The 55,837-nt window shown below is 62.4% G+C and carries 54 protein-coding genes and 5 pseudogenes; 24 read left to right on the top strand and 35 right to left on the bottom strand.

From position 1 onward, the window contains the following. Positions 1-84: 84 nt before the first annotated feature. A complete protein-coding gene (locus tag NMG70_RS21220) occupies positions 85-1,251 on the bottom strand; it encodes a cytochrome-c peroxidase (protein WP_254026543.1) in 1,167 nt (388 codons plus the stop codon). A gap of 49 nt (positions 1,252-1,300) precedes the next feature. Then, positions 1,301-1,750, bottom strand: coding sequence for a FixH family protein (locus NMG70_RS21225; RefSeq protein WP_254026342.1), 450 nt, complete (start codon positions 1,748-1,750; stop codon positions 1,301-1,303). Positions 1,751-1,945: 195 nt separating this feature from the next. Between NMG70_RS21225 and NMG70_RS21230 the strand changes: the two genes are divergently transcribed. Beyond that, on the top strand, positions 1,946-2,866 hold the full coding sequence (locus NMG70_RS21230) for a sugar kinase (protein ID WP_254026343.1): 921 nt from the start codon (positions 1,946-1,948) through the stop codon (positions 2,864-2,866). Positions 2,867-2,906: 40 nt separating this feature from the next. Here NMG70_RS21230 and NMG70_RS21235 read toward each other — a convergent pair whose 3' ends face one another. After that, the gene (locus tag NMG70_RS21235; protein ID WP_254026344.1) at positions 2,907-3,941 is read right to left on the bottom strand and encodes a class I SAM-dependent methyltransferase; all 1,035 of its coding nucleotides are present in this window, start codon (positions 3,939-3,941) and stop codon (positions 2,907-2,909) included. 286 nt (positions 3,942-4,227) lie between these two features. Here NMG70_RS21235 and NMG70_RS21240 point away from each other — a divergent pair, with 286 nt between their 5' ends. The 10 genes from NMG70_RS21240 (at position 4,228) to NMG70_RS21280 (ending at position 13,840) form a co-directional block, all read left to right on the top strand. After that, positions 4,228-6,249 (top strand): putative bifunctional diguanylate cyclase/phosphodiesterase, encoded by a 2,022-nt coding sequence (locus tag NMG70_RS21240; RefSeq protein ID WP_436798441.1) that lies wholly within the window; start codon positions 4,228-4,230, stop codon positions 6,247-6,249. A gap of 331 nt (positions 6,250-6,580) precedes the next feature. Beyond that, positions 6,581-6,916 (top strand): hypothetical protein, encoded by a 336-nt coding sequence (locus tag NMG70_RS21245; protein ID WP_254026345.1) that lies wholly within the window; start codon positions 6,581-6,583, stop codon positions 6,914-6,916. A 90-nt stretch (positions 6,917-7,006) separates the two neighbouring features. After that, positions 7,007-8,491 carry a multicopper oxidase family protein gene (locus tag NMG70_RS21250; RefSeq protein WP_254026346.1) on the top strand — a complete coding sequence of 495 codons (1,485 nt, stop codon included), beginning with the start codon at positions 7,007-7,009 and terminating at the stop codon, positions 8,489-8,491. 26 nt (positions 8,492-8,517) lie between these two features. Then, entirely contained in the window at positions 8,518-8,958 is a 441-nt protein-coding gene (locus tag NMG70_RS21255; RefSeq protein ID WP_254026347.1) for a DUF411 domain-containing protein, read from the top strand. A 33-nt stretch (positions 8,959-8,991) separates the two neighbouring features. Then, complete coding sequence (locus tag NMG70_RS32685; protein WP_301555172.1) at positions 8,992-9,123, top strand: hypothetical protein; 132 nt, start codon at positions 8,992-8,994, stop codon at positions 9,121-9,123. Further along, positions 9,120-9,569, top strand: coding sequence for a c-type cytochrome (locus NMG70_RS21260; protein WP_254026348.1), 450 nt, complete (start codon positions 9,120-9,122; stop codon positions 9,567-9,569). Before NMG70_RS32685 ends, NMG70_RS21260 begins: the two co-directional genes overlap by 4 nt. Next, positions 9,566-10,111 carry a TlpA family protein disulfide reductase gene (locus tag NMG70_RS21265; protein ID WP_254026349.1) on the top strand — a complete coding sequence of 182 codons (546 nt, stop codon included), beginning with the start codon at positions 9,566-9,568 and terminating at the stop codon, positions 10,109-10,111. Before NMG70_RS21260 ends, NMG70_RS21265 begins: the two co-directional genes overlap by 4 nt. After that, complete coding sequence (locus NMG70_RS21270) at positions 10,108-10,752, top strand: SCO family protein (RefSeq protein WP_254026350.1); 645 nt, start codon at positions 10,108-10,110, stop codon at positions 10,750-10,752. Before NMG70_RS21265 ends, NMG70_RS21270 begins: the two co-directional genes overlap by 4 nt. 752 nt (positions 10,753-11,504) lie before the next feature. Further along, complete coding sequence (locus tag NMG70_RS21275) at positions 11,505-12,632, top strand: multicopper oxidase domain-containing protein (protein ID WP_254026351.1); 1,128 nt, start codon at positions 11,505-11,507, stop codon at positions 12,630-12,632. Next, entirely contained in the window at positions 12,629-13,840 is a 1,212-nt protein-coding gene (locus tag NMG70_RS21280; RefSeq protein WP_254026352.1) for a ZIP family metal transporter, read from the top strand. The genes NMG70_RS21275 and NMG70_RS21280 overlap by 4 nt, the downstream gene beginning before the upstream one ends. 69 nt (positions 13,841-13,909) lie before the next feature. Here the strand turns inward: NMG70_RS21280 and NMG70_RS21285 are convergent, their stop codons facing one another. Genes NMG70_RS21285 through NMG70_RS21295 form a run of 3 tightly spaced genes read right to left on the bottom strand, consistent with a single transcriptional unit; the run spans position 13,910 to position 16,599 of the window. Continuing rightward, positions 13,910-16,063: a heavy metal translocating P-type ATPase gene (locus tag NMG70_RS21285; RefSeq protein WP_254026353.1), complete on the bottom strand. Its 2,154-nt coding sequence runs from the start codon at positions 16,061-16,063 to the stop codon at positions 13,910-13,912. Positions 16,064-16,115: 52 nt separating this feature from the next. Further along, complete coding sequence (locus tag NMG70_RS21290; protein ID WP_254026354.1) at positions 16,116-16,307, bottom strand: methyltransferase family protein; 192 nt, start codon at positions 16,305-16,307, stop codon at positions 16,116-16,118. A 19-nt stretch (positions 16,308-16,326) separates the two neighbouring features. Next, positions 16,327-16,599: a hypothetical protein gene (locus tag NMG70_RS21295; RefSeq protein ID WP_254026355.1), complete on the bottom strand. Its 273-nt coding sequence runs from the start codon at positions 16,597-16,599 to the stop codon at positions 16,327-16,329. 76 nt (positions 16,600-16,675) lie between these two features. Between NMG70_RS21295 and NMG70_RS21300 the strand changes: the two genes are divergently transcribed. Beyond that, the gene (locus NMG70_RS21300; protein ID WP_254026356.1) at positions 16,676-17,089 is read left to right on the top strand and encodes a MerR family transcriptional regulator; all 414 of its coding nucleotides are present in this window, start codon (positions 16,676-16,678) and stop codon (positions 17,087-17,089) included. A gap of 390 nt (positions 17,090-17,479) precedes the next feature. On the opposite strand, the gene NMG70_RS21305 is transcribed toward NMG70_RS21300, so the two are convergent. Beyond that, complete coding sequence (locus NMG70_RS21305) at positions 17,480-18,268, bottom strand: DUF899 domain-containing protein (RefSeq protein WP_254026357.1); 789 nt, start codon at positions 18,266-18,268, stop codon at positions 17,480-17,482. 432 nt (positions 18,269-18,700) lie between these two features. On the opposite strand from NMG70_RS21305, the pseudogene NMG70_RS33015 reads away from it, so the two are divergent. Further along, a pseudogene (locus NMG70_RS33015) lies at positions 18,701-18,892 on the top strand (IS110 family transposase); the annotation flags it as partial. Positions 18,893-19,261: 369 nt separating this feature from the next. Then, positions 19,262-20,929 (top strand): alpha/beta hydrolase, encoded by a 1,668-nt coding sequence (locus tag NMG70_RS21310; protein WP_254026358.1) that lies wholly within the window; start codon positions 19,262-19,264, stop codon positions 20,927-20,929. 519 nt (positions 20,930-21,448) lie between these two features. Here NMG70_RS21310 and NMG70_RS21320 read toward each other — a convergent pair. The 22 genes and pseudogenes from NMG70_RS21320 to NMG70_RS33305 all read right to left on the bottom strand — a co-directional run. Further along, positions 21,449-21,689: pseudogene (locus NMG70_RS21320) on the bottom strand (patatin-like phospholipase family protein); the annotation flags it as partial. A 20-nt stretch (positions 21,690-21,709) separates the two neighbouring features. After that, the gene (locus NMG70_RS33020; protein WP_367185571.1) at positions 21,710-22,129 is read right to left on the bottom strand and encodes a DUF1214 domain-containing protein; all 420 of its coding nucleotides are present in this window, start codon (positions 22,127-22,129) and stop codon (positions 21,710-21,712) included. 455 nt (positions 22,130-22,584) lie between these two features. Next, positions 22,585-23,169 (bottom strand): annotated as a pseudogene (locus tag NMG70_RS33025) (DUF1254 domain-containing protein); the annotation flags it as partial. A gap of 181 nt (positions 23,170-23,350) precedes the next feature. Beyond that, positions 23,351-24,382 carry a calcium:cation antiporter gene (locus NMG70_RS21330; protein WP_436798432.1) on the bottom strand — a complete coding sequence of 344 codons (1,032 nt, stop codon included), beginning with the start codon at positions 24,380-24,382 and terminating at the stop codon, positions 23,351-23,353. Between the two features lie 138 nt (positions 24,383-24,520). Then, positions 24,521-24,793 carry a hypothetical protein gene (locus NMG70_RS21335; RefSeq protein WP_254026545.1) on the bottom strand — a complete coding sequence of 91 codons (273 nt, stop codon included), beginning with the start codon at positions 24,791-24,793 and terminating at the stop codon, positions 24,521-24,523. Positions 24,794-24,840: 47 nt separating this feature from the next. Continuing rightward, entirely contained in the window at positions 24,841-25,644 is an 804-nt protein-coding gene (locus NMG70_RS21340; RefSeq protein WP_254026360.1) for a DUF2092 domain-containing protein, read from the bottom strand. Between the two features lie 14 nt (positions 25,645-25,658). Further along, on the bottom strand, positions 25,659-26,474 hold the full coding sequence (locus NMG70_RS21345; RefSeq protein ID WP_254026361.1) for a hypothetical protein: 816 nt from the start codon (positions 26,472-26,474) through the stop codon (positions 25,659-25,661). A 151-nt stretch (positions 26,475-26,625) separates the two neighbouring features. Then, positions 26,626-28,554 carry a DUF3604 domain-containing protein gene (locus NMG70_RS21350; RefSeq protein ID WP_254026362.1) on the bottom strand — a complete coding sequence of 643 codons (1,929 nt, stop codon included), beginning with the start codon at positions 28,552-28,554 and terminating at the stop codon, positions 26,626-26,628. Continuing rightward, positions 28,542-29,246 (bottom strand): hypothetical protein, encoded by a 705-nt coding sequence (locus tag NMG70_RS21355; protein ID WP_254026363.1) that lies wholly within the window; start codon positions 29,244-29,246, stop codon positions 28,542-28,544. The genes NMG70_RS21350 and NMG70_RS21355 overlap by 13 nt, the downstream gene beginning before the upstream one ends. Before the next feature lie 11 nt (positions 29,247-29,257). Further along, positions 29,258-30,307: a HupE/UreJ family protein gene (locus tag NMG70_RS21360; RefSeq protein ID WP_254026364.1), complete on the bottom strand. Its 1,050-nt coding sequence runs from the start codon at positions 30,305-30,307 to the stop codon at positions 29,258-29,260. Beyond that, on the bottom strand, positions 30,304-30,948 hold the full coding sequence (locus tag NMG70_RS21365; protein WP_254026365.1) for a peptidyl-prolyl cis-trans isomerase: 645 nt from the start codon (positions 30,946-30,948) through the stop codon (positions 30,304-30,306). The genes NMG70_RS21360 and NMG70_RS21365 overlap by 4 nt, the downstream gene beginning before the upstream one ends. Positions 30,949-31,023: 75 nt before the next feature. Then, positions 31,024-31,179, bottom strand: a complete 156-nt coding sequence (locus NMG70_RS21370; protein WP_254026366.1) for a hypothetical protein — start codon at positions 31,177-31,179, stop codon at positions 31,024-31,026. 767 nt (positions 31,180-31,946) lie between these two features. Continuing rightward, the gene (locus NMG70_RS21375) at positions 31,947-33,926 is read right to left on the bottom strand and encodes a D-apionate lactonase family protein (RefSeq protein WP_495663988.1); all 1,980 of its coding nucleotides are present in this window, start codon (positions 33,924-33,926) and stop codon (positions 31,947-31,949) included. Beyond that, complete coding sequence (locus NMG70_RS21380) at positions 33,923-35,017, bottom strand: ABC transporter ATP-binding protein (protein ID WP_254026368.1); 1,095 nt, start codon at positions 35,015-35,017, stop codon at positions 33,923-33,925. The genes NMG70_RS21375 and NMG70_RS21380 overlap by 4 nt, the downstream gene beginning before the upstream one ends. An 11-nt stretch (positions 35,018-35,028) precedes the next feature. Next, entirely contained in the window at positions 35,029-35,877 is an 849-nt protein-coding gene (locus NMG70_RS21385) for a carbohydrate ABC transporter permease (protein WP_254026369.1), read from the bottom strand. Next, positions 35,877-36,818 (bottom strand): carbohydrate ABC transporter permease, encoded by a 942-nt coding sequence (locus NMG70_RS21390; RefSeq protein WP_254026370.1) that lies wholly within the window; start codon positions 36,816-36,818, stop codon positions 35,877-35,879. Before NMG70_RS21390 ends, NMG70_RS21385 begins: the two co-directional genes overlap by 1 nt. Positions 36,819-36,930: 112 nt before the next feature. Continuing rightward, positions 36,931-38,586: an extracellular solute-binding protein gene (locus NMG70_RS21395; protein WP_254026371.1), complete on the bottom strand. Its 1,656-nt coding sequence runs from the start codon at positions 38,584-38,586 to the stop codon at positions 36,931-36,933. A 114-nt stretch (positions 38,587-38,700) separates the two neighbouring features. Next, positions 38,701-39,753, bottom strand: a complete 1,053-nt coding sequence (locus NMG70_RS21400) for an NAD(P)-dependent oxidoreductase (protein ID WP_254026372.1) — start codon at positions 39,751-39,753, stop codon at positions 38,701-38,703. Positions 39,754-39,766: 13 nt separating this feature from the next. Continuing rightward, entirely contained in the window at positions 39,767-40,543 is a 777-nt protein-coding gene (locus NMG70_RS21405; protein WP_254026373.1) for an HpcH/HpaI aldolase family protein, read from the bottom strand. Between the two features lie 36 nt (positions 40,544-40,579). Beyond that, positions 40,580-40,885, bottom strand: coding sequence for a putative quinol monooxygenase (locus NMG70_RS21410; protein WP_254026374.1), 306 nt, complete (start codon positions 40,883-40,885; stop codon positions 40,580-40,582). Further along, on the bottom strand, positions 40,882-41,592 hold the full coding sequence (gene nanR / locus NMG70_RS21415; RefSeq protein ID WP_254026375.1) for a transcriptional regulator NanR: 711 nt from the start codon (positions 41,590-41,592) through the stop codon (positions 40,882-40,884). The genes NMG70_RS21410 and nanR overlap by 4 nt, the downstream gene beginning before the upstream one ends. Before the next feature lie 64 nt (positions 41,593-41,656). Continuing rightward, complete coding sequence (locus NMG70_RS33305) at positions 41,657-41,881, bottom strand: hypothetical protein (protein WP_254026558.1); 225 nt, start codon at positions 41,879-41,881, stop codon at positions 41,657-41,659. Between NMG70_RS33305 and NMG70_RS33310 the strand changes: the two genes are divergently transcribed. Then, entirely contained in the window at positions 41,777-42,046 is a 270-nt protein-coding gene (locus NMG70_RS33310; protein WP_436798433.1) for a hypothetical protein, read from the top strand. The genes NMG70_RS33305 and NMG70_RS33310 overlap by 105 nt on opposite strands. After that, positions 41,958-42,236, top strand: coding sequence for a hypothetical protein (locus NMG70_RS21425; protein ID WP_436798434.1), 279 nt, complete (start codon positions 41,958-41,960; stop codon positions 42,234-42,236). The genes NMG70_RS33310 and NMG70_RS21425 overlap by 89 nt, the downstream gene beginning before the upstream one ends. A gap of 361 nt (positions 42,237-42,597) precedes the next feature. Here NMG70_RS21425 and NMG70_RS21430 read toward each other — a convergent pair. After that, positions 42,598-42,952: pseudogene (locus NMG70_RS21430) on the bottom strand (tyrosine-type recombinase/integrase); the annotation flags it as partial. Between the two features lie 326 nt (positions 42,953-43,278). Next, positions 43,279-43,632: a GNAT family N-acetyltransferase gene (locus NMG70_RS21435; RefSeq protein ID WP_254026376.1), complete on the bottom strand. Its 354-nt coding sequence runs from the start codon at positions 43,630-43,632 to the stop codon at positions 43,279-43,281. Positions 43,633-43,646: 14 nt separating this feature from the next. On the opposite strand from NMG70_RS21435, the pseudogene NMG70_RS21440 reads away from it, so the two are divergent. Next, positions 43,647-43,868: pseudogene (locus NMG70_RS21440) on the top strand (adenylate/guanylate cyclase domain-containing protein); the annotation flags it as partial. A gap of 23 nt (positions 43,869-43,891) precedes the next feature. Further along, the gene (locus NMG70_RS21445) at positions 43,892-44,092 is read left to right on the top strand and encodes a hypothetical protein (protein WP_254026377.1); all 201 of its coding nucleotides are present in this window, start codon (positions 43,892-43,894) and stop codon (positions 44,090-44,092) included. A gap of 45 nt (positions 44,093-44,137) precedes the next feature. Here NMG70_RS21445 and NMG70_RS21450 read toward each other — a convergent pair whose 3' ends face one another. The 4 genes from NMG70_RS21450 to NMG70_RS21465 all read right to left on the bottom strand — a co-directional run bounded on the left by NMG70_RS21450 (position 44,138) and on the right by NMG70_RS21465 (position 49,615). Beyond that, positions 44,138-45,394 carry an adenylate/guanylate cyclase domain-containing protein gene (locus NMG70_RS21450; protein ID WP_254026378.1) on the bottom strand — a complete coding sequence of 419 codons (1,257 nt, stop codon included), beginning with the start codon at positions 45,392-45,394 and terminating at the stop codon, positions 44,138-44,140. Positions 45,395-45,918: 524 nt separating this feature from the next. Further along, a complete protein-coding gene (locus NMG70_RS21455) occupies positions 45,919-46,950 on the bottom strand; it encodes an aldose epimerase family protein (RefSeq protein ID WP_254026379.1) in 1,032 nt (343 codons plus the stop codon). Between the two features lie 80 nt (positions 46,951-47,030). Further along, entirely contained in the window at positions 47,031-48,488 is a 1,458-nt protein-coding gene (locus NMG70_RS21460) for an NAD-dependent succinate-semialdehyde dehydrogenase (RefSeq protein WP_254026380.1), read from the bottom strand. Between the two features lie 179 nt (positions 48,489-48,667). Further along, positions 48,668-49,615 (bottom strand): AEC family transporter, encoded by a 948-nt coding sequence (locus tag NMG70_RS21465; RefSeq protein ID WP_254026381.1) that lies wholly within the window; start codon positions 49,613-49,615, stop codon positions 48,668-48,670. 166 nt (positions 49,616-49,781) lie between these two features. Between NMG70_RS21465 and NMG70_RS21470 the strand changes: the two genes are divergently transcribed. From NMG70_RS21470 to NMG70_RS21495, 6 genes are all read left to right on the top strand, one after another. Continuing rightward, positions 49,782-50,330 carry a histidine phosphatase family protein gene (locus NMG70_RS21470; RefSeq protein WP_254026382.1) on the top strand — a complete coding sequence of 183 codons (549 nt, stop codon included), beginning with the start codon at positions 49,782-49,784 and terminating at the stop codon, positions 50,328-50,330. Between the two features lie 163 nt (positions 50,331-50,493). After that, a complete protein-coding gene (locus tag NMG70_RS21475; RefSeq protein WP_254019253.1) occupies positions 50,494-50,775 on the top strand; it encodes an acyl carrier protein in 282 nt (93 codons plus the stop codon). A gap of 51 nt (positions 50,776-50,826) precedes the next feature. Continuing rightward, positions 50,827-52,014 carry a beta-ketoacyl-ACP synthase gene (locus NMG70_RS21480; protein WP_254026383.1) on the top strand — a complete coding sequence of 396 codons (1,188 nt, stop codon included), beginning with the start codon at positions 50,827-50,829 and terminating at the stop codon, positions 52,012-52,014. Between the two features lie 50 nt (positions 52,015-52,064). Then, positions 52,065-53,336: a beta-ketoacyl-ACP synthase gene (locus NMG70_RS21485; RefSeq protein ID WP_254026384.1), complete on the top strand. Its 1,272-nt coding sequence runs from the start codon at positions 52,065-52,067 to the stop codon at positions 53,334-53,336. 138 nt (positions 53,337-53,474) lie between these two features. Continuing rightward, positions 53,475-54,500 carry a zinc-binding dehydrogenase gene (locus NMG70_RS21490; RefSeq protein WP_254026385.1) on the top strand — a complete coding sequence of 342 codons (1,026 nt, stop codon included), beginning with the start codon at positions 53,475-53,477 and terminating at the stop codon, positions 54,498-54,500. A gap of 2 nt (positions 54,501-54,502) precedes the next feature. Continuing rightward, a complete protein-coding gene (locus NMG70_RS21495; protein WP_254026386.1) occupies positions 54,503-55,495 on the top strand; it encodes a lipid A biosynthesis lauroyl acyltransferase in 993 nt (330 codons plus the stop codon). Positions 55,496-55,837: the final 342 nt, after the last annotated feature.

Below are 55,837 nucleotides of genomic sequence, written 5' to 3' on the forward strand. Positions count from 1 at the left end.
GGTAGCCCCCCAAGTGGGGGAGATGTCCGGCAGGACAGAGGGGGGCGCGAAGGATCGCCACCGATCAGCCTTTATTCCGAGTCCTCACTCCGCCAGCGTCTTCAAGAACGCCACCAGCGCCGCGCGCTCGCGGTCCGAAAGCTGCAGCGGGTGGACCTCGGATACACCCTCGACGCTTGCCAGCGCCTTCGAATAATGCGCCACCACCTCCTCGAGCGAGGAAAACTGCCCGGCATGCATGTAGGGCGGACGGGTGGCGGCGCCGCGCAGCGACGGCGTCTTGTAGGCGCGGGCGAGTTCCGGCCCGGCCTTGACCATGAAGCGCAGCTCGCCGCAGGCGCCGGCGTCGCCATCGCGAAACGCGCCGAAACAGTTGAACGGATCGGCCTCGACCTGCGCCACCGCGTCTATGCGGCCGCGATCCGCAGGCAGATTTGCCACCGGCGGCACGCCGGTGTTGTGAAAACCGCTGTCGGTGAAACGCGGCCCGGTATGGCACGTCACGCAATTGGCCTTGCCGATGAACAGTTTTAGCCCGAGGATCTCCTCGGGCGAAAAGGCATCGTCGCCTTGCGGCAGCTGTATACCGGTAGCCAGCGCAGCGGCGAACCGGTCGAAGCGCGTCTGCGGTGGCGCGATCGATCGCTCGAAGGCGGCGATCGCCTTGCCGATATTGGCGAAGACGCGGTTGACGTCCTCGGCTTGCGCATCGGACATGGCATTCCAGGCAGCCTTCTCGGCATCGCTGCCGAGCGGACTGGCATTGGCCGGCACATTTGTAAGGTCGGGCAGCGGCCCGAAGATGCGCTCGTAGCGCTCGCCGAATCGCGCCTTGATATAATGCGCGTAGGCGGTGCGGTTACCGGCCTGCTCCAGCGGATTTTCCAGCGGCGCCAGCGCCTGCGCCCAGAGACTGTCGCGTCGCCCGTCCCAGAAGAACCATGCGTCATGCGCAACGCCGGCCAGCGGCATGGTGCGCCGGTTGGTGCGGCCGACACCGACCGCTCGCGGCAGGTCGTCCTGGAACTGCCGGTCGATCTTGTGGCAGGTCGAGCAGGAAACCTTGCCGTCGCCGCTCATCCCGACGTCGAAAAACAGCGTCGCGCCGAGCGCGGCGGCGGCCGGCACGTCGCCGAAGCGGTTGGTGGTGTCGGCTTTCAGCGGTGGCAGCGCTGACAGTGCCAGCGAGGCGATGGTCTTCTTTTCGGCATCGGAAAACTCAGGCTTGCCGCAGCCGGCAAGCACAGCCATCGCCAGCAGCGCGAAAAGTCGCGAAAAGCGGTTCAACTTGCTCCAGCGCTCAGAGCAACACATTGAACACCACCGTGTCTGATCCGGCCGCCGCGGAAATGGCGAAATGCAGCTGCCACAATCCGCTCATTGTGAATTTTACTCCGCCGATGCGATAGCGGCCATCGCCCAGATAATCGGTTGCCTGCGGGCTGGTCGGCAGTCCGTGCCTGTGCTGCGGCATGCCGCCGGAAATCGTGATCGCAGCGCCCTCCACCGGGGTGCCGGCATTTGTCCTCAGGGTCAGCAGCCAGGATTGCAGTTCGCCCTGCCTGACAACGCCCCGCTCCGGCTCGAAACTGGTTACAAACAGGCCGTTCGCCGTCTTTTTCGAACGAGCAATCTCGGAGCCGGCAGGCCGAGGCGATTGCGGCGCGGTCAGATAGACGGCGGCGAGAATGCCGGCCAGCAAGGCAGCCAGGCCAAGACCTGCCAGAACATAACGCCATAACGATGCCAAACCGTTTCCACTTCCGGAGATAACGTCTCGCTGGGCAGATCGCATCCTCCGCGCAGCTGAGAAAAAAACCTCCATGGCCAAACATGGCGCTGCCGCTCGCAAAAAGCTACAGCACCGGGTCTTGGTTTTTGTGCATGTCGTTATCCCAAAACCGCTGCGCAAGGTTTTGGGCGAGATGCAGCAGGAGAGAGATTCATGACAGGAAAAGGCGTCGCCTCGATCGGTGAATGCATGCTCGAACTTTCAGGCCAGGCCGGGCCGAACTGGCACATGGGTTTTGCTGGCGACACGTTCAATACGCTGTGGGCACTGCATGCGCTGAGCGGCAACCGGCCCGCGACCTACGTGTCGGCCTTCGGCGACGACCCGTTCTCGCGCGACCAGATTGCTTTCTTCGCGCAAAACGGTATCGGCATCGGCGCCAGCCCGATCATAGCAGGCGCACGGCCCGGTCTCTATGCGATCACACTGACCGGCGCCGAACGCTCTTTCACCTACTGGCGCGGCGATGCGGCCGCAAGGCAGCTTGCCTCCAACGCGGCCGCTTTGGCGAAAAGCCTTGAAAATCAGGCGCTTGTTTACTTTTCCGGAATCACTTTGGCAATTCTGGACGACGCCTCGCGCAAGACACTTTTGGCGGCGGTGGCCAAGGCGCGCGCCGCCGGCTCGCTTGTCGCCTTCGATCCCAATTATCGGCCGCGGCTGTGGCGCCGGCGCGAGGAAGCACAGACCGCGATCCTCGATGCGCTGGCAGTCACTGACATCGCGCTGCCGACCTTTCCCGACGAGCAGATGCTGTTCGGCGACTCAGCGCCGCAAAAAACCGCGGAACGGCTGGGAAAGCTGGTCGGCGAAGTCGTCCTCAAGAACGGCGAGGAGCCGGCGCTGATCGCCGCAAACGGAACCCTGCAACCCGTTCCGGCCGTGCATGTCGCCGCCCCGGTCGACACCACCGGCGCCGGCGATTCCTTCAATGGCGCCTATCTCGCCGCCCGGCTTGCCGGCCATGCCCCGACCGATGCGGTGCTGCGCGCGCATCGCGTCGCCGCGGCCGTCGTTCAGGTGCGCGGCGCGCTGGCGCCATTCGAGACGTTAAGGGCCGCGTTCGAGGATTAGAACCGCCAACCGCCGACAACCTTGCAGCCCAAGGCGGTCGCTATCCGCGCTTTTTGATGACGCCGTAGAGGACGTTGCGGTTCTCGCCAAAGAACACCTGCGCCTCGACGGTGTTTCGGTCGACGCTGGCATTGATGATGTTCCACATATCGGCCTCCGACCGCAGCAGCAACACCCAGTCCATGAACGTCTCCCAATACCCGGCGTCAGGATTGCCCTCCGCATAGTTCGCGAACAGGAACGTCCCGTTCGGCTTCAACATCTGCAGGCAGGTTTTCGTGAGCTTCACGGCGACGTTGTGCGCAAGGTAGTCGTAAAGGCCGGAGGCATAGATGAAGTCGAACTTGCCAAGCTTGTGGCCCCTCGTGAGCATGGTTCGCACCGAGCCGTCGATGGCCTCTACCGCAGTGCCCTGAAAGTCGCGCGTGATCAATCCAACGCTCTGAGGATCCTGATCGAGCGCAACCCAGCGCTTGAGACGGCCCTCCCGCAAGGCGGCCGACCGATTGGCCTCCCTTAAATGGCCGGCCGCAATCGCCAAAACCTCGGCTTGCGGTCCATTCCTGGTCGCGATCTCATCGACATATCGCGTTAAAAGATCGCGTCGTTCTCGTGCCGCGATGGACGACGGCACATCCTTGGTATGGCTATAGAGCGCCTTGCCGGTTTCCGAGGCGTTTGCCACGCTGTCGGCCACGTTCGGATCGCAATAGATGTAGTCGAGCAACTGGGCGTCGCCGGAATAACCTCTGGGCTTGTTATGGGACCACCGCGTGAGCGGATCCTCAAGAAAGTACTCCAGGACCGGGTGGTTCTGCACTAACGGTATCAATGCCTGCCAGACGTCGGGATGAACCTTGGAACGCGTCGCGCTGAGGTACGACGTCACACGACGAATGATCTCGGCGGGGTCCTTTCGTTGCTCGATTTGCTGGTGTGTGGTGTGGAGAATGAGCGCAAGCTCGACGCGAGCGGTTTCGAACGCTTCGCTATGAGGCTCGAGCTTTTTTCGAGGGAGACTGGCGGTGATCATCTCGGCAGTAATCAAACTTTTGCCATCGAGGATGGTTGCCACCACAGAACTCCATAATCACATTTAACTAGATATCGTTACATATTGCGTAAAATTTTATCTTTGCCAAGCCGCATCTCCGGCATTTTAGCGGTGTCGTTAATTTCCCGCCAACCATGCTAGGTCTTTGGACGCTTCGCGGTGCGGAATCCGGATACGAGTTAACGAAAACCTATTTGCGCGACTGCATATTGTTTGCGAGGCGCCGCAATCGCTGTCGCGCCCGAGGAGTCGGCCGGCGTTGGGGGCAGAAGCTAGAAATGAGTTCGGAATACAAAGCCCCGTTCAAATGGGGTTTAGCGTGACGAACGAATGCGCGTCATCCGCATTGGCCGATATGGTCCATGCGGAACCGCTTGAGCTGCGGTACGAGCCGCGGTCCGACGAGCTCCGCAGCCTCTACTGGGAGGAAGGCCAAGCGAAGCGAAGGATGGACGCCAGGCCGGGGCTTTGGATCGCCGTCGCCATCTATCTGCTGTTTTCGGCAACGGATCTGCTGCTGATTCCGGATGTGGCAATCTATACGATCACGGCGCGCTTCGCGGTCGGAGTGACTGCACTCTTGATCCTGGAAGCACAACTTCGCCGGGGGGTCGGAACGGAATGGATTGACGTGACTTGCGCCGCGGCCATCATCTTTGGCTATGTTGGTTGGTTGTGCCCGGCGGTTATGGGTGCGGACAAGGAAAGCGTCTCTTATTATATGGTCTTCGGTACTATCTTCATGATGGGCGCCAATCTTTTCTTCACATTCAGGTTTAATCTATCCATTGTAACTTCTGCTATAATCTTGTGTATATTATACACCGTGAACTATTTCGTACCTTCTACGCTAACATACAAAATAGTATTAGGAATTTTTTACATTTCGTGTTTCATATTCACGTCGTATGTAAACTGGAGGTTGAACGAGGAACGTTACAACGTCTTCCTGAACGCCTTGGAAGCTAAAATCCAGCACAAGGAGGCCACCGAGCGCGGACAGGCGCTGTTGAATCTGTCGAGAACCGATCCGCTTACGGGTCTGGAGAATCGGCGGGCGATTGACGAGAAGCTGCGCGACTACTGGATTGACTGGCAAAGGTCTGGCAGCGGTTTTGTGGCGATCCTCATCGACGTGGACTTCTTCAAAAGGTTCAATGACTATTACGGACATCAAGAAGGCGACCGCTGCCTGATTCTTGTCGCCAATGCCCTTGCCGATATGATTAAGCAGCACAATGGCTCAATCGGCCGCTACGGCGGTGAGGAATTCATTGTCCTGGCTCGCATGGAGAAAAGAGAACAGGTCGCGGATATTGCCGAAGCCATTCGAAGCACGGTGGAGAACCTCGCGCTTCCCCACGAGCAGCGCAGAGACGGTATCTCGGTTGTGACGGTGAGCGTTGGCGCTGCACTCACCAGGGCGCAGATTGGCGCCAAGCTGGAAAAAATCATCCACGAGGCCGATCGCGCCCTCTATCTGGCAAAAGCAGGCGGTCGAAATTGTACCTGGCTGTTCGATCCAAACGATCCCCAGAGCAGCGACGAGAGCGAGAATATTGCTGCTTTGCTGAAGATTGCGATTGGCCAGGATCTCGTTTCACTCGTCTATCAGCCTATCCAGAATGTCGCGTCGGGCCGAGTTGAAGCCGTCGAGGCTCTGATGCGCCTCAAAATGCTGGACGGTACATCGGTTCCGCCGAGCCTGTTCATTCCCGTCGCGGAACGAACTGGCGCGGTCCTGGCGCTCGGGCGCTGGGCAATAAGGACAGTGTGCACTGAGCTTCTGGCGGACGATCACATCGGTGTCGTCAGCGTCAACGTCTCTCCAATTCAGCTCAAGACGCCCGGCTTCGCGGCTTCTGTTGCCACCATTTTGAGCGAGACCGGCGTACCCGGCAGCAGGCTGGCCTTCGAAATCACCGAAGGGCTGGAGATGGAGATGCACTCCGGCATCCTTCGCTGCATCAGCGACCTGAAGCTGCTGGGGGTCAGGGTATGGCTTGATGACTTCGGGACCGGCTTCGCGGGCCTCTCATGGCTTCGTCTCATCGATTTCGATACGGTGAAGATCGACCGCTCGTTCCTGCATGACTGCGGCACTCCAAGGGGCAAGGCAATGCTGCAGGACATTATTGCCCTGGTGCGAAATCGCGGCCATAAAATCCTGGTCGAGGGGGTGGAAACCGACGAGCAGTTGGCCCTTATCCGCGAATTCGACATCGATAAAATCCAGGGCTTTCACGTCGGCCGACCTGCTCCCGCCGCCAGTTTCCGCACCAAACCGGCCACCTACAAACGCACATTGTCGATCGTTAAGTCGGCATGAATAGCGGCGGAGCGACCTGAGCCCTGCAAGCGATCGTCGCCGCTTCCCTCAGCAATGTCCAACCAGATCCATGCGGTGCCGCCAGCGAAGCGACCGCTAAGGTCACGCTCATAGGAGCGACTACCGCCCGTTGATCGCCTTACGCATCCCCGCCGACTCCGGCGCCATGAAGTTAGGCGAACGCGATGATCCGCTGGTCGCCCGGATAGGCAGCACGTTCGGCGGCGGCCACCGAACCCGACTATAACAGTCGGAGCACGATCATCCCATAGCTCGCCTGCAACCATTGCGAATATGGACACAGTGCATAGGTAGGACTACTGTCCATCTAATGAGCAAGCTCGTTCGCATCCTCGCTGTCGTGTTCCTAGCGGCCTTCGCCGCGGGCACAGCGGCGCACGCGGCGGCTTCGACCGACATGTTCCTGAAGATGTCCATGTCGGGCATGGACGGGGACATGCCCGACTGCCAGGACTGTCCCGGCGATGACGGCCAGACGTCGGCATGCGACCAGTTCTGCGTTACCTCGCTTGTCGCGATCTGCACGCCTGCGGCGGCCGAGCTACCGCATTTCGCGGGCATCGTATCTTTGCCTCCCGGAGCACCGTCCGACGGCCGCACCGGTCCGCCTGAGCCCTATCCTCCCCGAACCACCTTCCTGAGCTGACACGGCCGCGGCATCCGCTCGCGACCGACCCGTCGACGCGCCCGGCTACGTCCGCGCGTCACAAGAGCCTATTCCGGGATGGTTGATCCAATGCTCTATCCACGTGTGCCGGCGCTGACGCGTCGAACCTTCCTCGCATCGGCCGCCGCGGTTTCGGCGGGCGTGGTGCTTCCACCGCAATCCGACGCCGCCGCAGGCCTTCGCGAGTTCCGGATCCGCGCCGGACCGGGACGCGCCCAGATCGCGCCAGAGCCGCATGGCGATACCCCCATCTGGTGCTATGACGGCAGCCTGCCCGGTCCGGAAATTCGCATCCGCCTGGGAGAACGCCTGCGGGTCGCGGTCGAGAACAAACTCGACGAAGAGACGACCGTGCACTGGCACGGTTTGCGAGTCCCTAACGCGATGGACGGCGTGCCGCACCTCACGCAGGCGCCGATCGCGCCCGGCGAGACCTTTGCCTACGAGTTCGATGCCGTCGACGCAGGCACCTTCTGGTACCATCCGCACCATCGCAGTTTCGAGCAGGTCGGCAGAGGCCTCTACGGCCCGCTGATCGTGGAGGAAGCCGATCCCGTCCGGGTCGACCGCGAAGTCACATGGGTGCTGTCCGACTGGCGGCTGACCAAAACCGCCGAGATGCGGGAAGACTTCGGCAACCGCCATGACATGATGCACAACGGCCGGGTCGGAAACACGGTCACGATCAATGGCCGCGTGCGAGATGTCTTTCAGGTGCGAAAGGGAGAACGCATCCGGCTGCGGCTGATCAACGCCGCGAACGCCCGCATTTTCGGCCTCGACTTCGGGAACCATCAGCCTGCCGTCATTGCGCTGGACGGGCAGCCAGTGGAGCCGCATGCGCCGGAAGGCGGGCTGGTCGTGCTGGGGCCCGCGATGCGCGCGGACCTCATCCTCGACATGACGGCTGACGCCGGAAGCCGGGTTTCCGTGATCGACCGCTTCTACGAGGGCCTCGAATACCGCCTGGTCGACCTAGCCTATTCCGATAATCCGCTCAGGCAGGCGGCTCCGGACTGGCCTGTCGCTCTCCCGCCCAACCCGCTGCCGGAGCCGGACCCTGCATCGGCCGTCCGGCACGAGGTCACCTTCAACGGCGGCATGATGGGAGCCATGGTCATGCAGGAGATGGGCGGCAGCATGGGCAACAGAGGCGAGGGATCCTCCGGCGCGATGGGCGGCAGCATGGGCAACTTGGGGGGCACGATGAACATGATGCATTCCGGCGGCATCTGGTTCATCAACGGAGTCGCGGCGGAAGGCCACGTCATGGACCCGATGCTGACGCTTGCGCAGGACAAGAGCCATGTCATCGCGATGACTAACGCGACGGCCTGGCATCATCCGATCCACCTGCACGGCCATTCCTTCCGGGTGATCTCCCGGAACGGCAAATCGACGCGCCACCGCGAGTGGCAGGACACGGTACTCATGTCGCCACGCGAGCGGGTGGAGATCGCATTCGTTGCCGACAATCCGGGCGACTGGATGCTCCATTGCCACATACTCGAACACCAGGCTGCCGGCATGATGGGCGTCTTCCGCGTCGCCTGACCAATCCCTCGAAAGGAGAACCGAAAATGCGTACTATCCTGAATGCCGTCGCCCTCGCTTCCTTCGTCTGGGCTGCCGTCCCGGCGCTCGCGGGCGAGAAGGACGTCACCCTCTACAAGAACCCGCAGTGCGGCTGCTGCGAAGGCTATGCCGAGTACCTGCGGGAGAACGGCTTCACCGTCACCAGCAAGGCCACCCACGACCTCGCCGAGATGAGCCGCGAGGCAGGCATTGCGGACGAGTTCCAGGGCTGCCACCTGTCGTTCGTGGATGGCTACGTCGTCAGCGGCCACGTCCCCGTCGGCACGGTCAAGAAGCTGCTCACGGAGCGGCCCGACGTCAAGGGCGTGACGCTGCCCGGCATGCCAATGGGCTCGCCGGGAATGAGCGGCACCAAGGAAGGTCCGTTCGAGATGCTGGAGATCACCAAGTCTGGCAGCGTGGGCGGCGTATACGCGCGGGAATAGGCTGCAACGATACGAGGAAAGGAACCGACAACGATGGACGGCGGAATGATGGAAGGCACGGGCGGCATGATGCTGGGCATGCGTGTGAGGCTCCTGCTCGTCGTTGCGCTCGTTCTCGCGGTCGCGACCTTGGTGAAGTACCTGTTCTTCAGCGGCCGCAAATGAGCAGGCAGGCTGTTATCCTCGGCCTCGCGGCGCTCTTGGGAGTTGCCGCTCTCGCCTTGATCTGGTCATTCCGAGCAAGCGAGGCCGCGGCAATCGCGCGGGGACGGCAGCTCTATTCCGCGAACTGCGCCTCCTGCCACGGGGCCAGCCTCGAAGGCCAGCCTGACTGGAAGAGAACGCTGCCGTCGGGACGCATGCCCGCCCCGCCGCACGAAGCGTCCGGGCACACCTGGCACCACCCGGACGGGGTGCTGTTCCGGATCACCAAAGAGGGTCCAGCCGCAGTGGTGGGCAACGGGTACGCTAGCGACATGCCAGGATTCGAGGACATTTTGAACGACGAGGAAATCCGCGCCGTTCTCGCCTTCATCAAGAGCACATGGCCAGAGCGGGAGCGCGCTTACCAGTCGGAGATGAGCCGCCGCGAGCAGGAGAAGATGCAGTGAAGACGATCCTATCGGCGCTGGTACTTGCCGTCCTTGTGGCCGTGGGCAACGCGCACGCGCAGGAACCAACAGTGATGCCGCTGCACGAGGAGCCGCAGCCCTTGCCCGAGCTCATCTTCGCCGACGAGGCGGGAGAGCCGCAATCTCTCGAAGATTGGCGCGGCAAGATGGTGCTGCTCAACGTGTGGGCGACGTGGTGTGCGCCCTGCCGGGCCGAAATGCCCACGCTCGACCGCCTTCAGGAGCGGCTCGGCGGCGAAGGCTTCGATGTCGTCGCCCTTTCGGTGGACCGAGCGGGAGCCGGCGCAGTCCGGAAGTTCTTCGACGAGATCGGGGTCAAACTCCCCGTCTTCATCGACCAGGACGGGACTGCGATCCGCGCGTTGGGACTGTTCGGCCTGCCAGCCACGCTTCTGGTCGGCCCGGACGGCAACGAGCTTGCGCGGCTCGCCGGACCCGCCGAATGGGACACCCCCGAGATGGTTTCCTTCTTCGAAGGGATCATCGTACGAGAACTCGGCCAAACCGGAGAACGGAGATGAACAGAAGAACACTTCTCGCCGCGATGGCCCTCACGCCCGTCCTCGCGCTTCCCGCATACGCCCATCATCCGGGCGCCGATCTCGACAGGCTGATGGGCAGCGAGGAGAAGTATTTCCAGGCGATCGACGCTCCCGCAGCGCCGGGATTCGATCTCGCCGACGACGATGGCAATCCGGTCCGCCTCTCGGATTTCGCGGACAAGGTCGTTGTGCTCAATTTCGTGTTCGCGAGCTGCACCGACGTCTGCCCGCTGCACTCCGACCTGATCGTCCGCGTCCAGGCCATGGTCAACGAAACTCCCATGAAGGACCTGGTGCAGTTCCTGACGGTGACGACAGACCCTAAGTCAGACACGCGCGAAGTCATGAAGGGATATGGCGAAGCGCACGGGCTGGACCCGCGCAACTGGACCTTCCTGACCACAAGCGAAGGGCAGGCGGAGGACGCGACGCGCAAGCTGTCCGAGGAATACAATGTCCGATTCGATCCGCTCGAAGGCGGCCAGCAGATGCACGGCGTGGTGACGCACGTGATCGACCGCGGCGGGCGCTTCGCGGCCAAGTTCCACGGCCTCAGGTTCGATCCGCTGAACCTGGTCATGTACGTCAATGGGCTGACGAACAGCGTGAATCGGCCGTGACCAATTGACTTGATCCAGCACTACTGCCGGACACCCTCCGTGGGTGATCCTCGACAGGCCGGACTCGCGAAATTAGCAATAAAGCGTACAATCCTAAGTCGTCCGTACCGAATAGAGGCATTGCGGACGCTTGGGAGCTGGCAGTGCTTCCGCCCTAGAGGCAGGAGGGCTGAGATGGCGAAAGCCCAGGCAGGCGCCCAGGTATCGGTTTTTGACTGCGATATCCTGCGCAGCGCCTTCATAAAAACCGCGATCGAAGAGAATATCCCTGAAGACAAATGACGGTCGGTTGCCGCGCTTTTGATCAGCGACTTTACCGGGAGCGATGACGTCGATCCTGACTTGCTGGAATGGATCGTGCGCAAGTAGCAAACGCGCGGTCAAAGGCTTCCTCTGACTGGTCCGTTTCCAGTTCGCGGGCGGCCTCACGGAACCTTATCGATTTGCGGCTTACGCTCTTCCTGTTCGACCATATTTTGGCTCCGTAAAGCGCGCGTTCCTAATCACCACTTGGTTCTTTCCGACCACTTCATAGACGATAGTGATCGTGGGCTGTTTGATCGACTTTGCGCCTTCGTAAGTGAATGCTCGGATCTTTCCATCTTCGGTCGCCCGCGCCGTTGGTTTCTCCGATCCATCTTTTGCCACCTGATGCCGCTTCGCTCCGCCCTTTTCAGGCTTCGCTCCGATTGCGAAACAATCCGATTGGTGCTAATGCAAATCATTCGCATTTGCATTTTGTGGTGGCGATTATGTCCGAAGTCAGCGCTTGGTTCCGCAAAAAGATCAGCAGGCGTGGGCTGCTGTGGGGCGGCCTGGCGGCGGCCGGAGGCTCGGCGATAGCGGGAACGGCGGCTGGCCAATCGGTCCATTCCGGCCATGCGACCACGTCGGCCGCGGGCGCTGAACCGCCTCAAGCGCATTTGGCCGCCCACGGATCGATGATCACCGTCGGAGACGTGGACAACGAGCGCAACGGCTTCGATCCTTCCCGGATGGTGACGGACTGGGAAACGGGCTCGGTGTCGACGCTTCCCGACGGACGTATCCTTCGGACTTTCGAGATCGAGGCGGTCGACAAGGAAATCGAAATCGCGCCGGGGATCATGTTCCCGGCCTGGACCTACAACGGGCGGGTGCCCGGGCCTGCGCTCAGGGCGACCGAAGGCGAGCACCTGCGGATGGTCTTCCGCAACTCCGGCTCGCATCCCCACTCCATGCACTTCCACGGCATCCATGCCGCAAGGGTGGACGGCGTCCCCGGTGCAGGCTTGATCGATCCGGGAGAAGAATTCGTCTACGAGTTCGATGCCAGGCCCTTCGGCTGCCATCTCTATCACTGCCATGCGCTGCCCCTGAAGCGGCATATCCACAAAGGCATGTACGGCCTTTTCGTGATCGACCCGGATCCGGCCCGCCATCCGGAGCTTGCCGATGTCGCCCGTTCCCGCCTGCTCGGCACGCCCGAGAACGCCGAATGGCAGGAATTCGCCATGGTGATGAACGGCTTCGACACCAACTTCGACAACGGGAACGAAGTCTATGCGGTGAATACCGTCGCGCACGCGTACATGAAGCGGCCGATCAGGATCGTCCGCAACCGCCCAGTCCGCATCTATCTGGCCAATGTCGTCGAGTTCGATCCCATCAACTCGTTCCACTTGCACGCCAACTTCTTCGACTATTTCGAACAGGGGACGACGCTCACGCCGACCTTGAGGACGGTCGACTTGATCACTCAGGTGCAGGCGCAGCGCGGAATCCTCGAGTTTACCTACAAGGATCACGAGACCGGTCTCTACATGTTCCACCCGCATCAGTCGGAGTTCACCGAACTCGGCTGGACGGGCATGTTCGACGTGGTGGAGGCGGTCGCATGAACGAGGTCTCGCACATCGCCGCCGCCGACCCGACCGCTCCCGTCGGCTCCGGAAAATCGCGCGCCGCTTTGCTGTGGCTGATCCTGCCGCTGGCCGCCCTCGGCCTGGCGATCACCTGGCTGCTGGTCTCTGACCCGCTCAGAAACTTCGGGAACGGCGCTCCGCCTGTGGAGAGCCTGACCTTCGAGCGGACGATCCTTTCGTCCGACGGCATCCGCGTCCTCGTCCGCGCCGGCGGCTCGGAGCCGATGACGATCGCCCAGGTCCAGGTTGACGACGCATACTGGCAGTTCACGCAGGAACCCGCAGGACCGCTCGCCCGCGGCGCTACGGCATGGATCCACCTGCCCTTCCCCTGGGTGCTGGGCGAGGCGCATGCCATCAACATCGTCACCAAAACCGGAGCGACGTTCGGGCACGAGATCGCAGTCGCCGTGCCTACCCCGACGCGGGATGCAAGGAGCCTCGCCTCCCAGGCGCTGCTAGGCGTGTTTGTCGGCCTTGTACCAGTCGCCATCGGAATGATGTTTTTTCCAGCGCTGCGCGGAGTCGGCCGCAACGGCATGAATTTCCTGCTCGCCCTGACTGTCGGCCTGCTGGCGTTCCTATTAGTCGACGCCACGGCTGAGGCTTTCGAACTGGCGGCCGAGTCCGCCGCAATATTCCAGGGACAGGCCATGGTCGTCCTCGCAGCCGCTGCGAGCTTCCTCCTGCTGATGGCGGCCGGCCGCCGGGACGGAGTGCCGACCGGACTTGCGCTCGCCACCTTCATCGCGCTTGGAATCGGCCTGCACAATCTTGGCGAGGGGCTGGCCATCGGCGCTGCGTTCGCGGCAGGCGCGGCCGGATTGGGCACTTTCCTGGTGTTGGGCTTCATGCTGCACAACATCACCGAAGGCATCGGCATTTCCGCGCCGATGCTAAAGAAGCGCCCGCCTCTGTGGGCCTTCGTCGGCTTGGCGCTTCTGGCGGGCGGTCCCGCCGTCATCGGACTTTGGATCGGAAGCCTGGCCTATGCGCCGCAGTGGTCGGCGCTGGCTCTCGCGGTCGGAGCGGGAGCCATTCTGCAGGTCATCGTCGAGGTCACTGCGTACCTGATGAGGTCGGACGGGAGAGGCCCTGCGGCGCTTACAGCGCCAGCCACGATGGCGGGATTGGCCGCAGGCGTTTCGTTCATGTATGTGACCGCTATGCTCGTCAAAGTCTGATCTGCCGCGGCGGCTACCCGCCGCACCCACAGTGAGACAACGCCGGATCTGGTCATTGTGCCTATCCTATCACTGGCGGCCCCAACTGAGGAGCCGCATTGCGTTCGCTGTCACCAGCACCGTCGCGCCCGTGTCGGCCAGGATGGCGGGCCAGAGGCCAGTGACGCCGATCACCGTCGTCACAAGAAAAACCGCCTTCAGCCCGAGCGCGACCGCAATGTTCTGCTTGATGTTCGCCATCACAGCCCGCGAGAGGGTGACCATATTGGCGATGTCCATGACGCGGCCATGCAGGATTGCTGCATCCGCGGTTTCGAGCGCCACGTCCGTACCGCCGCCCATGGCGATGCCTATGTCGGCCGCCGCGAGCGCCGGAGCGTCGTTGATGCCGTCGCCGACCTTCGCGACCTTGAGGCCTTCCTTCTGCAAGTCGGTGACGATCCGCTGCTTGTCCTGCGGCAGCAGCCCGGCCCGCGCCTTGACTCCGAGGCCTGAGGCGATCGCTTCCGCAGTCTTCGGGTTGTCCCCGGTCAGCATGACCGTCCGGATGCCGATCTCCCTGAGGGCGGCCAGCCCGGCCTTTGCGTCTTCCCGCGGCTCGTCCCGCATGGCGATCAGCCCAGCCACCGCTTCGCCCGCCAGCAGCACGGAGACGGTCTTCCCCTGTCCGTTCAGGTCCTCGATCCGGGAGACCTGTTCCGGGGAAAGGGACGCGCGCCCGGCCGCAGCCTTGGCGGAGGCAAGGAACAGCGTCACGCCGCCGACATTGCCTTCCACACCCTTGCCAGAGACAGCTTTCGCGCCGAACGCCGGAGGGATCGGCGCCTTGTCCGCCTTCGCCTTCCCGAGGATAGCGACGGCGAGCGGATGGCTCGATCCCTGTTCCAGGGCGGCAGCCATGGACAGCACCTCGCGCTCGGTCCGCCCGTAGGCGACCACGTCCGTGACAACGGGCTTGCCTTCGGTCAGCGTGCCCGTCTTGTCGAACGCGACAGCCGTGATCCTGCCGAAGCCCTCGAGGACCGCTCCGCCCTTCATCAGCATGCCGCGTCGCGCACCCGCGGACAGGCCTGCGGCCACCGCCGCCGGAGTGGAAATGACCAGCGCACACGGGCAGCCAATCAGCAGGATTGCAAGCCCCTTGTAGATCCACTCGTCCCACGGCTCGCCGAAGACCAGCGGGGGCAGAATGGCCACGAGCGCACCGACGACGAGGACGCCGGGCGTGTAGTAGCGGGAGAAGCGGTCGATGAACCTCTCGGTCGGGGCCTTGCTCTCCTGCGCCTCCTCGACCAGCCTGACGACCCGGGCGATGGTGTTGTCCTCGGCCGCCGCCGTCACGCGGACCTTCAGCACGCCGTCCGTGTTGATCGTTCCGGCGAAAACCGCGTCGTTCTCTGTCTTCCGCTTGGGCGTGCTCTCCCCCGTGACGGGGGACTCGTCGATCTCGCTCGACCCCTCGACGATCTCCCCGTCCGCCGGAATCCTGTCGCCGGGCCGGACGATGATGACGTCGCCGACAGCCAGCGTGGCCGCCGGGACCTCCGTGGTCCCACCATTCCTTTCCACGAGCGCTGTCTTCGGGACGAGGTCGGCAAGGCCCTGGATGCTCGCCCGGGCGCGGCTCGCCGCCACGCCTTCGAGCAGTTCGCCGACGAGGAAGAGCAGCACCACCATCGCCGCCTCTTCGGTCGCGCCGATCAACACGGCTCCGACGGCCGCGATCGACATCAGCGCCTCGATGGAGAACGGCGTGCCGGCGAAGGCGGCGGAGAGTGCGCGCCGCGCGATGGGAACGAGGCCGACGAGCAAGGCGGCGAGGAACGGCCAGTGCCCCGCGTCCGGATAGACGAGCCCGATCCCGTACGCCACCACGAGGGCCGCGCCCGAGGCAATGGTCAGCTTCGCCCGCCTAGAGCGCCACCAGGGCTGCCCGGCCGGGATTTGGCCGTCGAGCCGGCGGTCCCCATCCCCGTTTTCAACCTCGCGGTCTCCGCTGTCCCAAGGCGCGGCACCGTAGCCGAGCCGGGAGACCTGCCGCGCGACGGCATCGCTGCCGAGGGATTCTGCGTGTGTGACTGTCACGCTGCCGTTGGTCACGGACACGGACACGTCTTCCACGCCCTCCATCCGCCTGACGGCTGTGTCGATCTTGGACGCGCAGGAGGCGCAGTCCATACCGCTCACACGGTAGCGGGTGGTCTGTGTCAATGTTTCGGCCATGGTGCGTTCTTACGATCTCAAGCAGCTAGAGGTTCAAGCTAAATCTTCCTAGTCAAAGCCAGCGCCGCACCCGGGCTCTGTAGGCCACGTATTCGTCGCCGAACTTCCGCTCCAGGTAGCGCTCCTCCCGCAGGATGACGCCGCGGTGGATCACGAGGATGGCTGCGGGAAGGAGCGCCATTGCGAGGGGACTGCCGACGGCAAGGGCGACAGCGGCGTAGACGAGGGCCATACCGACATACATCGGGTTGCGAGTCACCCGGTTACACTTCGCCCGTCACTATAGCGCTCGTCGGCTGCCATGGCTCCGGCCTGGTGCCCGCCTTTCGGAAGAGCCCGAGCGCGCTTGCCAGGAAGACGACGCCGGCTCGGCCCAGCAGGACTGCCAGCACCTTCGCCGGGAGTGCAGGCGGAAGCGGCCATCCGCTGGCGTACCTGTCGGCAAGCACGCCCGCGGCCCAGGAGCCTGCAAACACCAGGGGCGGAGGAGCGATCACTCCGGGATGGTCATGGGTTTCGCCGGAAGTCGCAGTCATGATCTCACCTGTTGCCATTCTCTGCCAGACAATCTAATTGCTCTAGTGACTAGAGGTTCAAGAGGGAAAATGACGGATGTATTCGATTGGAGACCTGTCGCGGCGGACGGGAGTGAAAGCTCCTACCATCCGCTACTACGAGCAGATGGGGCTGCTGGAAGCGCCGCAGCGCTCAGAGGGCAATCAGCGGCGCTTCGCGAAGGCCGAGCTAGAGCGATTGGCATTCATTCGTCACGCCCGCGACCTTGGCCTAACGATCAACTCGATCCGGCAGCTCATCGATCTCAGCGGACATGCCGACAGGCCGTGCGCCGATGCAGACAGGATCGCCAAAGAGCAGCTCGCCTCCGTCCGGGACCGAATTGCAAAGCTGCAGAAGTTGGAGGAGGAGCTCGAACGTATCGCTACCTGCTGCACGGGCGAAACCATCGGGGACTGCTATGTCATCCGCGCCCTGTCCAACCACTCCCTTTGCGGGCACGAGCACTGAAGGTCAGAGGGCGCATCTCATTCGCTTTGTGTAATTTGTTGTGCAGGCAGCGGGCCCGTCCGACCGAATGACCGCTCTCAAATCTGTTACCGGTCATTCGTTCAGCTAGGCTTGCTGTCGGCTTTGGGTCCATCAGCGATAATTGCGCGAATGTCGGCTATTGGGTAGCAAGGTGGGTTGAAAAAGTCGGCTTGGGTCCAACGTGCGTCGCCCCGGCTACCCGGCGTCAAACGACCGACAACCTTGCCGTTTGAATTGAATCCGATCAGCGAGCACAGAGCGCCGGTTCCGGATGTTCGCGACCGCTCCTCGTAGCGGAGCTTCGCGCCACGCTCGATCGGGGCCCTCTCAGACCGACCGTCGCCGCCCGTCGGACCCACCGGACCAGGCTCATTGCTTCGTGTTCGCCTCCCGGAACGCCGCCTCTCCGGCCTCCGACACCTCGGCCCACTTCTTGTCGGCCGCTGGATCCGCGGCGTAGCTGTCATGCCAGTTCCACCATTTGTAGGCCGGGGTCTGGGGATAGCCCTCGGGCGAGTCCTCCCAGGCCTCCTGCCGGCCCAGCGGCGTGATGTCGAGATAGTTCCAGGTGCCGCCCATCTGCTCGTCGCCGCGGTTGTTGATGAAGTAGGTGCGGAACACGCGGTCGCCGTCGCGGATGAACACGTTGTGGCCATGCCACTCGTCGACGCCGAAGTCGGCGTCGAAGCTGTCGGTGAGGGTGAACCACGGTATCTCCCAGCCCATCCGCGCCTTCAGCCGCGCGATATCCGCCTGAGGCGCACGCGAGACGAAAACGAGAGTGGTGTCACGGGCGTTCAAGTGGGCGACGTGGGCGACCTGGTCGGCCACCATGGAGCAGCCGCGACAGGCATGGTCGGGCCAGCCGAACACTCCCGGCTCGAAGAAGGCGCGGTAGACGATCATCTGACGCCGACCGTCGAACAGGTCGAGCAGGCTCACCTTTCCGTCAGGGCCCTCGAACGCATAGTTCTTCTCCACGGCCATCCACGGCATCCGCCGCCGCTCGGCGGCCAGCGCGTCACGGGCGCGGGTCTGGGCCTTTTCCTTCACGAGCAGCTGCTCGTGGGCCGCTTCCCACTCCTGCGGCGACACCACCGGCGGTGTGTGCATGGCAGTCTGTCCGCTTTTGCGTCCGCTCTCGGCTGCTGAAGTCATGGCTTCCTCCTGATCTGGGCGCGCGCCTCGTCGCTGAAGCACGGCTCGTTCGCTGCTCATCGCTCGTTCTTGGGCCTGAAATAGTCTGGCATCGGAAAACGACCAGTGGGAGTAACAAGTGTGGCGCTATTCCGATGGAGCGCCGATCAAACCCGGCGGGGTGCGCCGGAAGCGGTTGTGTTCCAATCACAATGCTCCCTGCGGGGCGTCTATGATGACACCGCGGGGCCGATTCGTCGGGAGCGACCTGGTGATCCAGCGCTTTGAGCGCCTAGAGGGGACGAGTGCCCCGATGGATTGGCTGCGATCGACGCCGCGTGGGGAGTTGCGCCTTCGAGCGCCAGAACAGGGCCGGCGAGCATCGTAGCCGCCCGTTTGAGCAGGAGAAGGAAATGATTGGAGACATATCCGCATTTGTAAGGCGTCGACTGGGCATCGGCGACGCACTACGCCTATGCACTGGATGCCGACGGAAGAAAACTCGGCCATCGCCCGTTGCCACATAGCGGCGAGGGAGTGGCCGAATTGGCCAACTGGATCAGATCCACGACGGGCCATGAGCCGGACCGTGTCGCCATCGGGATAGAGGTCCCGCATGGGCCTGTCGCCATGAGCCGTCATTGAAGGAAGCCACTAGAACGTCAGCTTCGGGCGCCAGGAGCGACATTGCTTCACCAGAATGAACTCTAACTTGGATTTAGACCAAAACTAGCAAGTCCTCTATGTCATCGGCGTGAAAGGCTGACGCTCAACCCAGTAGCCTCTGACTCACTCCGACCTTCCCGGCGCGGTCGTGCCATTTGCAAACATCGGCCATCCAATTGCGAAGGGGATTTTTAGCGACGCAAATGCGACCTGATCAGATCGTGCGACTTGCTGGACGGAGCAGCCGGAAATTTACAGCTGCCTCCTTCTACAAAACGCGAGAGCGAGCCATGATGGCCCTTCGTATTCTTTCCAAGACAATTCAACCAAGAGAAGCGAAGCGGCCCTATGCGTAGCTGGGTGACAAGGTTTTGGCGGTCGCTTGCTGCCGGCGGCCTGGTCTTGGGCACACTGTTCTTCGTCGCTTCGCTGACGCCGACGCTCATCCCCCGAACTTATCTGACCCAGGGCGTGCTATCCGGGGCATGTTTCGCAGTCGGATACGGTGTCGGCGTCGCGTGGCGCGGGCTATGGACCTATATGGAGCTTCCGGAACCGCGTGAGCGGCTCCTGGTCGCTCTCAAGATCGTCGCCGCGGCCGTTTGCGCCGCCATCGCCATACTGTTTCTGTGGTGGGCGGCAGAATGGCAGAATTCGATCCGTCGACTGATGGACCTCGAACCCGTGACGAGTGCACATCCGTTCGAAATCTGTTTGATTGCGATCGTCACATTCCTGGTGGTCATAGCGCTTGCCCGGCTCTTCAAGGGCATCTCTCGTTTGATTGCGGAGCGGTCCGGCCGTTTCGTCCCGCGCAGGGTTTCGAGGGTAATCGGTTTCGCCGTCGCGATATTGTTGTTCTGGGCGGTCGCAAACGGTGTGCTCGTCCGCTACGCGCTCCGCGTGGCCGACTCGTCCTTCGCTGCGCTCGACGCCCTCATCGAACCGGACCGGCCGCAACCGGAATCTCCGCTCAAGACCGGCAGCCCGGCTTCGCTCGTCGGCTGGGAAGAACTTGGACGGGCGGGGCGAGAATTCATCGCGACGGGACCCACCGCTGCAGAGATAGCCGCGTTCACGCACGCAAATGCACTCGAGCCTATCCGGGTCTATGTCGGGCTTCGCGTGGCGGACACGGCCGAGGATAGGGCGCAAATCGCCCTCGAAGAGCTGAAACGCCTTAGCGCCTTCGAACGCTCCGTACTCGTCGTCGTCACGCCGACCGGCAGCGGCTGGGTCGATCCCGCTGCCATGAATTCAGTCGAGTACCTCCACAGGGGCGACGTGGCGAGCGTCGCACAGCAGTACTCCTATCTGTCGAGTCCGCTGTCGTTGCTGTTCGAGCCGGAATACGGCTCGGAAGCAGCACAGGCTCTGTTTGCCGCGGTCTATGGATACTGGACGACGCTTCCGCGCGAGAGCCGGCCAAAACTCTATCTGCATGGCCTGAGTCTCGGAGCGTTGAACTCCGAGAAGTCGGCAGAGCTTTTCGAGATACTGGGTGACCCTATCCAGGGGGCGCTGTGGAGCGGTCCACCGTTCGAAGCCAGGATGTGGCGCAGCGTGACGGAGCATCGCAACCCCGGCTCACCGGCCTGGCTGCCGCAATTCCGGGACGGTTCCTTCATCCGTTTCGTGAACCAGGACGGCGGACCCGATCCGACCGACGCACCCTGGGGTCCGCTGCGCATCGTGTACCTCCAATATGCGAGCGATGCGATCACGTTTTTCGATTATCGCGATTTCTATCGCCGTCCTGCCTGGATGGATGCGCCACGCGGTCCGGACGTCTCGCCGGAGCTGCGTTGGTACCCCGTCGTGACGATGCTCCAGCTGGCCCTCGACATGGCAGTCGCCACTGGTACGCCGATGGGCTACGGACATGTCTTTGCGCCCGAACACTACGTCAACGCGTGGCTCGCCGTGACCGATCCGCAGGGTTGGTCGGCCGACCAGATAGCGCAGCTGAAGCAACATCTCGCGGCTCGCGCGAGGCCATGTGACGGCTGCCTGTGACGGCGCTGGCTGTCCATGACATGGGCAGCGCGAGCGGAAGCCAACGAGGCACGCCGGAACCGCGGGCCGCGGCGACAGGCACCACGCCCTCGTCACGTCTGATGCGGCGCAGGTCGACGACACGGCCATCGCGCTCCCTCAACGCGATTTCAAAGTAACCGCCGGCGCGGCTGACCCGATAGACGAAAAAAGCGCCCGCGGCAGTCCACGCGGCGGGCGTCCCGAAAACCACGGTTGCGCAGCGGCCTCCCGCCTTGTGCGGGCAGGCTGTCGAGCGTGCCGGAGCCGATCACCGCTGCGCGGTGCATCAGCGCGGGATCGAGGTCGGTTCGGCGGCGAGCTTCATGTAGGTCGGGCCGAGCGCATCGAGCGCGATGGCCGAGGCCCGGCGCCGCAAACGGCGGGGGTGCCGAAGAACGGCATGGGGATGGCGTTCTGTATCGAGGGCGTGCCCGGGAGCGCCGACATGGTGAAGGTGGATGTACCGAGCGCAATGGCGGCGGGCATCAGCCGGCGCGGATCGTGCGAGGATGTCTTGCCGAGGTCGTCGGCGTAAGCGGCAAGGAAGGCGTTGGCCGATTTCCGCCCTTCGTCGCGCAGCATCGTGAGGAACGCCCATTCGGCGTTGAGCTTGGAAGAATAGCCGAAATCGACCATCATGTCGCTCGCCATGCGGAATGCGCATGCCCGCCCATTGCCCGCCTTCGCTGTTTCCGGCGTCCGCCACCTGCCGCAGCAGGGCGATCATGCGCAACTCCTCCGTGCCTGTCCTTTGGTTCGTCATAGGGGAGTGATCGCCGGCGGCTTCCAGGAGCCATCAAGGATCGAGACTGGCCCCTCCTTAGGCATGTACAGGCGCAGCATAACACTGAATTTCCCTTTGGGAGCGGGTAGCCAATTCGGCTCCTTGTCCTTGCCGGGCGAATCCGCTTGGAGATAAATATCCGCTGAGCCGTCCGCGTTCGCCTTGAGATTGTCGCGCTGGCTAATCGTGTAGCGGTTGAGCGCATTGGGAACGAAGAAACGACCTTCGTCATACATTGTCAGCGACCAGAACCCGCTGGCCGCGACCGGCGGCAACTGGCCCTTCTCGAAACGAAGGACATATTTGTTGCTCCCGTCATAGTCTTTGCCATCGGGACCTTTCTCCGAGGTCGGGTACACCGCATCAGCAGGCAGATTCCAGCCCGGCCCGAGCATGTTGCACAAGGCGCGCAATACATAGTCCGTGCCCAGTTGGCCACGGCTGGGCCGAAGTAGATCCAGCCGTTGATCGTGGCCTGGCTCTCCTTCTTGAACCGCTCAAGCATTCTCTGCAGCGCAAGTTTTGGGACAGCATCGACCGCGGCCTTATCGAATGCGCTGAGCTTGCTCCGGTCGAAGTCTCGCCCAGGAGTAAATCCGATGGTGGCCATTCGCGCGATCATCGGCTCGTCCTGCGGCAAAGGCGGGTTTGTCTTCATCAACTCTGCAAGATAGCTGAAATAATCATTGACGCTCAGAGCGTTCACCTGATTCACCGGCGGGGTTTTCATATCGATATTGGGGTCTACGCTGACCGGAGGGGGCATGTAGGGTTTGCCATATTGGCTCAGCGGAACCAGCGAGACCTTGTCCTGCAACGCGTGGACCTCCGCGTAATCCTCCGGCGTGCCGGTGCAATAAATACGCCCCAATAGCCAGACGATGCCGGTCGGCGATTTGTATTCGGTGACGCCCGCAGGTAGGTCGCCGGACCATCCCGGACCCGTGATGGCGTAGGTCTCTGGCTTTTGGCCCGTGGTCCTCGTCCCTGGAGATTGGAAGACATCCGTCCAGCCGCTCAGCATCGGCATCTGGAAATACCGATCACCCATGTCTGGCGTCGTCAGAACCATCGGCTCCTTCGAGACGTCGAGCCAGGCATCCGTGTAGAGCGTATCGGCGTTGGGGGCGGGAACGGAACGGTCATCAACGGCCGGGTAGCTGCGCATGCGGCGCAACTGGCCCATTGGCGCGCGCGTCGCGCCGGCGGTCGCGACGTTGGTGAGCTGCCTGCGGGTCATGTCCATGATCGCGAGCGGATAGCCGAAGATGTAGGCATCGATAGCGGCGCTTAGAACCGACTTCTGATTGGCAGTATCGGCTCGTGTGACAGAAGCTATTGACCCTCCAGCCAACAGACTCAAGCCACCTAAAGTGATATCTCGTCGGGAAATCTTCATTGCGGCAGCTCCCATCTTGAGACCGTTGGAAATCATCGGAAAGAATAACAAGTCCCTCTAACCGCAACAAGCAACTTGAAAGCCCTATGTAACCAAGCACGTAACATCTAAAATGCGGTAGTGAAGTTTCGCCTAGGACAAAAACGCCGCTGCGCAGCAGCAACCGCTAACCGAAGAAGCGCTTCTCTGCGTCGGTGGCTCGTGAGCCGGGGAGGTCTTACGGCACGGCCGCGAAGAACAAGAACACTGCGAAGATCACCAGATGTACGATGCCCTGAAGCACTGTCGTCCGGCCGGTACCCAACGTGATCACACTGACGATCAACGTCAGTACCAGCAGGGTTTGGTCTTTGTCGTCCAAACCAAGGGCAAGGGGCTGGCCAATCACAATTGAAACGAGCGCTACGGCGGGTATGGTCAGGCCGATTGCAGCGAGAATCGAACCTAACGACAAGTTAAGACTGGTCTGCAGCCGGTTGGCTTGAGCCGCCCTGAGCGCTGCCAGACATTCTGGAAGCAGCACCACGGCCGCGATGACTATCCCTACGACTGCCTTTGGTACTCCGAGCCAGGCGATTCCTGCCTCCACCGTCGGCGTCAGAGATTTCGCAAGCCCAACCACCGCCACCAGTGCGGCGAACAGCAATCCCAAGCTGACGCCCGCCGTTCTGTTCGAAGGCGGTGGCAGATGCCCTTCTTCGCCGGCGTCGAGCGGAAGGAAATAGTCGCGGTGCCGCACGGTCTGGACGAAGACGAACGAGATATAGAGGACCAGTGAGACAATCCCCGCGAAGATGAGTTGCGGGGTGCTGAACATCGGACCGACCGACGTCGCGACGACGTTTGGCACGACCATTGTCAGCGTCGTGAGCGCGGCAAGCACGGCCAAGGCAGCGCTCGCGCCCTGAAGTTGGAATCCCTGTTCGTGATGACGCACGCCTCCCCAGAGAAGGCACAGACCGATGATGCCGTTCATTACGATCATGACTGCGGCGAACACGGTATCGCGTGCTAGCCCTGCCTTTTCAGCCGGAGCTGAAATCATCACCGAGACGATCAGCGCTACCTCGATGATTGTGACGGCGAGGGCCAGGACAAGTGTGCCAAAGGGTTCGCCCGTGCGGTGCGCGACGACTTCGGCATGGTATACGGCCGCAAAGACAGTGGCGATCAAGGCTATTCCTGCGGCCGCGGCAATAAGGCCGCCGACACCTGCAAAGAACGTCGTCAGCAGGATCACCCACGCCACCACTGGCCACACCCATGCCCACCATGGCGTTTGTTCTGTTGTCACGCCGGTACGAGCCCTTATGTTACCGGTACACTGGGAGCCATGCCTCTACGGCAGACACTTGCTTGCGTTGCCTGGCCGAGCCGCATCGTTCCGTCAATCGATGTACACGACGACATAACGGCTGCCGTATGGCTGGTAGTAGGAAGCGCCGCAGCGCCAGACCACCACGCCGTTGACCGATGTCCGCACGCAACCTGCCGGCAGTGTGCTGACATAAATGGCTGAACGGCGAATGACCCGGCGCGTCGTGCGCCGCGCCACGCCGGCGACGCTGCCGGGTGTAGCCGGACGGCCGATGACAGCGTGTGCGTCGCCGACAAGGCTCAGGAAAGGCACGGCCGAACTCATGCCATCGGCGAAAATCATGGCGAGCGCGGCAAAGGCGATCCCGGCCCACCTCGAGCGATGCCTGGTCATTGCACTCCCTCCGCGAAAAACTCGCCGATCTCGTCGGCGCTCATCTCTTCAAGCTTTCTTGCGCCTTCCGGCGCAGTGAATGTGAACTGTGCCTGATCGATCTGCGGCGCGACGTTCCAGTCACTGAGCCGCAGCGAATATTGCGGCGCGCCGGTGACCCATTTGGTGGTGATCACATATTTTAGCGGCAGCGGCTGATCGCCTTTCTGAATCCAGATCTGCCAATCGACTCTCGGGTTGCGGAAGGCCAACTGGTCGCACTCGACTCCGTCCACGAAACCAGTCCCCACATGGACCCCTTTGATAACGTCCTCGGCGAGCACCGCGTATGGATCGGCGGCAAAGAGGTCGGCTCCAGAAGCGTCGAATCCGGTCGCAGCCCGGACCTCCTCGACAGCCTCGTCGATTGTCGGGCCGGGGCTTTCGAGCTGACCGTAAACATTAGCCTTCTTGCCGTAGATCGAGACCGTTTTGCCGTCGAACGTCAGCACGGCATCGACGAAAGTTCCCTTGCGGGAGACGTGGAGCTTGCCAGGGCGTTCGACCGCGATGGATCCGGAGGCGCTGTATTGCAGCTTCTGTCCTTCAATATCGACGACTTCGGTGTCGGCGTCATAATTGACCGTGAAGGTCTTCAGTCCGGCGACGTAGTCCGCCATTGCGTGAAGAATCTTGTCCGCCTCAGGCTCGATCTGCTGGGCGATTGCCGGGGTGGTGGCTATGCCGAAAGCAATGATACAAGCCCCGCCAAGCGTCCAAAAGCGCGCGGAGTAGCAAATCCCTACCGTCCTCTCTTTCATCCTCCCTACGTTCGTCAAAAGCGGATGACGGTGCCAAGGATGGGACCGTGCTGGATGACGTCGTAGACGAAGCCGTCATCCTCATAGTCGACGCCGAGCGCCCGATAGCCGGCGACGAACGAAAATCGCTCGTTCCATTGGTACCCGACACCGCCAAGCACATCCCAGGTTATGTCGGAGCCCGCGCCGAAGCCTCCAATGATACCCCATCCCGTGAGATACCACGATGCGTTGATGTCGTAGCGGCCCTTCAGGCCGATCACGGGGTCAACCCAGGTGCTGCCGTCGCTGCCGCTGAAGGCGGCGAGTGGGGGGCCGCCGGCAGCCAAGCTGAGTTCGATGTCGTTGTCGACGCTCCAGATGCGGGCGCCGGCCATCAGATCCAGAGTCGCCGTCGGCTGGGCAATAGCCCGGTATTCGCCCATGAAAGTCGCGGTCAGGCTGCTGGTTTCGACACTTCCCGCGAGCGTGAGAGGGATGCCTCCGACCGTTCGAGTGACCGACTCGTCATCCTCGATCTTCACATAGATTATGTCTGCGACGAGTCCCCATGTGCCATTGGTTGCCTCGGCCACGACCATGCCTCCGAAGCGTAGATTGTCGAAAATATCGCCGAAGCTCATGTCGATGTCGACCGGCTCACGTCCGAAAAGACCGACGTCGCCTTGCAGCCCCGCGCCCCAGAAGTACGGCGCCACGCTGAAGGTCCACTCGCTCGTGGGCAGAGGAGCTTCGGGCGGCGCCTCGACTGCAACATCAGCCGCTTGCGCGCATGTTATGCCGAGCAGCGTTGCGGCAAGCGCGGAAATAAGTGTTTCACGGATGTTCATCAAAGTCCCTCTCCTTCAAATGGCTCGACGCGCTGACCGACCGGGTCCCGACATCACCCTCGGAAGCCACCAACATGCGCAGTTTTATGGTTCCCCCTCCTCGTGTCGGCCCGGTCACCTGCCGGGACGCCCCGCGAACCTTGGCCTTTGCCTAGCCCGCCGGATTGTACCAGATCGGCGACGTGTAAGCGCGCTCCTGTATCGTCATTGGCACTTCCGGCGGCATCGTAACGCCAAAGTATTTCGCGTCGTAGGCTGTCCAGCGCGGTGTCGGAATTTCCAGCACTCGAGCATAGTAGAAAGCGCGCGCGGCGGGATCGAAGTCAGGATCGGTCCAGACCGCAACGAGCTCCGGCTCGCCGATCGTGTTTGTCCAGGTCGCGTTGGCAATATCGACGGTGTTGCCGACCGCCGGCAACTTGCCGTCCGCGCCGGGCTTGCGGTCGCCGGACCAGGCGACGTCGTAGACCTTCTCATGCAACTCCCCTGCTGCGTCCATCCAGCCCTTGACGATCTGGTAACGGTCGAGGTTGGCGCCGATCGGATCTTTCAATGTGGCCACCAGGAATGTGGGAGATTTCCCCGCCGGCGCAGGTGGGAGATCGCCGCCCATGGGTACGCCCTTGGTGTAGCCGACTGCTGCCGGGATTCGTGTATTTGCGTCGTCGGCTACAAAATCCCATCCACCGAACAGCCGAACCAGCATCCGTGGCCCGGTGGTGGCGTAGACCTCTTTGCGCTCCATCGCATCGAAGATGGCCTCGCGGGTGTTCTCCGTTGCCCACACGGCAGCGTATCCGCTCGAAACCGTTTCCCAACCGGCGATTGATTTCTCACCGAACTTGCCGAGCGCGTCCGTGGCGCGGTCTGCGCGGGGTTCGGTATGAGGGAACTTGCCGAAAAAGTTGTTCTCTTCCACTGCAGGGAGCGAATTGTGGGCGTCCGTCGACGCAATCATCCCGTATTTGTAGGGATTAACTCCAAGCTCCGCCTCGAGCTTCAGGCCATTCTTGAGAGCCGACCGGGCATACTCGAATTCCAGCATTTCGGGTGTCTTATCGACACTAAGATCGAGGTTGCCCTTGTCCCAGCGCTCGAAATTGGCGAACTCGTCGTTGGGCGACAAAGTGGGATGCGTCTCCCCATCACCCTTGGTCTGAACTACTTCCATCAGCGGCTCAAGACTCGCGCGGGTGCGAGCATATTCAGACGTGATCGGCTGCCCTCCGACAGGATTGACCAACGGATACATCAAGCCGTTCGACAGGTTGCCGTTGTGAGGAATAGCGAGCACGCTCCCGCCGGTCTTTGCCTCATAGTTTTGAAGCGCCTTCCAGAGGTCCTCCGGTTTGTCGCTCTCCAATGAGGAGAACGGCAGGATTTGCTCAGTCTTTGCCGCTCCATCACGGAACACGACAACGCGATGGAGGTTGTTGCCGCCGGTGTTGGATGACCATTCATAGCCGATCAAAGCAGTAAAGGTGCCCGGCTTGTAGTTGTCCTCCGCAGCCTGGATGTTCTTGTGCCAAACAGAACGGGTGATTTCATCGGAGCTAAGCGCCTGAGGCAGAGGCCCGCTTGTGCCGCCGATGCTCGCAACTATTTCGTAGTAGACGTTCATCGCCTCTTGGCCGCCGGCATTCAGCATCTGGTTCCAGCGCTTCAGCTGAGGATCTTCCATCAAGACCAGGTTTCCGGCCTTGATTTCGCCCATGGTGCCCATGTTCTCGGCGTGATCGGCGACCATGAGAAAGTCGAGCGGCCGGCTCAAACGCGCGCGCTGGCCGGTCGAGGTAGTCACCTCCTCGCCGCGCGCGAAGCGATAGGCCTCCTCCGGTCCGATGAAGTTGCCGAAGGCGATGGCATCGAACGACTGCGAGGTGTGCAGATGGGTGTCGCCGAACAGGGGACGCATGGGGAATGTATTGCCGGCGTAAGGAGAGTACCCCTGCTTCCGGAAGAGGGTATCGGCCATCTGAGGGTCGATCGTCCCTTTGTCCGTCGTCTCCTGCGCCAGTACCGAATTACCAAGCGCTGTGGTCGCGGCCAATACGGCAGCCAAATACATCAACACTCGCATGATTTCCTCCCTCGATGATTTGCCGTTCCACTTTGTCGGGCTGCAGATCGGTTTTGAAGATTGAGGCCTGCTGCCGTGCGCGAGGGGGCCGTCTCGAGCGTGCCCAGGTCTGCGCCGACCCGCTGATAATTTAGAACGAATGCGGCGATCCGGGCATCCTCGCCATAGAGACGCGCCACGCCGCGGGCGTAGGCTTCGCCGAACGTAAGGTGCCCTGCGGCGATCTCGGCGATCACCGCTTCGCCTGTGACCACGACAAGATCGCCATCTTCGGCCCCTGAGACGTGGACTGCCGTCCGAAAACCCTCAGCTGTCGGCTCGAAGCGTGACCACAGCATCGGCTCGAGCAGCACGATAGTCACCGATGTCGTCCACGATTCGGTCGACGCCGCGCTCAGCATTGCGCCGAATTGCTCCAGCGACTTCTTTGCCAAGCCGAACTTATTTCCGAACAGATCGACGCCCCCGCGATTGAAATTCGCCTGCGGAAGCCGCCGCGCTGCAACTTCCCTCGATATCGCACCGATGACATGGAGCGAATCGGGATAGCCCCAGCTGAGCGAGCCGCGCGAGACTGACTTCGGGTCTTCATAGCCGCAGGCAAAGCCTTCCGAGCCAGGCGCCCAAGCGATAAAACCCGCCGCTGCCATCACGAGAACGACAGTTCGTTTCGGATATCTGACAGGCCTCATCGTGGTCCTCCTCATAGAAACATCGCGTCCAGCCGCTCGACGCTCCAAAATGCCGCAACGGTGCCGACAGCGTAGGCCGAGCCGACGATCGCTTTCCGCGGGATGCTGACGAACTGTCTGATTGAGTAGACCGCGATCACTGTCAGGGCAATGAAGGCCAGCTGCCCGAGCTCGACGCCGAGGTTGAAGGCCAGCAACGCCAGCGGAATATCGTTTTGCGGCAGACCGAGCTCGACCAGCGCGCCGGCAAAACCGAAGCCATGCAGAAGACCGAAGGCAAAGGCCACGATCCACGGTCTTGTGATCGCTAGGCTGAGCCGCCCGCGCTCCATCCTGACGACTTCCGCAGCGACCATGACAATGCTGATCGCGATCATCGTTTCGACCGGTGCTGAAGGCAGGGTCAGCCATCCCAATGTGGCGCAAGTCAGCGTGATGGAATGGGCAACCGTAAAGGCGGTGATCGCCTTCACCAGCTTGCGCCAGTCGCGCACGATCAGCATCAGGGCGGTGACGAAAAGTAGATGGTCGAAGCCCAACGCGATGTGCTCGATGCCTTGGGCGACATAGGTCACGAAGACACCCCAGGCACTCTGAAATGCAGGGATCAGAGCCGATGGCTCGCTGGGCGTCAGCCGCGCCGTCCAGCTGTTGCCATCGGCGAACTGGACCCGCACAAGCGCATCGGTCATGGTCCGCTCCAACCCGTCGATCAGCACGTTCTGACCAGCCAGCGGTTCCAGAGTTCTCATGCGCCACGTCTGCACCATGGCATCGCCGGTCGGACGCGAGACAACAGGCGTCAGCGTCTCGATTTTGCCCGAGAACAAAGCCGTCAACGCCAGCCGCGCATTGCCCCGCATGGGCGTCTTGAACAGCACGCTGAATTCGTTGGGCGCCTCCTCCTGTACGCTGAGATAGGCGGGGCGAACCTCATGGGCTGAGGCATGCTGCGTTAGAACTATTGCCGTTGCAGCCACCAGCGCGAGCCAACTGAGCCAGCCAAAAAGAGCGACGCGACCGGCGCGGGAATCCGCAACCCGATGCGCCGGCCGGCTCATTTTACCGCCACGCTTGGAGCCGGCTGGGAGTCAAGCACTGCTTCGACGCCGTCGTCCAGCTCAACCCGATATTTCTTGCGCAGCTCGGTGAAATACTCACGGGTTAGCGCTTCTTGCTTGCGGTTGCGCCATTCCGTCAGCACCGCGTCCCGCACAGCTTCGAAGGGCTTCGGTGCCGTCGCAGTGCGCTGCGTGACGAACACAAGATGGACGCCGTAGCCGGATTTCACCGGGCCGCGCCACGCGCCCGGCTCGAGCGAAAAGACTTCATGTGCGAAGTCGGCTCCAAACATGCCCGACACCGCTAGTTCGTCCGTGTCGTTGAACCCGTCGCCGAACAGCAGCCGGTCACCCGCGGACGGTTCGTCTCCGTCCTCCGCGCTCAACCCGGTAAGCATCGCACTGGCGTCCGCCGCCGCATCCTTGCGATGCTCCGGGTTGAAATAGATTTGCTTGAACGAGAGTTTCTCCGGGGTCTCGAACTGGCCGATGTTGGCGCTATAAAATTGCCTGAGCTCGGCCTCGGTCGGCTCGGCGAGCTGAGCGGTGTCCTCGACGAGGAACTTCAGTTTCTGCGCCAGCCGCCGGCGGATGATCGTGTCGTCCTCGCCGAGACCCATCGCCTCGGCCTCGCGCGCCATCAGCTTTTCGTTGAGCAGATCGTCGATGAGGCCTTTCAGCTCATCAGCGCTCGGCTCGCGCAGCCATTGACTCGACTATGTCTGCTTGAGCCAGCGTACGTCGCCTTCCGCGATACGGACCGGCTCAAGCGCTGCGTCTTTGGCCCGCGTTTCGTTCAACCAGGAATAGCCGCCGAACAGGATCGCGCCCACTACGGCGAAATGCAGCAACGGTTCCCTGAGCAGCTTCATTGGTGGCCAACTCTGCGACTTTTCCCCGATCGCCAGTACGGCGGAGCGCACAACACCGCCCGCCCCGGCCCGGCGGCCGCGCGATTGAGGTCTGCTTTGCTTATTTCACCGCAAACGTCCCGATACTTGCTCCTCCACCGGGACGCACTTTTCTATTTGAGCCGCAAGATACCATGCGCAGAGTACAAGTCCATCCAAATCCCGCAAACGTTCTGCGTCTACTGAATAACCAGAGTTTCTCTCAGATATCTTCGCGTGCGAACACTTGTCGGCCACCACATGGCTCATGGGCTCCGCCCTCGGCGCGCTTCGGAGCGTCTTCCGCCCAGCTTCGGTCGCTTCGCTCCCTGCAGCCGGTTCCCCGCGAAGGCGCCCACTCCGCTTGCACACCCGCTGCTCGCCGCGAGGCAGCGCAGTGCTGCGCCGCACCCCGATCTCTAGGCCGGCGTGGACGAGAGTGGTGGCTGGGTGAAAATCAGCCTTGCAAAAGGTGGGGAGTCCCTCGGCGCGTTGAACCGCGTGGCGTTGCGCGACAGTGCCGCATGCCCCGGTGCGCTGGCGCCATTCAAAATGTTGAGGGCAGCGTTTCGAAGATTGGGCTCAAACTCAATTAGACTAGCGGTCGCCAATGGCCGAGAACCTTGCTTCTTGAACTGGTCGGCGGGAACTAGCAAAGAGCGCCGTAACGGGCATCCGACACTGAACGCCAGAGCGGACGTTGACTCTGTTCTCGCTACATCAACCCCACCAATCTACCGCCCACCGGGCTATGTCGAAGACGAGCGGTGGAGATCGACTCGCGCCACGGCGTAGGCGTCAAGAGAGATGAATTGGTCATCCAACCGTCTTCCGGGACTTTCCATGAAGTTCGGATCGGCTGCCGCCCGCTCGAACTGATCGGCAGCAAGAAGAGCGATGCGGGCGCTGATCGGCGTATCCGAAAGCTGCACTGATTGCTCTTTGGCAGTGAGATTCGAGAGCCACAGCGTCGTGCGCCCGTCTTTTTCGGCCGCGATCGCCGCGATGCTGTCAGCTCCGGAAGTTCCCACGGACAGCAGGGTGGCGCCGCTGAGTTTTGAGAGGCCTGCCATGACATGGAAAGCGGGATACACCATTCGGCCATCCTGTTCGTCAAACCACGGCTGCACGAAATCGGCCTTCCTGTGGACGTATCCGAACGGGCCGGTGAAGTCGCCGAATGCGACGGCCTCGATTCCCTCGCGCGCGCAGGCCGCGAAATAGCCGACTGTCCAAGCCGCATTGAACAGGCCGCGCTGCCGAGGATCGATGCGGCTCAGACAGACCCGACCGTTCGCTTCATTAGGCGCAGTGGACTTGCCGTAGGGGTTCTCGCGGCAGCCGAGCTGACTGGGACCTATACGCAGGGGCAAGCGGTCGCCCATGAAAGCACAGCCTGAGCGGATCAGATGGGGGATAGCCTGAAGCGTCTCCATCACGGAGACATCATCTGCTGCGTGCACGTTTGGACAGGTGGTGAAGGTTGCGTAGTCGAGCGCTCCGGTTGGCGGACGCTTGCGGTTTAGCTCGGTGAAGTATGCGGCCATGCCGCCGCCCAGCGGCACCCCGGGGAAAGCCCGGCGGGCGGCGGCGTAGTTTTGCTCGAAGCTGGGCATCGCCGGCCACGGTGCTCCCGGCTGCACCGACTTCATGTCCTGCGCGGGAAAGACCGAGACAGCTTCTGGATTGAGGCGAAGGTTTTGGACAGCATCCGCGAGAGGCACCAATTCGCCGAAGGGATCGAGCGTGCCCTTGGTGATGATCTCAAGTACGACGCCAGCGCCGGTCAACTGAGCCAGGGCGGTGTAACTTTCAAGCTCATCCTGGCCGTGCCCGAACCGGAGATCGACTTGGCAGACCATCCACTGCGGAGCCAATCGTCGAACGAGCTCGGGGACTTCAAGCGCGTGCTTCGCCTCGTCGGCAGCGACGCCGATGCCAATGCGGGGCACTCGACCGATGGCTCTGCCGATCGTCAGGTTGATGGATGGATAGGGGTTTTTGGAAGACCCGGCAGGGAGCGTTCCCAACAGCTGAAGTCGGACGGCCTGCGTGAATTTCTCGCCTTTCGGCAATCTGTAGGGCCACGGGCGACGCAGGGGACGGACATAGGTTTTGTAGGAGGCGTCGGACCAATTGCGCTGATCCTCCATCTCAAAGGCGTCACCTTCCATGGTGCATGTGGCCCAGGTTCCAGGCACGATCTCGTGCGAGAGCGCGCGAATGTCGGTGAACGGACATTTAGGATCGATGTAGTCCGGAAAAAGCGAGAGTTTTTCGCGACCGTCCTCGTGCAGCACCTTTACCGGCTTGCCGGCCAAACCCTCGATCGGATGCAGCACGACGAAGCCGGTTCTGTTGGTCAACACGTCAGTTTCGGGCTCTGCCTCCACCACAAACGACAGGGCACCGTCGCTCCCGCCTGCGATTCGCGCCTGGTAGACCAGCCGACCGCACGCACCGGCGCATGTTCCACGGTAGGCGACGCTGAACGCATCCGGCTTTTCATCGATCTGGAGGTCATCGAGAACGGGCGTCTCGGTTCCCCATTTCTCGTCCCGTACGAGAAATGAGATCCCGCGCAGAACCTCGACCCCGCCGATACGCACATAGCGTATCGCCCCATTGTCAAACTCGACCGACAAGGGTCCCGCGCGCAGTGTCCGCAACTGCGGATCGACCTGTTCGGTCCCACATAAGCGGATTGCTCGAGATGCTGCCGTGGTCAAATCGCTCTCTCGGTCTTGGCGTCGAAAATCGAGGCCCGGTTCATGTTGATGTCGATCGGCAGCCTCTCGCCGGGACGACTGACGTCGTGCGCCTGCAGTTCCGCCATCACCGGCGCGCCGGCCAGGCGGAAGGTCGCATAGCTGCGCGAGCCGGTCGGCTGCAGCAGGTCGATCGTTGCGTCGTAGCGAAACGTGCCCTGCGCAGGTGTCGCAGCATGCGCGCGCGTCAGATGTTCTGGCCGCAGTCCAAGCAGCACCGCCTGTCCGTCAACGGCGCCATTCAGGCTCCGGCCGGGGGCGACCGGAAGCAGCGCCTCGGAGAGCCGGATGGCGGCAGCGCTGCCGTCCAACTTCAGCGTGCCCGGCAGGAAGCTCATGCGCGGCGAACCGAGAAAGCCAGCGACGAAGGTCGAGGCGGGGCGCTCGAACAGGTCGAGCGGCGCGCCCTGTTGCTCGATCAACCCGTCGCGCATCAGCACGATGCGGTCAGCCAGAGTCATCGCTTCGATCTGGTCATGGGTGACGTAGATCATCGTTGTGGCAATGTCCTGGTGAAGGCGCTTGATCTCGCCGCGCATCTCGTCGCGAAGCTGCGCGTCGAGGTTGGACAGCGGCTCGTCGAACAGGAAAATGCGCGGGCTGCGGACGATGGCGCGGCCGATGGCGACGCGCTGGCGCTGCCCGCCGGACAATTGGCGCGGAAAGCGCCCGAGCAGCGGGGTGATGCCAAGCATGCGCGCGGCCTCGGCGACGCGCGCCTCCACCTCCGATTTCGGCATTTTTCGCGCCTTCAGGCCGAAGCCAATGTTTTTCGCCACGTTCATGTGGGGATAAAGCGCATAGTCCTGGAACACCATCGCCACGTCACGGTCGCGCGGTCGGAAATCGTTGACCACTTCGCCGCCGATCTCGATCGTGCCTTCCGAACTCTCCTCCAGCCCTGCGATGGTCCTCAGCAGCGTACTCTTGCCACAGCCGGACGGGCCGACCAGCACGGTGAACTCGCCGTCGCGAATGTCCAGGTCTATGCCGCGCACGGCATGGAAGGCGCCGTAGCGCTTGTGCAAGCCGGTGATCCTGACTTCGGCCATGCCGACCCTTTCTATCCGCGAACAGCGCCGAGCGTGAGCCCGCGCACGAGATGTCGTTGGGCAAGTACTCCCAGCGCGATCGACGGCACGAGGGAGACGATGGCCAGGGCTGCCGCCTCGCCATATTGCGCACCCTGGAAACCGATGAAGGCGCGAAACACCGTTGGCAGCGTGAAAGCAGTGCGGCTGGTCAGAATCAGCGCGAAGAAGAACTCCGTCCAGCAGGCGATGAAGGCGAAGACGGCCGCCGCGACGATGCCGGGCGCGGCGAGCGGCACGGCGACGCGCCAGAACGCCTCCCAGCGCGTGCAGCCGTCGACAAGGGCCGCCTCCTCCATCGATTTCGGCATGCCGCGGAAATAGGCGAACATCATCCATACCGACACCGGCAGCGTGAACACCGTATAGGCGATGATCAGGCCGATATGCGTGTCGTAGAGGCCAACGCCGCGGTAGATCAGGAACACCGGCAGCACGATGCCGATGGGCGGCAGGAAGCGCTGCGACAGCACCCAGAACGACAGATGCTGGCCGCCGGTGTTGTAGCGCGCCAGGCTGTAGGCCATCAGCGTGCCGAACAGGGCCGAGAGCACCGTTGCCGACAGCGAGATGATCAGGCTGTTGATCAGTCCGTCGAGGCCGCGATAGGCGAACAGCGCAGCTTCATAGTGGACAAGGGTGGGTGCGGTTGGGAACCAGACGGGCGGCACGGTGAGATAGTCGTCGCTCGGCTTGATCGAGGTGTTGAACATCCAGTAGAGCGGCCACAACACGAAGGCCAGGAAGAAGCCGAGCAGCAGGATGCGGCCGACCGGTATCGACCGGCGTTTCGGGCGACGGACAGGCGCGACGGCCGCCATCAGACCGGCTCCGTCTTCAAAAGCCGCCGCACCAGCAGCATCACTACGAGCGCGGTGAAGATGAGGAACAACCAGCTTCCGGCGGTCGCCTGCGACAGATGGAACTGGGTGAAGCCGACGGTGTAGAGATAGTACGACGCGGTGTAGGTCCGCGTGCCTGGCCCGCCGCCGGTCATGATGAAAATAGTATCGAACATGCGGATTGCATCGAGCAGCCGAAAGGTCAGCGCCAGCAGCATCATTGGCGCGAGATGCGGCAGGGTTATCGCCCAGAACGCTTGCCAGGCATTGACCCCGTCGAGTTCCGCCGCCTCGTAAAGGTTCGGGGGAATGGCGGTAAGCCCGGCGAGCAGGATGACGAACATGAACGGTGTCCACTGCCAAACATCGGCGATAATCAGCGAAACATAGAGCCATGGCGATTCGGTCATCCAGCCGATCGTCACCTCCTGCCCCAGAAGTTGCGTCAAAATGTAGTTGGTCGGCCCGAAAGGCCGCTGCAGCAGCAGCGTCCAGGCCTGGCCGACGATGACCGGGCTGATGAACAGCGGCACGATCAGGATCGACATGATCACGCCGCGGCCCGGAAAGCTGCGAACCATGGTCAGCGCCACCAGAAGGCCGAGAACGAATTCGATAGCGACGCTAATCCCCGACAGCCACGCTGTCAGCAAAAGCGACCAGCGCGCGACGGGATCGAACACGACGCGCTCGAAATTCTTCAATCCGACAAAGGCGTGGCCCGGCACCTGGAAATCATAGTTGATGAAGGACACGACCAGCGAGAACAGCAGCGGATAGACCGACAGCGCCAGGATCAGCAGTACTGCTGGCGCCACCAGCAGCCATTTGAAGTGGCGGTCCGCCCATTGTGCGAAGCCCGACAGTCGTGGCGGGGCGCCAGCTGCCTTCAAGCGACTGATGGTTGCGGTATGCTGCATCGATTACATCCCAAAACCTGCCTGGCGGTTGCGACGAGGTGTTGCGGACCAAGCGCCCGCAACACCGATTTTGGTCAAGAATGCCGGCCGGCGTCCCTGATGCAGGCCGAGCTCAGAGGGTGACCGACATGCCGAGCTTCTCCACCGTGTTGTCGGCGGTAGCGCCCGGCAGTTTCAGGAACTCGGTGTAGAATGCCTTCTGCGAATCCACGCCGAGCCGGTCGGTCGTCTCATTCCACTCGGCCGCCGCTGTTTCCAGCGACGCCTTCGGATCCGCACCGGCCCACACAGCCGTGCACATGCGGTCGATGCTCAGGAAATAGTCCTGCGCGCCGGGCATGATCGGGTCGAGAAGGCCGACATTGGCCGAGTTGTTAAGATTGCTCAGATACTCCTTGGCGCTCGGGAACAGCGCGCCGTAAAGCTCGGATTTGAAGTGGGAGATGCGGTAGGGATCGCGCAGGGCGTAGGGCAGCATGCAGCGCGCAAGCGAGACCGGCGGCGAGCAGGCCCATTGCATGAACAGGTAGGCCGCTTCGGGGTTCGCCGAATCCGCCGACAGCGCCTTGTTGTAGCCGGTTGCATGTTCAGGATTGCCGGGCACGACCGCGTAGCCGACCTTGCCGGCGATCTGTGATTGCGGGATGAAGTTGATTGCGGTGGCCGATTGCGAATAGTTCGCGGCCATGCGGCCAGATGGCGGCCAGGAGTAGATCATTGCTACCTTGCCGGTCAGGAACGCCGCCCACAGCGAGACGGCGTCGAGTTCATTGTTGCCGGGAATCGACGCCGCATTGGCTGCAATCATGTTCTGCAGCGTCTTCACGCCGGCATCCGAAACCAAGCCGGCCTTCATGTCGTCGCCGAACAGTTTTCCACCGTTGGCGCGGTACTGTTGCAGAAAGTCGAACTGGTTGCCGGGACTGCCCGCCTTGCGGAAATGGCCTGCGCCATAAACGTTCGGTGCCATCTGGTCGGTGATGAACTGGGCGATCTGGGCATATTCCTCCCAGGTCTTCGGCGGCGCCAGCTTGGCGTTGAACTTGGCCTGGTAGGCCTCCACCATCTTGGGATCCTCGAAGATGTCCTTGCGGTAGTAGAGAGCGAACATGTCGCCGTCGTCGAAGAAGCCCCAGATCTTGCCCTTGTAGGTCGGCAGCGCCTTGTAGAGCGGATGATAGTCCTCAAGGTCGGCCGGGTTCATATATTTGGCGATGTAATCGTCGAGGGGTGCGATGACGCCGCCATCGGCTAGCGACGGCGTCCAGGCTGGCGAGATGTCGAGGACGTCATAGGCGCCTGAGCCGGCAATGTGCTCGGCAACGGCCTTGGAGTACTGGTCCGGGTTCGACAGTTCGACCACGTTCGACTTCATGCCCGTAAGCTGCTCCCACATCGGTCCACTGAAATTGCGCGGGTCGAGAGCCTGCAGGCCTGCCTCGTAGGTCATGTTCAGCGTGACGCCCGAATGCGCCTTGGCCGCCTCGACGGCGCGGAAGGCGGAACCATCCGCCGGGCCTTCCATCGACGCCTTCATGGCCGCTGCCTGCGCCTGGCCGAGCGGTGAAGCGGCGTCTGCCAGTTCGAGCTTCTGCTGCGCCAGCGCCCAATCCGTCATCATGGCGAGGATCGGTCCGGACGCCGCCAGCATGCCGGTCATCTGGCCGAAGCGGGTTATGAAAGTTCGGCGGGTGGTTTCGCCGCGCATGAAGGCGTCGACCTCTGCTTCGAGGCCTGCCTGAAAGTCACGTTTTTCATGATGGTTCATAGTGCTTGGTCCTCCCATTCTCGTTTGCCTTCACTCGTCCGCGGGCGCGGCGGTCGAGCATTCCTCTCGTGAAGCCGCCGCGAAGGCGCGGCGGCGCGCCGAATGCTCGTACTCCTATGTCCCGAAGCGGGCGGCGAAACCGGCCAGCCGATTCTTCCATGCCTCGCTTGAAAGCACCTCGCGATTGACCACGCCGCGCGGCTCGCGGCCGTGCTGCACCTCGATGACCGCCTTGACGTCCGCAGCACCGTTTCCGGCAAAACACTGGTCGGTCCAGCAGAGCGCGTGCGGCGTCAGGATAACGTTGTCGAGCTTGAGGATCGGATCGTCGGCATCCGGCGGCTCCTGCTCCAGCACGTCGAGCCCCGCGCCGGCGATGCGGCGCTCCTGCAGCACTTTCGTCAGCGCCTCCTGGTCGACGATCGGACCGCGCGCGGTGTTGATCAGGTAAGCCGTCGGCTTCATCAGGGCGAGCCGCTCGGCATTGACGATGTGGTGGGTCTGAGGCGTTAGCGGACAGCTCACCGACAGCACATCGGCGCGGCGGAACAGATCCTCCAGCCCGACCAGTTCGATGCCCAGTTCGGCAGCGACCTTGCTGTCGGCGAATGGGTCATGGGCGATGAATTTCATGTCGAAGGGCCTGGCCAAGCGAAAGACCTCGGCGCCTATATTGCCGATGCCGAGCGACCCCAACGTACGCCCGACGAGACCAACGCCCATATGTTCCGAACGCTGATTGAACCCGGCACGCCCCTTGCGGGTCAGCGCGTCCTTGGTGAGCAGCTTGCCGGTCAGTGCCAACATGAAGGTGATGACGGATACGGCGACCGGCCGCCGCACCCCATCGGGCGTGATGACCAGGGCGATGCCGGCGGCGGTGCAGGCCTCGACGTCGACGGTATCGTAGCCGACTCCGAAACGGGCAACGACGGCCAGGCGGCCGCTCTTAGGGACACTGACCGCATCGAAGCGATGGGTGAGCAGGATCAGTGCATCGAAGTCCTCAAGCTGATCGCCGCGCAGCGGATTGTTCGATTCTAGGAACGCCATCTCGATGCCGGGCGCATTGCGCAGCGGCTCCAGGTCGAAGTCGGGATAGGTCGGCGCGCCGTCCGGCTTGCGGAAATCACCGGAGAGCGCCACCCTGAACATTGCGTTGGCCATCGTCTCCTCCGCCTCACTCGCACCCGGCCCGGATCTTTGAGACCGCGTCGGCCAGCGCATCGTGCAGGACCCAGACGTCACCCGAATAACAGATGAAATCGAAGCCTTGCGCGTAGAACTCGTGACCCTGCTGGACGCTGGGTACCAGGCGTCCAAGCGATTTGTTGTGCTTCTTGGCGGCGGCAACGATCTTGTCCATCGCCGCGGTGAAGGTGGGATGGGCGAAGTCGCCGGGAACGCCGAGTGAGACCGACAGATCGAAATGTCCGACCCACAGACAGTCGACCCCGTCCAGTCCCGCGATGCCGTCGATGTTCTTGACGCCGTCGGCGGTCTCGATCAGGCAGATGAACACCGAGCGCCGGTTGGCCGTTTCGAATTTATCTGTGACCGAGCCCGGACGGTAGCGGTCATGCGCGATCTGAAGCGCTACGCCGCGAGCGCCAGCAGGATGGTACTTCATCGAATTGATGATGTGCTGCGCCTGTTCGACCGTACTCACCATCGGCGCGATCAGACCTTCAGCCCCCATGTCCATGGCGCGGGCGAGGAAATGATAGTCCTGCGACGGCACACGCACCATAACCGGCAGGTCGGCCGCCTCGAAATAGCGGATCGCGCTCTTCACCGTTTCCAGGCTGAAGCCCGAATGCTCCATATCGAAGAAGACGAAGTCGCAGCCGGCGGATTTCAGAATGTGCCCGATTCCCGGCGTCGCGAATTCGGCGACGAGCGTGCCGAGCTTGACCCGTCGGTGCGCAGCCAACCCCTTGAGACTAGACTCTGACATACGCTTCCCTCCCCTTCGCCCCGAAGGGCGCAATGTTCAAGGCGTTGCCTCGAGAACGAGGTCGCAGATCGTCACCAATTTGATGTCAACGAGCGGCGCGCTTTGCGTGTTGAATTCATCGAAATGCGCCGTCCGGCAGTGTTCGTCGAAGGCGGCCTCGCTCTCGTAAATCTCGTAGAGCACGACCCGGTCCGGTTCGTCGCGCGCCTCCGTCACGTCAAAGCGGCGGCAGCCGGCCTCGTTGCGAGCCGACGCGGTTGCATTGGCATCGACGAGCTTTCGGAAGCTGTCTCGGGCGCCCGGCTTGAGGCGGAAATCGACCCAGACGACGAAGCCGGTCATTGCTTGGGCCTCGCAATTTCCAGATAGCGCTTAGACACGTATTCCAGATGTCTGCGCATCGCCGCTTCGGACCGGTCCGGATCGCGCGCGGCGATCGCCTCGAAAATTTCGTGATGAGCCTCGTAGGCCTTGCGGTCTTCACCTTCGGCCAAAGTCGTCCGCCGCTGTTCGAGCAGCCATTCGGCCAACGCCGCATGGATAGCTGTGAAGATTCGATTGCGGGTGATCATAGCCAGCACGTAGTGGAAGTCCACGTCAGTGCGTTCGAAGCGCGTGAGGTCGCCGATCGACTGCCGGTTCATCTCTAGCGCGGCCTTGAGGCTCTCAATGTCCTCTGGCGTGGCATTCACAGCGGCGTTGCGGGCAAGCCCGACCTCGAAAAACAAACGTGCGCTCTGGAAGTCATGAACCCCGCCCGGGGCCGAAATCATGTGTCGCGCCGGGCCTGAGAGGGCGTCGAGTACGAATTGGGGTGTGGGGCGGGTGACGCGGGCACGCTCGCCGGACCTCACCTCGACAAGGCCCATCTTGCTCAGATGCAGCAGCGCCTCACGGATTGAGGGGCGCCCGACCCCGAATTGCCGCATGAGTTCCCGTTCCGACGGCAGCCGCTCGGCTTCGGCCAGTTCTCCCTTGCGGATCATCCGCTCGAGGTGTTCTGCGACCTCGTCAGAAAGCTTCCGCTGCTTGATCTGAACACCAATCACTTGGCATACCTTTGATACCAGTTAAGCACGCTATTGCCAAAGTGCCCCCCGTGTCAAACACAACTCAATTCGACAGACGCCCGCAAACAAGGAGCGAGGCTTTGGCTCTTTTTCTACAAGCAACTCGGATCGGCTCGTCGGAACCGATGAGGACGATCAGCTCATCGCGCTTGACGGCAATGACGTGATCTGGGGTCGCGGCGGTGATGACCAGATCGAGGCCGGCGGCGGCAACGATCGCGCCTATCGCGGCGCCGGCGATGACGAGATCTCCGGCGAGGAGGGGCACGACCGGCTGTTCGGCGGCGATGGCGACGACGAGCTCAAGGGCGGTGAAGGCGAGGGCCGGCGGCGACGGCGCGCGGATGTCCGGCGGCGCGGACGACGATACCTTCTTTGGCGAGGCCGGCGCCGAGGACGTCTTTGTCTTCGACCTGATACCTTTCGGCAGTGACCTGATCCGGGGCTTCGAGAACGGCGCCGATCGCATCGAGATCGCGACCTATACGGGCGTCGAGAGCTTCGAGGACGTCGCCGTCACGCAGGACGGACATTCGACCGTGCTGAGCTTCGCGGAGGGAACCGTAGAGATCGCCAATTTCGACTCCGCGCGGATCAATGCCTCCGATTTCTTCTTCGTCTGACGCGCGGGCGGGGCGCGGTCTCCCTGGCCGCGCCCTTGTCTCGCCGATTGGTCAGACGGAACTTGCTCTGCAGCCATTGGCGTTAACCCTGCGACACTTCACCCGAAAATGAATCCTGTGGCCGAAGGGCCTGCAGCACGATGGCAGGCGGCGCCAATGAGCAGCCTTTTCCCGAGGAATCTCATGACGCGCAAGCGCACGCAGTTCCAGCCGCCCAACCAGAAGCAGCCGGTGCGGCCACGCCAACGCATGACAAACGTCAGCTCACGACCCCATTCCGGACCACTACGCATGCGACAGCCAATGTCGCGTACGGGTCATGGAGCGCCGCTTCGAGATAACGGCGCTCTGCATTCCTCTTCAATTCGACTTGTTCGGAAATGCCAATGCATCGTTCACTTCGGTGCCGAGATAGCGGACGGTGCTTTCAAGCTTGGTGTGCCCAAGCAGCAGTTGCACAGCGCGGATGTTGCCGATCTTCTTGTAAATCTGGGCAGCCTTCGTGCGTCTCATCGAATGAGTGCCGGAGCGCGACATCGCCGACCGTCACGGTGACCAGGTCGCAACCTCGAAGCTTGCTGTCGATGGCGAGATTGAATAGTGCCAGATCCCGTTCTGCGCCTGACACCTGCAGTCGTGTTCGGATGCTCCCAGACTTCGCGCGGCTTGAGGGGTGGCTTCTGACCAACAAGGTGGCCTCTATTCCAGCTGGACATGGTTCTTCTCCCATGCGGCCCTCCGCAGCCACAGCGCTCGACCCGAACAGACAATCCTAGAACGAACATAGAGCCTCGCGCACGTTCGCTCGAAGGGGTTGTAGGATTGTCAGACGCAGGCAGCAGCTTGATCAATGGACGCGGTCGCGCCATCTCCGGACACTCGCGAACACCGACACGAAGGCCCGACTCGACCGGAAGCGAAAGTTCAGGCGAACTTTGGAGCACTGTTATAGTTCGAGATGGCTTGGTTGAATCTCCAACATCCTCCTGACCTGGACGAGAGCAACTACCAGCAGCGGGCGGATTGCCCTTTGAGCCCCAGCTCAGAGCGTCTTGCTCATCATCAGGATCGGCACCGGAGCGCCGCCACGGTCGTCGAAGAATTTCTCGGCGGGGTGATAGCCGCAGGCTCGATACAGCGGCTCACCTGCCATGGTTGCTGCCAGTTCGACACGAGCAAAGCCTTCGGTCTTGGCTGCATTTTCACAAAGCGAAAGGATCAGACGACCGACACCGCGTCGGACAAAGGCCGGATGGGTATAGATGGCTCTGACACGCGCCGCGTCCTTGGCGGGGTCAAGCAACGCCGCGTTACGCCCGGGCGACTGATCCCCACCATACATGGTCGCGCGCCGGCTCCAGCCCCCGCAACCTGCCAGGGCGCCGTCGTACTCCACGACTAAATAGGTGCCTTCGCAGGCCCGAAACCTATCGCACAACATCGCGCCGCATCCTTGCGGCGAGCCTGGCACAACTCGGGCGTCTTGAGGAGGCGCGCCGGGAGGCACAAATGTTCATGATGAGCAATCCGAATTTCACAATCCGGCATTGGTCCGCCTCGCAACCTTTCCGTGATGAAAACGTGCGGCGGCATTTTGTGGAAGGCTATCGCATGGCCGGGCTGCCAGAATGAGCGGTTGGCGGGGCCGCCTTGACATGGCCAACGGAGACTTGCGGCACCGGATCGCGCGACGCGAGGATCTCGCGGCCATCACCGTGCTTATGGATGCGGCGATCGCCGAACTCCAGAAGCCCTTTCTTGACGACGCCCAGATCCGATCCAGCCGTTCAATCATGGGGCTGGACACGCAGCTTGTCGATGACGTGTTCGACGGCATCGGCCGGTTGGCCCTTTAGCCGTAATCAGATCCGAGCGCATGGCCCATGCGTTGGGATCCAGTTTCACGGTATCAGTGTCTGGACCGCGGACTCGTAGTCGCGAAGTGCATATTGGGCCTGGCCCAACATCCAGTAATACCAACCGGGTGGGTGCGGATTGAGCCGGAGCGCCTTGCGTACATCGAACTCAGCATCCGATTCCGGCCAGCGACGTTCATGTCCGAGGATGATTCCCAATACCCAGTGGTTTCCGGCATCGTTAGGATCGAGCGTCACGGCCTGTTGTGCTTCCGCCAACGCTCTTGCCCTATTGGGATCCATCGGCTCGTCCCAGAACTCCCAGCCCAACCAAAGGTTCAGCGCCAACCAGCGATGCGCCTCAGCATATTCCGGATCAAGCGCGATCGCCGCTTCCAGCAGGAAAATGGCCTCTTTCGCGGCAAGTGCCGTTTGCAAGCCCAATGCCCGCGCACGTACACAGAGGTCATAAGCCTCCAGGTTAGCAGGTCTGTTGCGCGCTGGTTGGGTCGTCAAACGGCCGGCTAAGGCCTCGACGATCTTGCCCGTCACCTCGTCCTGGACGGCGAAAATATCCTCCAAGCTGCGGTCGAACCGTTCGGCCCACAGGTGGTCCCCTCCGATTGAGTCGATCAATTGGGCGTTGATGCGAACGCGTCCCGCAGCCCGCCGGGCGCTACCCTCCAGGAGATAGCGCACACCAAGCTCCCGAGCGATGCGGCGCACGTCCACATGCCTACCTTTGTAAGCAAAGACAGAGTTGCTGGCGATGACAAACAATCCGCTGGTTCTCGATAGGTCCGTGATCAGGTCTTCGGTCAGGCCATCGACAAACGCCTCTTGTTCCGGGTCGTTGCTCATGTTTGTGAACGGAAGGACGGCGATGGAAGGCTTGGCGGGCAACGGCAGTGGGGCCTTCTCCGCCGGCCCCTGATACTCCGAGATGGTCGATGACACGATGCGATAAACGGCCACCGGCTCGGCGATGTTCTTGATCGCTTGCGGGCCAAGTTCGTCGAAACTGAAATCAAGCTTGCGCTTAACCTGGTCGTAGACGCTGCCAGAGATGCAGATGTCTCCCGGCCCGGCTATCGCCTGAAGCCGCACGGCGACAATCACGCCATCACCGAAAAGGTCGCCGCCTTCGACAACGACATCACCCAGATTAATCCCGATGCGTAGAACAACGTGACGGTCGTCAGCGCGTCCTTGATTCGCGGCGATCATCCCATTCTGGAATTCGACTGCGCAAGTCACGGCGTTCACCGCACTGGCGAACTCGACCAGAACGCCGTCACCCATCACCTTCACGATACGGCCGTGATGCTCGCGAACGAGTGGCTCCAGGATTCCCCTGCGCCGCTCCTTAAAGTGGCCAGGGTGCCCTGCTCGTCCAGTTCCACTAGCCGACTGTAGCCAACCACATCGGCAGCCATTATGGCTGCAAGACGGCGTTGGGCGCGTTCTTCGGCCATTTTGCATTTGCTTTCATAGAAAGCAGGGCATCGGATTGTATTGACGCCCATTTCAAAAGTCTATCGGATTGGACTTCGAAACTGGTTTGCCAGCATCTAAATTGGGTGATTTCCCACCCAATCTGGTCGTTCATCGGCCCCAATTAGAACGTCACAGACGGGTCAACTTGCGTCATCCCGGCTATCGGCTTCAAATGTCCGAGGAGCGTCCGAACTCGATCGCTGACCGTGGGTTCCGATCCGAGAGCGTCCCGCGTCCAATGGAAGCGCAAAGGAGGCTCTTTGAACTTTGCGCATGATCCTTTCCGGACCGAAGGTCAGCACAGCAAAAGCCGGTGCCGGTTTCCCGCGTCAGGCGCCAGGCAGTCGGAACCGGTATTCCGTCACATGATGGTAGATCTGGCCCGGCCATAGCGTGGCCTGCGGGAAATACGGCCGGTTCGGCGCGTCCGGCCAGACCTGCGGCTCCAGGCAGAAGCCCGAAAATGCCTTGTAATGGCGTCTCCCAAGTCCCGGCGAAGCTGGCGCCAGATACTGGCCGGTATAAAGCTGGACGCCTGGTTCCGTGGTCCATAGCTCCATCTCGACGCCGGAAGCCGCGCCTTGCGCCCATGACGCCAGCTTGAGCGGCCCGCGCGTCGAGGCAAGGCAGAAATTCTGGTCGTAGGGGAGTTGCTTGCCCTCGCTCTCCATGCGCAGCAGCCGCGCCTGACGGAAATCGAACGGCGTGCCGTCGACCGGCTTCACGACGCCGGTCGGGATCAGGTCGCCATCGACCGGAAGATAGGCGCCGGCGTTCAGCATCAGCCGGTGATCGAGGACATCGCCGGCCCCGCCATCGTCCAGGTTGAAATAGGAATGCTGGGTGAGATTGCACAGCGTCGGCTCCTCGCAGGTGGCGGTCAGCTCGACGCTGAGCGTGCCTGGGATCTTCAACCTGTAGGTGCAGGTCAGGTCGAGCGCGCCGGGAAAGCCCATCGTGCCGTCGGGATCATGCAGCGTCAGCGTGACAAAATCCCTGCCATGCAGCGAAACCTCCCATGGCCGGTGCGAAAAACCTTGCGAGCCGCCATGCAGCGCGTGCTTGTCGAGGAAGTTGCGCTCGGTCTGGTAGCGCTGGCCGGCGATGGTGAAGCGGCCATCGCGGATACGGTTGGCATAGCGCCCGACGACGGCACCGAAGAAGGCCGTATCCGTTTCATAGGGCTCAAATCTGTCATAGCCGAGCACCAGCGGCGCATCGTGGCCGGCCAGGCGCAGATCCTGGATGATGGCGCCCAGCCCGATGATGTTGGCGGTGAGACCGCCGCCGCGGATGCTGAAGCGACGGATGGCGTCACCCGCTTGCGTCGTGCCAAAAACCTCGCCGTCCTTCATCGCCATGTCCGAAACGCCAGTTGGTTGATCGATCCCGGCTGGCCTCTGGGCCGGCTTGGTCTGTTGATAGTCGACAGCCCCAACGATCAGAGGCCGAGGCCGCCGATGCAGACATATTTGGTGTCGAGATAGTCCTCGATGCCCTGATGTCCGCCTTCCTTGCCAAGGCCCGATTCCTTGACGCCGCCGAACGGCGCCTCAGGCGTGGTGATGAGGCCTTCGTTGACGCCGACCATGCCGTATTTCAGCCCTTCCATGACCCGGAAGGCGCGACCGAGATCGCCGGTGTAGAAATAGCAGGCGAGGCCGAACTCGGTATCGTTGGCGAGTGCGATCGCCTCCTCTTCGGTTTCGAACTTGAACACGGGTGCTACCGGACCAAAGATCTCTTCCTTCATGAAGCGCATCTTCGGCGTTGCGTCGGCGATCACCGTCGGCTGGAAGAACGAACCGCCGAGCGCATGGCGTTTGCCGCCGGCGACGACCTTGCCGCCCTTGGCGGTGGCGTCGGCGATCAGTTCCTCGACCTTTTCCACCGCCTTCTCGTCGATCAGCGGCCCCTGCTGCACGCCGTCATCGAGGCCGGAACCGACCTTCAGCCCGTTGCTGGCGGCGGCGAGCTTTTCGACGAACTTGTCGTAGACGCCGGCCTGAACCAGGAAGCGATTGGTGCAGACGCAGGTCTGGCCGGAATTGCGGTATTTGGCGGTGATCGCGCCGGCGACGGCGCGCTCGATATCGGCGTCGTCGAAGACCAGGAACGGAGCGTTGCCGCCGAGTTCCATCGATACCTTCTTGACGGTGACGGACGACTTCTGGATCAGGATCTTGCCGACCTCGGTCGAGCCGGTGAAGGTGATCTTCTTGACCAGCGGGTTGGCGCAGATCTCGTCGCCGATCTCACCGGCAGCGCCCGTCAGGATGTTGATGACGCCTTTGGGGAAGCCGACTTCCTCGGCGAGCGCGCCCCAGGCGAGGCCGGAATAAGGCGTCTGCGATGCAGGTTTGACGACCGCGGTGCAGCCGGCGGCAAGTGCCGGGCCGAGCTTGCGGGCCAGCATCGAGGACGGGAAATTCCACGGCGTGATGGCGGCGATGACGCCGACCGGCTCCTTGGTCACCAGGATGCGGCGGTCCGCCCAGGGCGATGGCACGACATCGCCATAGGTGCGGCGGCCTTCCTCGGCGAACCACAATATGTAGGACGCCGCCGAACCGATCTCGCCCTTCGATTCGAACAGCGACTTGCCCTGCTCGATGGTCAGCAGCTCGGCCAGCACATCCTGATTGTCCATCATCGCATCATGCAGCTTGCGCAACAGCTTCGAGCGCTCGAGCGCGGTGGTCTTGCGCCACGTCTGGAAGGCGGCGTCGGCAGCTTCGATGGCGCGGCGCGTCTCGACCTTGCCCGATTTCGGCACGGTGCCGATCTTGAGGCCGGTGGCCGGATTGTTGACGTCGACCGTCTGGCCGCTGTCGGCCTGCACCCACTCGCCATTGATGAGATTGGCCTGGCGCATGAAATGGCTGGTTTTCTGAAGCATGGTCTAGCCTCCGTTCGGCGCGCTGACGGGCCGGTATCTGGATTTCCTTGACGGGCGTGCGCATCGATGCCGGCACGCCTGGAGCCACTGCTCTTTACCTAGGGCAAGCCCCGCAATCAATCGCAAGATGCATATAGGGTTTGGGCCAGCCACAGCGAGGCCGATTTGCACCCAAGTTGCTATCCAAACACCTGAACCACCACCGTCAGCCAGAACGCCGTCGTGACGACTGCACAGGCGGTGGCGATGGTCATCTGGTTCGATGCCAATGCCTGGCCGGTGTTGAACTGCGTCGCGATCAGGTAGGAATTCACCCCGGATGGCAGCGCGGCAGCCACAACCGCCACCTTCGCCGACAGCGGCGGCAGCCCGAACAGCCAGACCAGGCCGAGCGCGACGGCCGGCATCAGCATCAGCTTCAGCGCCGCCAGCGCCAGCGCCGGCCGCACATTGCCGGAGATGCCGAAACGGCACAGGCCCAGCCCCATGGCAAACAGCGCGACCGGTCCTGCGATGTCGGCCAACGCATCGACCAGCCGGACGGCCAGCGCCGGCAATGGCAGGCCGGTGATACGCCACACCCATCCAGCCAGGATGCCCACGATCAGCGGATTGGAAAGCATCTTGTAAAGGAAGCGGCGGAGGATGCGCAGCGGATGCACATGCTCGTCACCGCGGCCAAAGATTTCAAACAGGATGATCGATGCCATGATCATCGTCGGCAGATGCACGGAAATCAGCAGCGACAGAACCTCGAACCCGCTTGGCCCGAACGTGCCGAGGACGAACGGGATGCCGAGCAGGACGAGATTGGAAAAAGCCGACGACACGCCGCCGACGACCCCGGCACGCGCGTCGCGCCCGAACACCCGGGTGATGACAAGGTGGCCGGCGGCCCAGGTCACTGCGGCGGCCGCGAAATACGCGGCCCAGAACAACCAGGGTGCGGTGCCGTGGAAATCGGCGTTGACCATGGTGCGGAACAGAAGCAGCGGCATCGCCACTCCGACGGCGAATTCGGCGATGGCCTCGCCCGCCTCGGCTTTCAGATAGCCGGTGAGCCCGGCCAGATAGCCGAGCGCGACAAGGCCGAAGACGAAAAGGACGGTTTCGATGAGTGGAGACATTTTTCTCCTGATAGGCGAGCCGGGGTTGCAGCGCAATCGCCCACCTTCGGAAGCGGGCCTGTGTTCGCAGACAACCAGGGCTAGGTCCTTGTCTTTCAACTGAGTTTGCCGTCCCTATATGCCGATCACCGGAAGCCACCTGCCGGTCACCGGAAAAGGACGTTTGATGATTCGATCTGCCCTGGCTCTGTTTCTGCTCGTCATCCCCGCCGCGGCGCATGCGACTGAGGCCGGCTGGGCGCTGTTGCGCGACGGCGGACACGTGGTGATGCTTCGCCATGCCATGGTCACCGGCACCACCGACCCGGCGAATTTCGACATCGAGAAGTGCGCGACGCAGGTCAATTTGTCGGTGCGCGGCAAGCAGCAGGCGCGCAAGATCGGCGCGCTGTTCGCCGCCCGCGCGGCACCGGTCGAGCGCGTGCTGTCCAGCCGCTATTGCCGCGCCCTCGACACGGCTCGCACCGCTTTCAGGGAAGAGCCCGAGCCCTTCGCCCCGCTTGACCTGCTGAAGACCGGCGCGAGCGCGAAAGCCGCCCAACTCGAGGCGGTCATGAACGAGATCCGCGCCTATTCCGGCTCCGACAATGTCGTCATGGTCACCCATCTGGAGAACATAATGGCCCTCACCGGCATCTCGCCGCGCGAAGGCGAAGCCGTGATCGTCGAGCCGCAAGGCGATCGCCTGCGCGTGCTCGGCCGTGTCACCTTCTGAGATTCATTGCCTGATAAGAGGCCAGCCAACGGCTCTTCTTGCGTTTACGAAATGGGTATCCCATCTGCGCCCGGCGTTCAGGCCTTTTCCTGCCCGGAAAAACCGATTAGACAGCGCGCAAACACATGCGGACAGATTCCGCCCGCCACCGAAGGAAAAGCCCTTGTCCACCACGTTCGACAAAGTCGCCAAGATCATCGCCGACACCAGTGAGATCGATATCGACACGATCACCCCTGAAAGCCACACCATCGACGATCTCGGCATCGACAGCCTCGACTTCCTCGACATCGTCTTTGCGATCGACAAGGAATTCGGCATCAAGGTGCCGCTGGAGAAGTGGACGCAAGAGGTCAATGACGGCAAGGCCTCGACCGACGATTACTTCGTCATGAAGAACCTGTGCGCCAAGATCGACGCGCTGGTCGTGGCCAAGAACGCCTGAATGGTTCGTTTTCAAGCCTGACCACAACAGCCGCCCCATGAACCCTCGCCCATGAGCCCCCACGACGTCGTCATCTCAGGCATCGGCCTTGTCTCTTCGCTGGGAGAAGGCCCGGATGCGCATTGGCGCAAGCTCGTCCAGCCCGGCCTGGAGCCGGTGCTCGAAGCCGCGCGCTTCTCGCCCTACACCGTCCACCCGCTGCCGGAGATCGACTGGAACCTGCAGATCGCCAAGCGCGGCGACCAGCGGCAGATGGAAACCTGGCAGCGGCTCGGCACCTACGCCGCCGGCATGGCGCTGGACGATGCCGGCATCAAGGGCAATGACGATCTCTGCACGACCATGGACATGGTGGTGGCTGCCGGCGGTGGCGAGCGCGACGAGGCGGTCGACGCCGACATTCTCGCCGCTTCCGAAAGCCGTAACGACCGCGACGTGCTGCTCAACGAGAAACTGACCACCGAATTGCGGCCGACGCTGTTTCTGGCGCAGCTTTCCAACCTGCTCGCCGGCAACATCTCGATCGTCCACAAGGTGACCGGCTCGTCGCGCACCTTCATGGGCGAGGAAGGTGCCGGCGTCGCCGCCGTCGAGACAGCCGCCGCGCGCATCCGCTCCGGCCAGTCGACGCATATACTGGTCGGCGGCGCCTTCCAGACCGAGCATTCCGACATGCTGCTTGGCTATGAGCTGGCCGGCTACCTGCATCGCGGCCCCTGGAAACCGGTCTGGCAGAGACAGGGCGCTGAAGGGGGCGGCGTGGTGACTGGATCCGGCGGCGCGTTTCTGGTCCTGGAACAGCGCGAACACGCGATCAGCCGCGGGCGGAAGATCTATGCCGAACTCGGCCCGGTGGTATCCGGACGCGCAAAACGCCGGCAGGGCGAGCTCGATGCCGAGATCGCCGCGCTGCTCAGCCAGGCGGCATTGCCGAACGGCGAGTTGCTGACGATTTCAGGCGCTTCGGGTGCCCATGCCGCGACTGCTGCCGAGAAATCGGCGCTCGACGCCAATCCGGCGATTACCGCACGCGGTTTTTCGACGCTGACCGGCCACATGAAGGAAGCGCAGTTTCCTTTCGCCGTGGCGCTGGCGGCACTGGCTGTCGAACGCAAGGCCGCCTACCCGGCTTTTGACGCCGCCACCGAGAAGCCGTTTAACGGCGTTCCCAGGACCGTGCTTGCAACGGCGATCGGCTATCACCAATTCGAGGGCATGGCGTTGGTCAACGCCGCCTAAAACGTCGGACTCCACCTCAAAGAAACGGTCGAGGGTTTCGGGACAACAACATGGCCAATCTGAACGACCACATGGGCAGGCCGATCGTCGCCGTCACCGGCATCGGCGTGGTGACGTCGCTGGGCGTCGGCAAGGCCGACAATTGGGCAGCGCTCACCGCGGGCACGTCCGGCATCCATCCGATCACCCGCTTTCCGGTCGACCATCTGAACACCCGCATCTCCGGCATGGTCGATTTCCTGCCGTCGAGCTCCAAGGGCGCTTCCCTTCTTACCTACGACCTCGCCGAGATCGCCGCGCAGGAAGCCGTGGCCGAAGCCGGCCTCGATTGGGGCGATTTCGGCGGGCCGCTTTTCCTCGCCTCGCCGCCGGTCGAGCTCGACTGGAGCGAGCGCTTTTCGCTGTACAATTCCGACAAGCATGACATCGGCGCCGAACGGCTGCTTCGCGTGGCGCGCTGCTTGAAGGGGCTCGACGTTTTCGAGACCACCCAGTTCGGTTCGATCGCCGACCGGCTCGCCGACCGTTTTGGCACGCGCGGCCTGCCGATCACGCTGTCGACGGCCTGCGCCTCGGGCGCCACCTCGATCCAGCTCGGTGTCGAGGCGATCCGCCGCGGCGAATGCGACCGGGCGCTGTCGATCGGCGCCGACGGCTCGGCGACGGCCGAGGCGCTGATCCGTTTCTCGCTGCTTTCGGCGCTCTCCACGCACAACGACATCCCCGAAAAAGCGTCAAAGCCGTTTTCCAGGGATCGCGACGGTTTTGTCCTCGCTGAGGGTTCTGGCGCGCTGGTATTGGAATCGCTGGAGGCCGCACTCGCCCGTGGCGCGACCATTCTCGGCATCCTGCGCGGCTGCGGCGAGAAGGCCGACGATTTCCACCGCACCCGCTCGAAGCCGGACGGCTCGCCGGCGATCGCCGCGGTTCGCGCCGCACTCGCCGATGCCGGCTTGGGCGAAGACAAGATCGATTATGTCAACGCCCATGGCACCTCGACGCCGGAAAACGACAAGATGGAGCATCTGTCGCTGTCGACCGTGTTCGGCGAGCGGATCGGCTCGATGCCGATCTCGTCGAACAAGTCGATGATCGGCCACACGCTGTCGGCCGCCGGCGCCGTCGAGGCCGCATTTTCGTTGATGACCATGCGCGAAGGCGTCATCCCCCCGACCATCAATTACGACAATCCCGATCCGGCAATCGTGCTCGACGTGGTGCCGAACCAGAAGCGCAGCGCCGAGGTCGGCACGGTGCTGTCGAACTCCTTCGGCTTCGGCGGCCAGAACACCTGCCTTGTCATGGCGCGGGAACCAGTCTAATGCATGTCGCCCAAAAGTGCGAAGCGGTTTTGGGACAACGACATGCATAAAAACAAAAGCTTAAAGCGCGTCGGCTGAATCCTTTTCAACGCGGTGCGCTTTAAGCGACCGTTCTTCGCAACAGAACCGACAGGCCTAATGCGCGCATTGCAACTTATCGAGGACCGCCGCCTTGAAACGGTGGACCTGCCGCCTCCGCCGCAGCCCGCGTTGGGCGAAGTGACGCTGCGCATCAAGGCGGTGGCGCTCAATCATATCGACGTCTGGGGCTGGCGCGGCATGGCCTTCGCCAAGCGCAAGCTGCCGCTGGTCGTCGGCGCCGAAGCTTCGGGCGAGGTCGAGGCGGTCGGCCCCGGCGTCTCCAGCCTTGTGCCCGGGCAGCTCGTATCGATCTACGGCGCGCGCACCTGCGGGCTCTGCCGCGCCTGTCGCGAAGGCCGCGACAATTTGTGCGAACACGTCTCGGGCGTTCACGGCTTCCATCTCGACGGCTTTGCGCAAGAGAAGATTAACCTGCCGGCGCGCCTGCTGGTCCCTGCCCCGCCCGGCGTGACCGACATCGGCGCCGCCGTCGCGCCCGTAACCTTCGGTACGGTCGAGCACATGCTGTTCGACAATGCCAGGCTGCAGCCCGGCGAGACCATCCTGATCCATGCCGGCGGCTCGGGCATCGGCTCCGCCGCGATCCAACTGGCGAAGAAAATGGGCTGCACCGTGATCACCACGGTTGGCTCGAACGACAAGATCGACAAGGCGAAGGCGCTTGGCGCCGATCACGTCATCAACTATCGCGACGACCGTTTCGAAGGCGTCGTGCGCAAGCTGACGAAGAAGAAGGGCGTCGACGTCGTCTTCGAGCATGTCGGCGCCGACACCTTTGCCGCCTCGATGCTGTGCCTGAAACGCGGCGGCCGCCTGGTGACCTGCGGCTCGACCTCGGGCGTGTCGACGCAGATCAATCTGATGCAATTGTTCCAGCAGCAGCTGAAGTTGCTCGGCTCGTTCGGCTGTCGCATGCAAAACATGGCCGACGCCATGCAGAAAATGGCGGCGGGGCTAGTTTCTCCGGTTATCGACACCGAAGTCGGCTTCGACGGCATCGACGCCGCGCTGAAGCGCATGGAAGGCCGCGACGTGTTCGGCAAGATCATCCTGCGCGTCTAGGAATGGTTGGCACCGCCTTCAAAAAACTCCGCCGGGACCTGGCGTTCCGCTATGGCAGGCGGCTGCGCCAGTTCAACTACTGGCTGCTGGCGCGCCTCGCGATGACGATGATTTGGCTGCTGCGTCTGCTGCCGGTCGACAGCGCGCTCAATTTCGCCGACCGCGCCGCCCGCCGCATTGGTCCGTGGGTGGGGCGCCACAACGTCGCCATCGCCAATCTGCGCAAGGCTTATCCGGAAAAGAGCGACAAGGAGATCCAGGCCATCGCTTCCGACATGTGGGGCAACATGGCTCGCCTTGCCGCGGAATACATTTTTCTCGATGCCCTGTTCGACTACGATCCCGCCGCGACAAAACCAGGCCGCGTCGAGGTCCGCGGCGTCGATCATTTCGTCGAGATCGCCGGCGAGCAAAAACCGCATATCATCTTCACCGGGCATCTCGGCAATTTCGAGCTGCTTCCGGTGGCGGCAGCCACTTTCGGCATGAACATCACGGCGTTATTTCGCCCGCCCAACAACCCCTACCTTGCCGACTACATCCTCTCGACTCGCCGCTCGACCATGGGGTCGCTCCTGCCTTCCGCGACCGGCGCCTCATTCGCGCTGGCGGCCATCCTGGAGAAAGGCGGCAATATCGGCGTGCTCGTCGACCAGAAATTCTCGAGCGGGCTCGAAACGACATTCTTCGGCCGCCCATGCGAGAGCAACCGGGTCCTGGGCACCCTGGCACGGCACTATGACTGCGATGTCTATCCGGCGCGCTGCGTGCGCCTGCCAGGCAACCGCTTCCGGCTCGAGATCGAGGACAGACTGAACTTGCCGCGCACCGCCGGCGGCAGTGTCGACGTCCACGGCACCACCCAGTTGCTCAACGACGTGGTCGAGCGCTGGGTGCGCGAGGATCCCGGCCAGTGGATGTGGTTCCACAAAAGATGGGAAATCAGCGGCCCGCGCAGGAAGCGCAAGCGGGCGAGGAACCGCGGCGAAGCCTGAGCGGCGGGACGAGAGGCAGCGCCAGCGTGAAGCGATTGCCCTGCAACTGTAGGTAGTTTCGACTTGACAAATGACGGCAGCTATGCTAGGAATTTAAGCACAATATTGATCTGCGCCCGCCCACTGAGGCGGGTTTTTTGTTTCGGCCGGATCGCTCGACCGTCGCCCCTCCGTGACCCATCGGTTATCTTCGCTGTGCGGGTGACGAGTGGCAACAATGCACAGCGTCGGAACCGTAGAACTGAGTTTTGCCCGAAAGCAGACATCGCCGGAGCACGCTATAGGTCGCGGTTGTCAACGGCCTTGTAGCTTGCATATGGCGCCAGCGAGCGCACCACTCGA

Source organism: Mesorhizobium ventifaucium, assembly GCF_935822925.1.
GTDB classification, from domain to species: Bacteria; Pseudomonadota; Alphaproteobacteria; order Rhizobiales; family Rhizobiaceae; genus Mesorhizobium; species Mesorhizobium ventifaucium.

Bases quoted from the DNA above. Each gene is read 5' to 3' on its own strand.
- NMG70_RS21240 (WP_436798441.1), top strand. From the start codon at position 4,228: ATGGGGTTTAGCGTGACGAACGAATGCGCGTCATCCGCATTGGCCGAT.
- NMG70_RS21490 (WP_254026385.1), top strand. From the start codon at position 53,475: ATGCGCGCATTGCAACTTATCGAGGACCGCCGCCTTGAAACGGTGGAC.
- NMG70_RS33020 (WP_367185571.1), bottom strand. From the start codon at position 22,129: ATGCTCGGGCCGGGCTGGAATCTGCCTGCTGATGCGGTGTACCCGACC.
- NMG70_RS21465 (WP_254026381.1), bottom strand. From the start codon at position 49,615: ATGTCTCCACTCATCGAAACCGTCCTTTTCGTCTTCGGCCTTGTCGCG.
- NMG70_RS21335 (WP_254026545.1), bottom strand. From the start codon at position 24,793: ATGATTTTCGCCGATGGCATGAGTTCGGCCGTGCCTTTCCTGAGCCTT.
- NMG70_RS32685 (WP_301555172.1), top strand. From the start codon at position 8,992: ATGGACGGCGGAATGATGGAAGGCACGGGCGGCATGATGCTGGGCATG.
- NMG70_RS21300 (WP_254026356.1), top strand. From the start codon at position 16,676: ATGTATTCGATTGGAGACCTGTCGCGGCGGACGGGAGTGAAAGCTCCT.
- NMG70_RS21260 (WP_254026348.1), top strand. From the start codon at position 9,120: ATGAGCAGGCAGGCTGTTATCCTCGGCCTCGCGGCGCTCTTGGGAGTT.
- NMG70_RS21390 (WP_254026370.1), bottom strand. From the start codon at position 36,818: ATGCAGCATACCGCAACCATCAGTCGCTTGAAGGCAGCTGGCGCCCCG.
- NMG70_RS21425 (WP_436798434.1), top strand. From the start codon at position 41,958: ATGTCCGGCGGCGCGGACGACGATACCTTCTTTGGCGAGGCCGGCGCC.
- NMG70_RS21280 (WP_254026352.1), top strand. From the start codon at position 12,629: ATGAACGAGGTCTCGCACATCGCCGCCGCCGACCCGACCGCTCCCGTC.
- NMG70_RS21460 (WP_254026380.1), bottom strand. From the start codon at position 48,488: ATGCTTCAGAAAACCAGCCATTTCATGCGCCAGGCCAATCTCATCAAT.
- NMG70_RS21245 (WP_254026345.1), top strand. From the start codon at position 6,581: ATGAGCAAGCTCGTTCGCATCCTCGCTGTCGTGTTCCTAGCGGCCTTC.
- NMG70_RS21355 (WP_254026363.1), bottom strand. From the start codon at position 29,246: ATGAGGCCTGTCAGATATCCGAAACGAACTGTCGTTCTCGTGATGGCA.
- NMG70_RS21290 (WP_254026354.1), bottom strand. From the start codon at position 16,307: ATGTATGTCGGTATGGCCCTCGTCTACGCCGCTGTCGCCCTTGCCGTC.
- NMG70_RS21220 (WP_254026543.1), bottom strand. From the start codon at position 1,251: ATGGCTGTGCTTGCCGGCTGCGGCAAGCCTGAGTTTTCCGATGCCGAA.
- NMG70_RS21230 (WP_254026343.1), top strand. From the start codon at position 1,946: ATGACAGGAAAAGGCGTCGCCTCGATCGGTGAATGCATGCTCGAACTT.
- NMG70_RS21250 (WP_254026346.1), top strand. From the start codon at position 7,007: ATGCTCTATCCACGTGTGCCGGCGCTGACGCGTCGAACCTTCCTCGCA.
- NMG70_RS21450 (WP_254026378.1), bottom strand. From the start codon at position 45,394: ATGGGTGACGGCGTTCTGGTCGAGTTCGCCAGTGCGGTGAACGCCGTG.
- NMG70_RS21305 (WP_254026357.1), bottom strand. From the start codon at position 18,268: ATGACTTCAGCAGCCGAGAGCGGACGCAAAAGCGGACAGACTGCCATG.
- NMG70_RS21485 (WP_254026384.1), top strand. From the start codon at position 52,065: ATGGCCAATCTGAACGACCACATGGGCAGGCCGATCGTCGCCGTCACC.
- NMG70_RS21380 (WP_254026368.1), bottom strand. From the start codon at position 35,017: ATGGCCGAAGTCAGGATCACCGGCTTGCACAAGCGCTACGGCGCCTTC.
- NMG70_RS21255 (WP_254026347.1), top strand. From the start codon at position 8,518: ATGCGTACTATCCTGAATGCCGTCGCCCTCGCTTCCTTCGTCTGGGCT.
- NMG70_RS21495 (WP_254026386.1), top strand. From the start codon at position 54,503: ATGGTTGGCACCGCCTTCAAAAAACTCCGCCGGGACCTGGCGTTCCGC.
- NMG70_RS21395 (WP_254026371.1), bottom strand. From the start codon at position 38,586: ATGAACCATCATGAAAAACGTGACTTTCAGGCAGGCCTCGAAGCAGAG.
- NMG70_RS21385 (WP_254026369.1), bottom strand. From the start codon at position 35,877: ATGGCGGCCGTCGCGCCTGTCCGTCGCCCGAAACGCCGGTCGATACCG.
- NMG70_RS21310 (WP_254026358.1), top strand. From the start codon at position 19,262: ATGCGTAGCTGGGTGACAAGGTTTTGGCGGTCGCTTGCTGCCGGCGGC.
- NMG70_RS21480 (WP_254026383.1), top strand. From the start codon at position 50,827: ATGAGCCCCCACGACGTCGTCATCTCAGGCATCGGCCTTGTCTCTTCG.
- NMG70_RS21370 (WP_254026366.1), bottom strand. From the start codon at position 31,179: ATGAAGCTGCTCAGGGAACCGTTGCTGCATTTCGCCGTAGTGGGCGCG.
- NMG70_RS21365 (WP_254026365.1), bottom strand. From the start codon at position 30,948: ATGGCGCGCGAGGCCGAGGCGATGGGTCTCGGCGAGGACGACACGATC.
- NMG70_RS21410 (WP_254026374.1), bottom strand. From the start codon at position 40,885: ATGACCGGCTTCGTCGTCTGGGTCGATTTCCGCCTCAAGCCGGGCGCC.
- NMG70_RS21275 (WP_254026351.1), top strand. From the start codon at position 11,505: ATGTCCGAAGTCAGCGCTTGGTTCCGCAAAAAGATCAGCAGGCGTGGG.
- NMG70_RS21405 (WP_254026373.1), bottom strand. From the start codon at position 40,543: ATGTCAGAGTCTAGTCTCAAGGGGTTGGCTGCGCACCGACGGGTCAAG.
- NMG70_RS21445 (WP_254026377.1), top strand. From the start codon at position 43,892: ATGGCCAACGGAGACTTGCGGCACCGGATCGCGCGACGCGAGGATCTC.
- NMG70_RS21295 (WP_254026355.1), bottom strand. From the start codon at position 16,599: ATGACTGCGACTTCCGGCGAAACCCATGACCATCCCGGAGTGATCGCT.
- NMG70_RS21360 (WP_254026364.1), bottom strand. From the start codon at position 30,307: ATGAGCCGGCCGGCGCATCGGGTTGCGGATTCCCGCGCCGGTCGCGTC.
- NMG70_RS21400 (WP_254026372.1), bottom strand. From the start codon at position 39,753: ATGGCCAACGCAATGTTCAGGGTGGCGCTCTCCGGTGATTTCCGCAAG.
- NMG70_RS21470 (WP_254026382.1), top strand. From the start codon at position 49,782: ATGATTCGATCTGCCCTGGCTCTGTTTCTGCTCGTCATCCCCGCCGCG.
- NMG70_RS21285 (WP_254026353.1), bottom strand. From the start codon at position 16,063: ATGGCCGAAACATTGACACAGACCACCCGCTACCGTGTGAGCGGTATG.
- NMG70_RS21345 (WP_254026361.1), bottom strand. From the start codon at position 26,474: ATGAACATCCGTGAAACACTTATTTCCGCGCTTGCCGCAACGCTGCTC.
- NMG70_RS21455 (WP_254026379.1), bottom strand. From the start codon at position 46,950: ATGGCGATGAAGGACGGCGAGGTTTTTGGCACGACGCAAGCGGGTGAC.
- NMG70_RS21340 (WP_254026360.1), bottom strand. From the start codon at position 25,644: ATGAAAGAGAGGACGGTAGGGATTTGCTACTCCGCGCGCTTTTGGACG.
- NMG70_RS21350 (WP_254026362.1), bottom strand. From the start codon at position 28,554: ATGCGAGTGTTGATGTATTTGGCTGCCGTATTGGCCGCGACCACAGCG.
- NMG70_RS21270 (WP_254026350.1), top strand. From the start codon at position 10,108: ATGAACAGAAGAACACTTCTCGCCGCGATGGCCCTCACGCCCGTCCTC.